Below are 57,671 nucleotides of genomic sequence, written 5' to 3'. Positions count from 1 at the left end.
GTGGAGATTATGAATGATTTGAATCTAGGGTGGAACGAAATTCCGAGTGCCGCGCAGACATCACCTTTTGCCAAACACAATGATGCCTTAACGCATCCTGTATTGAAACAGACTGGCGTAAGCAAGATTACAATTGACGGTTTTAATGGACTCACTATTTTCTCCGCTAACGGTTCCAAAATCAAACATGCTGCCATTAGCGTCAAACGCAGTTCCAACGTTATTATCCGCAACCTCGAATTCGATGAATTATGGGAATGGGATGAAGCGACCAAAGGTGACTACGACAAAAACGACTGGGATTACATCACTCTTGAGGAGAACAGCAACGTATGGATTGATCACTGTACCTTTAATAAAGCCTATGACGGGCTTGTCGATTCGAAAAAAGGAACAAGCGGTGTGACCATTTCCTGGTCTCTCTTCAAAGGCGATGACGGCAGCTCAAACAGCTGGGTTACTCAGCAGATTAACGAGTTGGAAGCAAACAAGGCTTCCTATCCGATGTACAACTACCTGCGCAGCAGCGCGGTTGGGCTCAGCAAAGCCGATATCATTGCCATTTCGTCTCCTCAGAAAAAAGGTCATCTGGTGGGCTCGACCAGCTTCGAATCAGCCAACGCCAATCTTTCCATGACCCTGCACCATAATCTGTACAAGGATATCCAGGATCGGATGCCACGTCTGCGCGGAGGTAATGCGCATGCCTACAATATTGTGATGGATGCGACAGGGGCGCGTGCGGCCAAATCCAGAATCACTTCTGCGATGGCAACGGCAATTTCGTCCAAAGGGTATCATTTTGATATCATTGGCAATGGAGCTATTTCCACTGAAGATGGTGCAGTGCTGGTCGAAAAATCGGTGATCAAAGACGTACTGTTCCCGGTCCGCAATAACCAGACGGATCCGGCCGATGCAACGTATACCGGTAAAATTAAGGTGACTGACACGATGTATTCTCTGGATGGAAGCTCATTCCGTGGAAACAGTGATACATCCGGCAGTCCGCTCAGCCCGGTTCCGGCCGCAGTGAAAGCTTTCTCCTGGAACGGATTCTCGGCACTTCCTTACAGCTACACTACCGATGATCCAGCGACGCTGAATGCACGCCTCACCGGTTCAAACGGAGCAGGTGCAGGCAAATTATCCTGGTCCAAAGATAATTGGCTGAAGACGAGTTACTAGGCTGTAACAGGAGTTAGGTTTTTGGAATTGGGTGGAGAGTGGCCGTGATCTATAGTGGTTCCTGACCACTTTCTCTTTTTTTCATAAGCAAAGAGTGCTCCTGCAGCCGTAATGGCCGGGAGCACTCTTTTTGTGGAACAGGGAGTCTAGTTCCTTTTTAGTTAGGTACGTCATCCGAAAGGGCAGGTGCAGCACTCACCGAATCACGATAAATGATATTGCCCTTCACGTGTACGCGGCCGAAGCTGCGACTCGGGTTATCGATCTTTTTGAGCATGGAATGAACCGCAGTACGCGCCATCTGTTCCACATCGACCTCAACCGTTGTTAATTTGGGATCGGAGAGTGTGGCATAGATATCATTATCGAACCCAACCACAGAGCATTGTGCAGGCACCTGAATACCCAGTGAAGTCAGTTTCTGAACGAGCAGATGGGCCACCTGATCACAGTTGCATACAAAAGCCGTAGGCAGCTGAGCTGGCAAATCAATTTCAATAAACGTACCTCGCTCATCGCGGTCATTAAGCACGAGATCCGGATTCATCGGTAACCGATGTTCCAGCAATGATTTGTAGTAACCGAGGAATCGGTCCTGAATGCTGCTTGTAGAATAGAGATTCCCCACATAAGCGATGCGGCGGTGTCCTTGTTGAACAAGAACATTTGTCAGCTCATAAGCAGCGTAAAAGTTATCGGTAACGACAGAGTCGATATCAGAATGCTCATCGTAGAAATCGAGAAACATTTTGGGAACGTCCATCGATTGGACCAGCTCGATATATTCCTTGCTGACTTGTCCCAGCACAATGAAACCATCCACTTTGTTGTCACTATAGAGCTTAGGCAGGATTAATTCCTCTTCGTCCTCCACATTCAGAATATGCAGAATACCGTAGTACCCCTGATCCTCCAGGTGTTTGGTGATGCGCTGAAATACACGTACATAGAACGATTGTGTAGGTCCGGTAAACCGCTCCGGGATAATAACACCAATATTATGAGTCAGGCCTTCCTTCATCGAACGGGCTGCGGCGTTATACCGATAGCCCATCTGAACGGCAAGCACTTTAATTTTTTCCTTCAATTCGCCACTGACGCCATCTTTATCATTTAATGCTTTCGAGACCGTCACACTGCTAACTCCGAGCTTGTCGGCGATATCCCGCATGGTGATATTGTTCTTCAGCTTTGGTCGCCTCCTTCAAGCCGGTTTACGTACAATGTGCTGTCATTATGGTTAGCGCTTCCTTCAAACATAACAACAATCCATATTAGTATACATCGTTACCCACATGGAATAAAGAGATTCTGGTTAGCGCTACGCTAATTTTTCAGCATGCTGCATTTTCCGCCTGAAGGCTGATCTTCGGTTTTAAACCAATTGCTTTTGGAGAAGTTTCTCATTCCACTCAATCAGGTCACCGCGCTGGCTAGCACAATCCAGGGAACGGTACGGATCAGCCGGAGTATTAAAGGTGTAATCGACCAGTTTATCCAGCGTCGTTGTGGCCACATGACAGCGGGTATCGCTGGATGCATAATAAATGAAAACATCACCTTGTTCGTTGACCACCGCGCCGTTGCAGAAAATAACATTGGACACATCGCCCACGCGCTCGTCGTCATAAGGAGCAATGAAATGCCCGCCTGGCTTGGCGATGATGCGTGCCGGATCATTCAGATCCGTGGCGAACGTGTACAGCACGTAACGAAGGCCCGCTGCCGTGTTGCGAACCCCGTGGGCAATGTGAATCCAGCCGCGATCCGTTTTGAGCGGAGCAGGGCCCTGGCCGTTTTTCACTTCGTATACCGTGTGGTATTTCCGTTCATCGATAATCGTCTCTTCCTCAATCACTGGATTCAGAATATCATCGCACAGACCAAAGGCAATCCCGCCGCCGCTGCCTGTGGAGATAAATCCGTCTTGAGGCCGTGTATAGAACGCATATTTACCCTCTACGAATTCTGGATGTAATACAACATTTCGCTGTTGAGGGGAGCTGGTCGTGATGTTGGGCAGACGCTCCCAGCTGAGCAGATCGCGTGTCCGCACAAGCCCAGCCTGGGCTACTGCACTGGATGTATCAAATGCTGGAGCTTCAGGGTCTTTGCGCTCCGAGCAGTAGATACCATAGATCCAGCCATCTTCATGCTGAACCAATCGCATATCATACTGGTTGGTTTCGTCGGCATCGATATCTTCCCACACTAAGGGTTTGCCTGTGAAGCGAAATCCGTCGATACCGTTATCACTCTCAGCTAGGGCGAAGATGGATTTACGGTCCAATCCTTCGGTTCGGATGACCATCACGTATTTGCCATTGAAATAGATGGCCCCCGGATTAAGTGTAGCGTTAATGCCCAGACGCTCCATGAAGTGGGGATTTGTCGTTTCGTCCAGATCAAATCTCCAGTGCAGCGGTACATGATGGCGTGTGATTACCGGATAACGGTACCGATCATATACGCCGTTGTAGAAGGAAGAATCAATCTCATTTTGACGCGTAAGCAGCTGCTCCTGTTGCTCCAATAATTCATTGTATTTGGGGTGTATCATCGTTATCCCATCCTCTCAATTAGTTCAATGCAGAATCGGCTATTGTGATACGGGCATTTCCACGGTCCGGCGATTTCGCTTTGATCCGGTGTGCCGTTTCCGTCTACCGACCAGTACCATTCCCCGCCAGCACGGTGATCGATAATATGTTCCTTCGTATATGTCCACAAGCGTTCCACTCTCTCCAAAAACAAAGGGTCACCTGTACGCTCATAGGCATTATAGAATCCGACCATCGCCTCGGCCTGAACCCACCATATCCGTTTCTCATCCACATGATCGCCCTCTTGTTCATTCATCAGGGAGCCATCGTCCTGTACAGCCACATTGGAAATGTTATAGGCAATATCCGTAACCATCGCGGAATACTCCGGGTGTTTGTCCAAGCCCATCACTTTCAACGTTTCATCGATCAGCCAGCTGGCTTCAATGTCATGCCCGAATGAACGCAGATCGATGATGGATTGCCATTCCTTGTTGAAAAACACCCCGAGAAACTTCGTGTCTTTGTCATACACCCGTTCATATAAGATGCCGAGTAGGCGTTCCAGTGCCGTCTTCACCTGTTGATCTGGCCACACTCGGTAGAGCGTGGTATAGGCCTCCAACACGTGAATATGCGTATTCATCGTATAATCCGCAATCACACCATTCTCGCTCAGCATTTCATTGGGCTGTTCCTTCCAAAGGCGGTCAAATTGTTCCTTATATGCAGGTAGTTCGGCATTCAGCCCTCGATCCTCAATGAGAGCAAAAAGCGTTTTCGCAAGTTCCAAAGCAGATGCATCCCCGGTGGCACGATAGTACTCACTCAATGAGTAGACGCCGAAGGATTGCGTATACACATGTTTGCTTGTGTCCATTGGTTCTCCATTGGCGTGGACCATCCAGTACATGCCGCCATATTCCGTATCCATCACATGATCCACAAGGAAACGGTAAGCATGTTCAGCGTGATCACGCCAGATTTCATTTCCGGTTACCCGGTAGGCAGCTGCAAAGGACCATAATTGTCGTGCCGCGGCGATTCCGCCTTTGGGAGCGAGTGGATCGACCTGAAGGTCATTGCCAACCCAACCATAGAATCCGCCGTTGTTATGATCTTTGAGGGCAGACCAGAATGGCAGAATATGACCTTCCCAGTGTTCTTTTATTTCAGTTTTGATGTCATTGATGTGAGTCATAAGTGAGCGCTCCTTCAAAGTACAGGGATAAAGTTTAATTAGGTTAACGTTAACCTTATTTTATAATACTAGTATCGGGAAAAAGCATTGTCAACGCGTCTGGGGATAAAAACTTGTTGTTAAGTAATAAATAATTTAATTGACAGGTAAGCGTTACCATAATAAAATTCATTTTGTAACCTTAACGATAACTTAAATTAACTTAAGAAAGGGGTCAAATCAATTGAATAAAAACAAAGGTTGGATGGTGCTGCTCACCATGCTGCTCATCACTTCTCTGCTCGCAGCATGTTCTTCTGGAGGTGGATCCTCGCAGGCAGGAGAGGAAATCAGTACAGATCCTGCAGATATCAAGGGCGAGATCACCGTTCTCACGCAGCGTACAGATATTGTTGATACGGTATTTAAAGACTATGCTGCAGAGTTCAATAAGGAATACCCGGATGTCAAAGTAAACTTCCAGGCGCTGGCTGACTATGAGGGACAAGTGAAGATTCGTATGAGCACCAAAGATTATGGTGACGTGCTGATGATCCCCACCAGCGTACCGATTGCGGACATTCCGGACTTTTTCGAACCGTTGGGCACGTACGATGAGTTGAAAGATAAGTACACAGCCATTGAAGAACGTATGGTTGACGGCCAAGTCTATGGTATTCCAACCGTTATCACGTTCTCCGGCATCATCTATAACAAGCAGGTGTTCAAGGACGCTGGCATTGCGGAAGTTCCCAAAACACCTGAGCAATTCCAGGCCGCACTCCAACTGGTGAAAGACAATACAGACGCGATTCCACTGTACACCAACTATGCCTCCGGTTGGGCTTTGACACAATGGGAAGCAGATCTGCCGACGGTTGCAGGCAGTGTGGACTACGTAAACATTGATCAACCGAACACGGATGAAAACTTTGTGGCTGGCAAGCCGCACTATGAATTGTACAAAGTGCTTTATGATGCAGCCAAGAGTGGCCTGATTGAGAAAGATCCGACCACAACCGACTGGGAAAGCTCCAAGGCTGATCTGGCGAACGGGAAAATTGCAACGATGGCGCTTGGATCATGGGCGATTACCCAAATTCAAGGCTTGACGGATACACCAGATAATATCGGATTCTTGCCATTTCCTACGAATGCAAGTGATGTGGTCGTTCCGCTCGCAGCAGACTACAACATCGGCATGAACGTGAACAGCGAGAACAAACCTGCTGCGAAAGCGTGGATTGACTGGTTCCTCGCAATATCAAACTATGCGGTGGAGCAAGGCGGAGGCATGAGCGCAGACAAAAATGCGGAATTGCCACCGATTTTGGATCAATACAATGACGTTACATTCTCCACACTGACTCCTGCCAAAGAAGGACAGGAAGGTCTGGTTGACAAAATCGACAACGAAGGCGAGATTGGCCTCTGGCAGCCTGACTTCAAGAAACGCATTATCGAAGCTGCCATCGGTAATCGCAGCGAATCGTACGACGACATCATGAAGAATCTGAATGACAAATGGGTTAAAGCACGGACAGAAGTCGCGAAATAAACAGATTGCGGGGATACGTCGATCTGTAAAGGTGCTACCTATGTCCGACCACCGCTGACATGCAGCGAGGCACCACGCCTTGGCTGAGGGGAGAGGATTTCCCCTTTTTATACGGCATTTTGCATCTGGATGCAGGATATCGGATGTGAAATGCCACCTTCGGTGGTTGATTACTCAGGCATTTGTGATTTGGACGGGAGTCTTTCGATATAAAAGCGGCAGAACCGCTTGGAGGTGTGGAGAGCATGAAATACTTGAAGATTTCGAATTGGGGCTACTCAGCGCAACGCATATTTATCATCTGTGCCTTCTCGATCATTCCGCTGGCACTGCTGTTCACGTTTGCTTATTTACCTGTCATTAACATGTTCAAATACAGCTTCACCGATTGGAACGGATACAGCAAAAGGTTTGACTATGTCGGATTTGAGAACTACACACGGATATTCAGTGACCCTGAGTATTTTAAAGTGTTTATTGTCAGTTTGTATTATTTTGTGGCTACCTTCGTACAAATGGGTCTGGCCCTCTACTTTGCAACGATTCTGAGCTTCAAAATCCGCGGCAAAAACTTTTTCAAAGGCATATTGTTTTTCCCCTATCTGCTAAATGGCGTAGCCATCGGATTTATCTTCCTCTTTTTCTTCAAACCGGATGGTACCCTCGATACACTCATGCAGGCCGTAGGGCTTGGACAATACACTCAGCTCTGGCTTGGGAATCCGAACATTATTAACGTGTCACTCGCAGGCGCATCGGTATGGAGATACATGGGCTTTAACTTCATTATCTTCCTGGGTGCGATCTCTTCCATCCAAAAAGATGTCTATGAAGCGTCAGATATTGACGGGGCCAATCGCTGGCAGCAGTTCCGCCATATCATCCTGCCGAGCATTACGCGTATCCTGCAGCTCAACCTGATTTTGGCGATTAGCGGCGCAATCAGTGCGTTCGATATTCCATACATTATGACGGATGGTTCCAACGGCAGTGAGACGTTTGTGATTCAAACCGTTCACTTGGCATTTAAGTACGGCAAGCTGGGCTTGGCGTCAGCAATGGCTGTTGTGCTGCTGTTTATTGTCATTCTTGTTACGCTGGTTCAGCGTGTCACCATGAAAGGGGAGGAATGAACGTGCAATCATTCAAATACACCCTAGCGAGCATATTTAAATATGCTTCACTCATTCTCGCAGCGTTCATTGCGCTTGTACCCATTGTTGTGGTGCTGTTTGCATCGCTCAAAACCAATGCAGAGTACGCGACCAGCAGTCCGCTTGCCCCACCAGCCAATTGGCTGAACTTTGCGAACTATACCAAGGCTTTTGTGGACGGCAACATGCTGGTCGGTTTCAAAAATACAATTATCATCCTGATCATCTCCATCGTGGGTGCCACTTTGACGGGTTCCATGATCGCGTATGTGCTGGATCGTTTCAAATTCAAAGGTAAAAAGATCATGGTCGCCGCATTTCTGCTCGCTACCCTCATTCCAAGTGTGACGACGCAAGTCGCTACATTCCAGATCATCAATGCGCTCGACCTGTTCAATACCCGTTGGGCAGCCATTGTGATGTACCTCGGTACAGATATCATCGCGGTATATATCTTCCTGCAATTCCTGGGTTCCATCTCGAACGCACTGGATGAATCGGCCATGCTTGACGGTGCCTCCTACTTCACGATCTATTGGAGAATCATTCTGCCACTCCTGAAACCGGCGATTGTAACGGTCATTATCGTGAAGGGTGTCAACATCTACAACGATTTTTACACACCATTCCTGTATATGCCCAAGACAGACTTGCAGGTCATATCCACGGCTCTTTTCAAATTCAAGGGGCCGTTCGGATCACAGTGGGAGGTTATCAGCGCAGGGATTATGATTGCCATCATTCCAACGATGATCATCTTCCTGCTGCTACAGAAGTACATCTACAACGGCTTCGCACAAGGCTCTGTTAAATAAAAAAAACAAAAGGCTATATGAAATGCATATGAGAATACACAGGAGCGAAGAGGACAGAAAAAAGCTGGAGAAACGGAGTGGTCGCATTTATAACCGTATTTTTCCCCTTTCATAAGGGGATCAAAAAAAATCTGGGGATAACGGCGATCGGAAGGTTGTTCTGTCATCGGAGTGGACTCGTGTAATTTTAAGTATTCATTTCATATAGCCTAACCGAAGGGAGAAATGAAACGATGACAGTTGTTGGTACGAAAAACGTACACATTGTTGGGGATGCATTGCCGAATATGCCTTGGGAGGATAAACCGGAGGGCACGGAAGGTCCGGTATGGAGACACTCCGCGAATCCGATTGTGCCTCGTAACCCGGTCAAGGGAATTGCCCGTATTTTCAACAGTGCAGTGATTCCTTATGAAGGGAAATTCATCGGAGTATTCCGCGCAGAAACCATTAATGGACGTCCACACCTGCACATGGGGTCGAGTGAGGATGGATTATCATGGACGATTGAAGAGGAACGTATCGCCTTTGTGGACGAAAAGGGCGATCCCTTCATGCCGAACTATGCATACGACCCACGTCTGGTGAAAGTGGAAGATACGTATTACATCATCTGGTGTACCGATTTTTACGGTGCAGCGCTGGGGTTGGCCAAGACGGAAGATTTCAAAACGTTTGTACGTCTTGAAAATCCGATGCTGCCGTTCAACCGCAATGGGGTGTTGTTTCCACGCAAAATCAATGATAACTATGTAATGTTGTCCAGACCAAGCGACAGCGGACATACGCCGTTCGGGGACATTTTTCTGAGCGAAAGTCCGGATCTCGTGTACTGGGGCAAGCACCGTCATGTCATGAGCAAAGGTGGTCAGGGCTGGTGGCAATCGGTCAAGATTGGCGGCGGTCCGGCACCGATTGAAACGTCCGAAGGCTGGCTGATGTTCTACCACGGCGTAACGGGTACGTGCAATGATTTTGTTTATAGCATGGGTGCGGTCATTCTGGATCTGGATGAGCCATCGAAAGTGAAATATCGTTCCTCGAACTTCGTACTGACACCGGAAAAATGGTATGAGGAGCAAGGGTTTGTAGACAATGTCGTATTCCCATGTGCCACATTGCATGATGCGGAGACAGGACGAATCGCCATTTATTACGGTGCAGCCGACACATACGTTGGAGTCGCTTATACCACTGTCGAAGAAATCGTGAACTATGTCATCGAGACTGATGAAGTCATTGCCGGAGACCGTGAGGAAGGAATATTATAATTGAAGTGAAACAATTTTAGATAAATCTGGAATTTACACAATAACGGAGAGTGCAGAACTGATCTGAAGAAACGAAGTGTTCACATTTATCCTCGGATTTCCCCTTTCATCAGAGATTCAAAAAATCTGGGGATAACGGCGATCGGAAGATGGTACTGCAATCGTAGTTGGACGTGTATACATTCGGTCATTCATTTTACATTAATTGAAAAAGGGGCATTACGGAACAATGCATATGGAATACATCAAGGGATTTACATTTGGCTGGATGAGTGGCAGGGGAGACTTCCGCAAGCCGGAAGCGAAAGAATCCTTGCGTCTGATGGCTGAACGCACTGGCAGTTCGCATGTTATTTTTGCACTGGCGGCACATCAGGATCATCCGCAGGCTGTAGAAGTCAAATATGAGGGTGAACATATGGTGGAAGACGATGAATTGGTGGATATGATCCGTTATGCCCGTACGCTCGGACTGCGGGTCATTCTGAAACCAACCGTCAATTGCACCGATGGCACATGGCGTGCACACATTAACTTCTTTGATATCGATGTGCCGTGTGAGCCGAAATGGAAAGACTGGTTCCGCAGTTATACCGTGTATCAGAAGCATTATGCAGCCATTGCAGAGCGAGAGAAATGCGAGATGTTCATCGTGGGCTGTGAGATGGTGCAGTCTGAGCGTCGGAGCGAGGAATGGCGCGAGGTCATCGCGGGAGTGCGTGAAGTGTATTCCGGGCTAGTATCCTACAACACCGACAAGTATCAGGAAGGGCAAGTGAAATGGTGGGATGCCGTAGACGTCATTTCCTCCAGCGGTTACTATCCGATTGGGGATTGGGAGGCGCAGCTGGATCGGATTGAACAGGTCATTGCACCCTACGGCAAACCTTTTTTCTTCGCAGAAGCGGGCTGTCCTAGCCGTAGTGGATCGGCACAGGTGCCGAATGACTGGGGGTTAGAAGGTGCGGTCAGCGCGGAGGAGCAGGAGCAGTTCTATGAAGCCATGTTCCGTCATGCAAGCAAGAGGGAGTGGGTACGCGGATTTGGTCTGTGGGACTGGAGCGCGCATCTGCATCAAGAGAAGGATGCCCTGAACGATGATGGATACGGAGTTTACGGTAAACCAGCCGAGAAGGTCATTCGTCGGTTCTATGAAGGCATTGCCGTGAAAGCCTAGTCTGTATTAGTTGAGTTATCCCATCTACTTGAACAGCGTTTATTAACCAAAAAAGATACTGCTGTGCTTATGCACGCAGTATCTTTTTTGGTTAAGTTTAATTTCTTTCTATTAAATGCAGATAGTATCGACTATAAATTGTTAGGTGAATATATTATTTAATTTAGTGATAACATTATATGAAGATCCCTTCAAGAACGAGTTAATTTTTTTACCCCAATTTCCGTCCAAGCTGCTCAATTTTCTCCAGCCATTTCTTTCTCTGTTCCTCGGACTGTTTGCCCACCAGATCTACAGGTGTTATGCGTACAGGTTTGATGCCTGTCAGAGCAAAGGTGGAGATCTTCATCATTTTGTGTGCAGGTTCACCCTGGAACCATTTGTAGTACCAGTTCGGACCATCCATGGTGGTGATCATGCGTGCGGTGCGACCTTTGAGCAGTTGATCCGGGAAAAGTTTCCCTTTGTGATACTTGAAGGCATAGCCTGGCATGAAGATGCGGTCGATGAATCCTTTGAACAAAGCTGGTGGTCCTCCCCACCAAATCGGAAACACCCATACGAGATGCTCTGCCCATTTAATCGCCTCTTGGGCTTCCAGTAAGTCCGGTTCGAGCGGCAGTTTATTACGATAGCCTCCCTCTAAATTCATGTTGAACTCCAGTTCGTTCAGGGTAATCATGCGAACCTCGGCACCTGCCTGCACAGCGCCTTTACGATAAGCTTCGGCGATTGCGCCATTGTAACTTGGGGAGACGGGGTTGCCTTGGATAATTAATATTTTCTTCATAATAATGACACGTCCTGACTATTTTAGTTAATGAACACTAACCTCATGTGCAAAAAGAAAAGGTCACGAATGACCTGGTGAACATTCAGGAATATCCTGAAGCTGGATGAAGCCGATCTTGTATATAGGTGAAAACTTATACCAATTACCAATGATTATTGCCTGTCTGATCGGAACGAATTAGAGATGCAATCCATCGGGTGTTATCCGAGCTCAGCTGTTACCTGGCCCAACATCAACGCAAGTCGGTGAACGGTTTCTCCGGTGTATGGAACAAGCAGCTCCGGCAGTTCACCTTGCATACTGGATACGGCCAGGCGCGTAATGGCACCAATGACCAGAACGGCCGTGAGCCGTGAATCCTGAGCGGGCAGTTCACCTCGCATAATCCCCTGATCGATTAGATCAATCAACGCATCCAGCGGTTGGCGGTAATCCTCACTGCTTCCAGCTTCAATGAAAATCTCATGATTTTGTGAAATCAGCAGCAGTCCGTAGGGATCTTCATCATGCAGGTGGAGAACTTCGGTAATCAGTTGTCGGAAGCGTTCAAGCACCGGGCCCTCCTGGCGAACATACCCGTCAATCAGGGCGGTATAGTCTGCGCAATATTGGGTGAAGGCCTCAAGGGCAACGGCATCTTTGTTTTTAAAATGTTTGTAGATCGCCGCATCCGTTACTCCGGCGGCGTCACCGATCTCTTTGACGGAAATGCCGTCAACGCCTTTGGTTGCAAACAAGCGCATCGCCGCTTGTAGGATGTCTTTCTTTTTGCTGTCTACATGAGGTTTGTTCTTCATGATTGTATAGTAAGTGATTACTAACTAAATTGCAACTGCCATTTCAGAATCTCTTATTTAACGCTAGGAAAAGTGCTTTCGCTCAAAGCTTGCAGGCTTATGAACGGCAACGTATGATGGATAGAAATAATAACGGATAGACGGGCAAAGGAGCTTGGATAGAAGTAGGGCTGCAAAGGCAAACATCAGCGGCGCCAGCTCCAGGTCTGGGGAACGAAATGGATGGTGAATGGCGTGAATGAAGACGTGCAGGCGCATCGCTGGGTGACTCCCGAAGGGACGTTAAATGAACAATATGTAACAAGCAGAGAAAGGCTCTACAAAGGCATGAATGGTAAATATGTGGAGCGTTTCACTGTTCGTACCGGGGAAAGTTATATTTTTAAACCGCTAACCAATCCTGCACAACATGGACGTGAACAATGGATGTCCCAGTATGTGCTGTCTGTATTGCCGCCTATTTATCCAGCGCTAATTGCTGCATCAGACCGTGAAATTAACGCGGAACAGAGCTGGATCATCTATGAGGATCTGGGCGAACTGGTGCATGATTCGCGGAAAGAGACGATGCTGGCTGCTGCTGTACATATGGCGGAGTGGCACTCCTTATCTGTTGCTGATTGGGGTGAGCTGCCCCGGGTGGGTCAGAAACCGCCAATTCGGGACATACTGGATGATCTGCTTGGGCAAAAGGAATCCACCGCTGATTTGTTGTCCAAGCTGGAGGTCTCGCTGTCACCATCGGATTGGCACAACATCTCCTCGCTAATCCATACAGCAGAGGAGGAGTTACCTCGTGTCTTGTGTCACGGAGATCTTCATCCCGGCAACATGGCGGATGTGAATGGCAGGCTGGTGATTATCGATTGGGAGCATGCGCATCTGAATACGGCTCTCTGGGACGTATATCATCTGGTAGATCTATCGCATCCGCTGTTCCCGAGAACCGTTACGCCTGAGCTGCGGGAGCAGATTATCGATGTTTATCTGGACGGGCTGGAACGCCATAGCGTTCAGGTTGAACGGGTTTCTTTTAAAAGGTGGTACCGTGCATATGCCATTGTATTCTCGCTCTGGATGCTGCGTCTGATTGATGGGGATCTGAGAAGTGCAGACTGTGTATGGCCGGAGGAACAGCTGCGGAACCAGTGGCACGAGACGGCAATGACACTGAAACAGTGCATGAAGCAGTGTTGAAGGGAATAGAAATGAGGGGTGCAGAACATGCGTAAAGTAGGACTCGTAATGCGTAAAATTCAATTCACGGAGGCGCAGGGCCCGCGCGTATTTGCGGATCGGTTGAAGCAGATCGGGCTGGAGCTGGGCGTGGAGATTGTGTTCATCTCGCCGGAGCGCCATGTCAGCGGGTATGACTGGTTGCCAGGTTATGAGCATGAGAAAGGTGACTTGGTGAACTATGATATCGTACTGGACCAGATATATAGCCAAAATATAGAGCATGTCATCTACACCGTATCCGGGTTTACGTTTTTGAAGATGTTTTTACCGAAGAGTGTGTTGTTCCCGCACAGCTTTCCCGACCCGGCGCTGACGGGTTATGAGATGATGAAGCCATTTTATACGATGGTGGATAAAGCGATTGTGCAGACGGAGTTCCTAAAAACAGAACTGGGCCGCAATTTCGGTGTACATGACGTGAACGTTATCCCGATTGGCTTTAACGAAGAGCTCGCAAACCGCCACTACGACCCGAGCCAGGTCGTGCATAATCGTGTGCTCTGGATCGGTCGGGATGAAGCGAATCGTCGCCCGGATCTGGTGCTGGAATACGCCCGGCAGAACCCGGACAAGGAAGTATACATGGTATTCGGCGGTCGCCGCTATAAGGAAAGCATGAAGAAATACAACATTCCGGACAACGTAAAATTGCAATTCGCGCTGACACAGGATGAAGTATTTACCCTAATGAACTCGTCCAAGGTGTATTGGAGCTGTTCGGCATTTGATACGTTTGCGATGCCGCTGACCGAAGCGATGGCGATGGGCAAAATGGTTGTGAAGCCGGAGCATGCCTGCTATGGACACATCCGTTCCACGCATGCCTTTGCAGGCAATGAGGATAACTGGTTTGAACTGGTGAACATGGCTGCTGCCGCGCCGCGTAGTGTTTCGGAAGACAACCGTGAGTATGCTTTTGGTGCTTTTTCGCGCACAATCATGAAAGAAGGATACCGGGAGTTCTTTGCCAACTGGTTGAAATAATGAGAGGTCTGTAACGAAGGCTCTAACCATTCAGCAAGAAGGAGGAGAATCTTATGGAAGTACTCATCCTATGGACGCTTGGCATGTGGGCAGTGCAGCTGCTGATTGAATGGCTCATCTATCGGTTGCAGGGACGTCGAATGACCGGGGTTCAATATATACTGCCATGTGTGGCCTTGCTCGGCGGAGCCGTTGTGATCATGATTAGCATTGAGATTGGCGGGTGGAACGGTATCGGTTATGCCTTGCTTGGTGCATCGCTGGGTGCAGCGGGAATGTTGACACTAATTACGGTGGCGATTACGGATGTAGTGTTTCGGCGTCGGAGACGGAATTAATCGGGGGGTTAGCTGCTGTACAGTAAGAGTGAATTGGACGATCGGACGGTTGCAGGAATGCATTCGTCTGTGATATATTGACATTAATTATGACAAGGGAGGTGAAGACAGGTGAATCACGAGATGCTTAACAACCGTATTAGCCAGCTGCCGATTGCTATGGCTGGCATTGTTCATACTTTTCTGACCAACGGGAGAAGTCTGTCCAATTTTGAATATACGGAAGTTAACATTTGCGAGAAGATGCCTGCCTTGACCCCATTCGGACGATAAGCGATACTGCTTGAATTCTGAAGGGCCGCGGAGCTAACCTCCTGTGGCTCTTTTTGTGTTGCGGTCAGGATCTTCCAATCCATAGGAGGAACCTTATTATGATGATTATTAGTGCGCAACAACTGACTCAATACCACGGAGCACATCTGGTGCTGGACGGCATTACGTTTGAAATTATGGAAGGCGACAAGGTCGCCCTGATCGGCCGCAACGGAAGCGGAAAAACGACATTGATGCGTCTGTTGGCACGACTGAGCCAGCCGGATGAAGGACAATTGATGATCAAGAAGGATACACGTATTGGTTACGTCGCTCAGGTGCCGGAAGGAATGGACGATTACACAGTGCTGGATGTGCTGAGTCTTGGATTCAGGGAGCTTATGGCGTGCCGGAGTCAAATGAAGGATATGGAGCAGCAGATGTCCGATCCGGAATGTGCATCCGATCCGAACCAATTGGAGCGACTGTTGAAGCGGTACGCGGCATTGCAGGACCAGTTCGAGCGCGAGGGTGGATATGAAATGGATGCCCGGATCGATCAGGTGGCGGACGGTCTGGATATTGCGAAGGAGCATTACGGATGGCGGTTTGGTTCGTTGTCTGGTGGTGAACAGACCCGGGTTGTGCTGGCTTCACAGCTAATTGTAAGGCCTGATCTGTTATTGCTGGATGAGCCGACCAACCATCTTGATCTGGAGCGGGTGGAATGGCTGGAAGGATTTTTGCGTGACTACACAGGTACGATAATTCTGATCTCACATGATCGCTACTTTTTGGACCGTGTAGCATCCCGGACGTTAGAACTGGAGGATGGAGAAGCGCAGACGTCAGCTGGTGGCTATACGGAATATATGAAAGTGAAGGAACAACGACTGCTGCAGCAATTCGAGGAGTTCAAGGAGCAGCAGAAGGTGATCAAAAAAATGAAAGAAACGATCCGCCAACTGGAAGAATGGGGCCGAGTCGGGGGTAATGAAAAGTTCTTCCGGCGTGCAGCTTCGATGCGTAAAGCAATCGAACGGATGGAACAGGTGAAGCGCCCGGTACTGGAGCGGCGTAACGCGGACTTCGATGTGCGCCCTACAGACCGTACGGGAAAACGAGTGGCCGTTATGGAACAGGTCGAAAAGGCTTATGGAGAACGTCCAATTCTGCGCGGTGTATCAGGATTGCTCGAATATGGCGACAAAATTGCCCTTATTGGACGCAATGGTTCAGGCAAAACGACGTTGTTCAAGCTGTTGCTGGGCGAGGAACAACCCAGTGCAGGTAACCTGGAGTGGGGTGCACGTGTAGATGTTGGTTATCTGGCTCAACAGGAGGAGCCTTCCAATCCGAAGCTGAATGTGCTGGAGTACTTCCGTCAGGAAGCGGGCGTGGAAGAAGGAGAAGCACGCGGCATTTTGGCCCGATATCTATTCTATGGAGCAGATGTATTTCGCTCGGTAGGACAGTTATCTGGTGGGGAATGGACGCGGCTAAGGCTGGCTCTGCTGGTTCAGCGGAAGCCGAATGTGCTTTTGCTGGATGAACCGACCAACCATCTGGATATCGCTTCAAGGGAAGCGCTCGAAGAGTCGCTCGTTGATTTCGAAGGAACGGTGCTTGCCATCTCGCATGACCGTTACTTCGTCAATCGACTCGCTTCCCGCGTGTGGGAACTGGAGAATGGGCGGATGACCACTTATCTGGGAGACTATGAAGCCTATCGCGAGAAGAAGCTTGATCTGCAAGCCCGCGCAGCTGCGGCAAATCAGCATGTAGCAGTTGTAGCCACTCCATCACGTGGAAGTTCAAAACCGAAACTGGAGACGGAGTCGGGTAGAACGCCTGATACAACGTACACTTCTAAAAAGCTGTCCGCTGAACAATTGGAGCAGCGACTGGCTCACCTTGAAGGGCAAATCCAGGAGATGGATCGCCAGCTTGAATCTGTGCAGAACAATCCAAACGAGCTGGAGCAAATGTGGAACGAACGCGAGCGATTGTCTGGTGAATACAATGATATGTTGGCCCAGTGGGCAGAGCTGTGAGACAGGTCAGATTACGGAGCTTATCTTGAAATAGATAAAGAAAGAAGGCCGGAGAAAGATCTCTGGCCTTTTTGATTTTCAAAGTTAGCTTTATAATGCGATGAGATCTGAGGTAATTGGCTGTTAAAGTTGTGTAGCGCCACCATGTTCTTTACTAGCATTTTGCATAATTCGATTCTTACCGCTCGCGGGTACAACATTTAGACGAATAGATTCATTTCGATCCATATCTTGCTAATTAAAAACTACCCTCGGGATTTATTTAAAATGCTTTTTTACATGTCATCGGGAATAGTGTAACTTTTTTCCTTCTCATGCGTTTAATACGTTTGTGTGTATGGAAACGGCTCCTCTTAGAGCTCACAGAAAGGCAGGTTATCGTTATTTATTATTCAATGACTTATCGGAACTGGTCGGATGACCGGCAGGTGGAGACGGGGGTACTGGAGCAGGTATCGGTTACTCGCGATGAGCTGTTCATGCGCAAGCTGGTCGATGCGACCCTGATGAAAAATAAGCTTTGGGCGCATCTATCCAATGAATGTGAGGATCGTCGGGAGCATGCGGTCTACGTGACCGAATATGACAACCAAAAACCTGCCGAATACGGTACAGCGATTGCGGACGCTGCACTGGCAATGTGTAAAATGTCCTCCATGTACAGTGCGGAATATATGCTGTGGAATGGGAGTGCATTTCAGGAATTGGACTTGGCAGAATCCTCCTCGTACACGATGGAGCTTGCCGAGCAACTGCTGGACCATTACATGGTCCGGGGCGGTACGACATATGAATTTGTGTATTCCGTGCTGGATGTGGATCGCAAGAAAGTGTTGTTTTTAATGAAGGAGGTGGATCTGTAATGGCCGAAGATTCCAAACCCAAACCTGGATCACGTGCCAAGCTTGTTGCCTTCTCGCTAATGCTTGCGGTTCCAGCTGTATTATCTGGTTGTAGCAGCAGTAGCGACGAATGTGACCCGGAATACGATACTGGATGTGAATATGACTCCAGTAGTGGGCACTATTACTACGGTGGCGGATCGTCCTATCGGAGCAACAAGGATAGCAGCTCCTACAGTAAATCCAGTTCAAAATCGAGCGGCTTTGGCAGCTTCTTCCGCAGTTCGGGAGGTTAGAACCTGATGAGGCATATATACCAACTGCCATTCAGTCATGAAGAAGTTTTCAGGGGCAAAGCAGGGCAGCAGGTTCCTTACCATCGCATGTATGGCAAGCAATATTGTGTGCCTGCGTTGACAGTCTTTTCCCCAGCGGAGATGCAGGAATTGCGTACGGCAGTTGAGGCTGTAGACGGAATCTACTGCAAGGTGATGCGTTTTATTCAACAATACATGCCCGACTCTTTTCTGGAGCAGCAGTTGGGCATTCATCCCGGCCTGATTCCGGCGGCGCGTATGGAGATGGTGACAGGCGGCATCACTCGGCAGGACTGGATTATTGGGGAAGCTGGGCCTAAATGTATTGAAAATAATACGGATACCCCAACCGGCATACCTGAAGCAGCTGCATTGGAAGGTATTTTGGTGGGGATGGCTGAAAAAATATCGCTCCATGCTCCATCCAAAGGAATGGATGAATGTATCCGGGAATGCTTTCACCGCTGGCTGGATGCTTACGCCAAGCAGGGTTTGCTGGGCCCGGTGACCTTTACTTCATTTGGGGAGCATGTGGAGGATCGGACCAATACGGAGTATCTGATGAAGCTGTGCCAGGAGGCGGGGTATGAAACGTTCTACGCTCCATTGGAGGAGTTGGAGATTATTCCAGGGGAGGCGCTCTACCATCAAGGACGCGAGATCAATCTGTTGTACCGGCTCTATCCCCTGGAATATCTAATCGATGATCGAGATGAAACGACCGGCGTGGACATCGGCGCAGCACTGCTTGAATTGGTTCAGGATGGCCGCCTGGGCCTGATGAATCCTGTACAGCATGTGCTGATGCAGAGCAAGGGCTTCATGGCGGCGATCTGGTCACTCTATGAACGCAATGAACAAACCCCGGAATATTGTGGATTTCGGCTGTTTAACGATGCAGAGTTAGCTTCCATTTCACGGTATCTGCTACCGACTTATTTCGAAGCTGGGCCTTTCGAATGGAGCGCAATGCCTTATGTAGCCAAAAGCTATTGGGGCCGCGAGGGTCAAGGCACATCGCTGCTGGGTGAGGAATCGGATCATCATGGGGGCCAAACGGCTGCTTCTCATCAGCTGCACGCTCCTATGAACTCCAACACAACAGACGAACTGCAAGAAGAAGATGAGATCGCAGCTTATTATAATAATCAGCCTAAAATATATCAGCAGCTGGTACCGATGGAGCAGGCCGTAATTCAGACAGAGGATGGCGAATACAGCGGTTATTTGCTTACAGGAGTGTTTGTCATCGGTGGACGGTTTGCCGGTGTATTGCCACGGATCGGGGAGAAGGTAACCGGAGATATGGCCTATTATTGTGCGGCTGTGGTCAATGAACGGTTGGATGACGAGGAGGAGAAGGAATGGACAATTTGGGATTAAACCTGCTGAATGTAGCGGTAGGTGTAGGCATTCTGCTGGTTGTGTTGGTATGTGGGTATTTCGCTTTTAGCCAATTGACCCGGTATAACGATAGCGAGGAAATCGCGAAAGGTAACGAGGCGGCAGGCATGTATATGGGCAGCAAATTGCTGGGCCTGTGTATCATTGTGGGCATGGTGTCCTTCTCCACGCATTCATGGCTGGATATGCTGCTCTGGTCGGCGCTTGGAATCATTATTTTGTGTCTGGTCTATATTATATTTGACTTCCTGATTCCCAAGATGCGGGTATGTGACGAAATCGCACGAGGCAACATGGCAGTAGCACAGCTGCTGCGTTCCATTATCATCGGCGTTTCCATCGTCATTGGTACGTTTTTGATGTAAAATAAACCCTAGTGTTTATTTGGAATGAATATCAATTCAACGAAGAAGGAGCGCGGCATCATGAGAAAAGTCATCATCGATACAGATACAGCAGGAGACGATACGATTGCGATCCTGACTGCACTGCACCATTTCCAGGTGGAGGGCATTACGATTACAGGTGGGAACGTACAGTTTGACCAGGAGGTTGAAAATGCCCTGTACACGGTTCAGGTTGCTGGACATGGCGGCAAGGTGCCTGTGTACAAAGGATGCGAGCGCCCATTGATGGCCTATGGCAAGGCCCAACACCGCACGGTGGAAGACGTACATGGCGATGACGGCATGGGCGGAGCCCATTTCCCGAAGGCAGACCAGCGTCCAGAGGCAGGGCATGCAGTTGATTTTATCATTGAAAAGGTACACGCACATCCGGGCGAAATCTCGCTTCTGGCCATTGCACCCCTGACCAACATTGCGATGGCAATCCAGAAGGACCCAACCATTATTCCGGAGATTGCTCATCTGTACATCATGGGTGGAACGAATAATGCATTGGGTAATATCACACCAGCCGCGGAGTATAACTTCTATGTAGATCCGGAAGCAGCCAAAATTGTATTGCACGCAGGCATTCCGACCACCATGGTTGGCTGGGAGATGTGTACGCAGTATTCTGTTATGGATGATGATGATCATGCTGAAATTACAGCACTGGGTACATCTGGTGCTGATTTCTTCACAGCCATCAACAAAGTGGTTATGCAGTTCAACAAATCGGTACATAAACTGAATGGCACCACTCACCCGGATACGTTGCTGATGGCTGTTGCCGCAGATGAGTCGCTCATGACCAAATCCGGTCAGTATTATGTGGATGTAGAAGCAGCAGGAGAGTTAACACGCGGATATAGCGTTGTGGATATCAACGGACGTTTCGGTAAAGAACCGAATGTACGCGTCTGTGAGGCCATTGACCGTCCGAAATTCAAATCCATGCTGCTGGATGTGCTCTCCGCTATTCAATAAAATGGTGGATTTCAACTCCAATAAAAGTATTTATCATCCGTGCCTAATCCAGGCACGGATTTTTTTGCCCATTCCATTCCTATGAGTGTATGCCAAGCGCGTGCTCTACCCAGTTGGTGACAACGCTTCGGGTGTGTTAAAGTGAAGGAAATGTTACAGCGGAGACCCTTTAGTTTAACTTTTGAGCGTCCGGCAGGAGGAGTGGCACATGTTATTTTATTTTGTAGCACTGCTGGTTACCTTGGTTGATCAGGGAACCAAGATGGCGGTGAGGATGTATATGGAAGTTGGCGACACGATGAGGCTTGGCGACTCGGGAATGCAATTGCAGCATTATGAGAACAGTGGAATGGCAGGCAGCCTGTTTCAAGGGAATGCGCGTCTGTTCGGTGTGGTTGCCATTCTGTTCGTGGCGGGCATAATGTATTATCGGAGAAAAGGTGAGATTCGCGGTTTCTGGATGCAGGCAGGTGCCGGTTTCATGGTTGGTGGTGCTTTGGGTAATGCAATCGATCGGTTTATCTACGCACGCGTAACGGATTTTCTCGTATTTCCGTCGGGACGTGGTATTCTCAATTTGGCGGATGTAGCAATAAATGTTGGTGTGGTTATGCTCGTTATCGGCATGTTAATCCGTGCATTTCAGAGTTACCGAGCCAAGCGTTTACGTAATGCTTTGCCGAAAATAGAGCGTTGATAGAGAGTTAACAACAGCTTTGATGTAAGCACGTAACTGAATACATGATGGACATTGGATATATTCCGATGTCCTTTTTTTGTTATATCGATGAGCGGACTCGCTCTCAGTGGGACTGATTCAATTTTACCGAAACCGTTTTAGGAATAATAGGACACATTATAGTCAACGCTCTAAGTATAAAACGGTGGAAGGATTAACCACGTGGTTACTTCACTAATTTAATGGGTAAATCTTTACGTATATAAGCTGAGGGAGGTACAACATGAGAACATCGCTTACCAAGGCACTCGGGTTAATACTGCTTTGTGGAATAACGGCTGTACTTCTGTCTTCCTGCACCAGTGGGAATAATGCCAACGGCAAAGTGCAGGTTGAATTTTTTCAGAACAAACCCGAAGCCAAAGGAACCTTTGACGAATTAATCAAAACATTCAATGCCGAACACTCCGATATTCAGGTCACTCAGGTGAATCCACCTGACGCGGAGACGGTGCTGAAGACACGTGTGGTGAAGAACGATGTGCCAGACATCATGGCAATGGGGGCAACCGATACCTATTCCATTCTTGCACAGAGTGATATTTTCGCCGATCTGACAGACAGTCCACTGTTAAAAACGATCGATCCCAACTACATAAAGATGCTGAAGGATGTCACGGGCATGGATGAAGTGACAGGCGTTCCTTACGCAACAAATGCAAACGGCATCATGTACAACAAAACGTTGTTTAAGGAAATGGGTCTGGACGTACCCAAAACTTGGGACGAGCTGATTGCTACAGCCAAAAAAATTAAGGATGCGGGTAAAATTCCGTTTTACTTCACATACAAGGATGACTGGCAGACGAATCTGCCGTTCAATGCACTCGGACCTAACTTGGTTGGTATTGATTTCTACTTGGAGCGTCGCGAGAACAAGGTGACCTTCAAGGAGAAATACCGTGAGGTTGCGGAGAAGCAGTTGGAGCTGATGAATTATGGTCACGGTGACAACTTCGGTAAAGCGTATTCGGATGGTAACCGTGCTTTTGCTAATGGCGAAGCATATATGTACATCCAGGGTACCTGGGCGATCTCCGAGATTCGCAAAGCCAACCCGAATGTGGACATTGGTTTCTTCCCATTCCCGACAGGGAATGATCCGAGCCAGATTAAGCTGGTGAACGGAATCGACTCCCTGTTTACCATTGCAGCGGATACACCGAACAAGGAGCAGGCAGAGCAGTTCATCGCGTTTCTGCTGGAGCCTGAAAATATAGGCAAATACATTGAGGAACAGACGCTGTTCTCTGCGGTGGAAGGTGTAAAACAAGATGATCCTGCTGTACAGGAACTGACACCTTACATTGAGCAGGGCAAGGTTATCGATTTCGCCGATCACTATATTCCGGCTGCAGTGCAGCTGAATTCCATCGTACAGTCCTTTTTGCAGAACAAGAACATTGACAACTATCTGGATACACTCGACAAAGAATGGGACAAGGTAGCGAATCGGCGATAACGCCTTGTCCGAAGGAGGATGGAGTATGAACAAGCGCATCGCGCCTTATTACTGGATGACGGTTCCGGCGGTAATACTGTTCTTTGTATTTATGACGCTGCCGGCCCTCCAGGGGATCTATTATTCATTCACGAACTACAACGGATTCGGTAAAGGTTATGATTTTGTTGGATTCAAAAACTATTTTAATCTGTTTCAAGATGACAACGTAGGCAACGCTTACTGGTTTACCTTCAAGTTTGCGATCGTTGTAACGATCCTCACGAATATTCTAAGCCTGCTCATTGCACTCGGGCTGAATGCCAAGATCAAGTTCCGTAACTTTTTCCGTGGCATCTACTTCTTGCCGAATATCCTGAGTGTATTGATCGTAGGTTACATATTTAACTACCTGTTCTCCAACGTATTCCCGATATGGGGACAAAACCTGGGCATCAACGCCCTATCCACCAACATTCTGGGCAGCGAAAGCCTCGCTTGGATCGGGATCGTGATTGTAGCGGTATGGCAATCGGTCGCGTTGAATACGATTCTGTATTTGGCGGGCTTGCAAACCATCCCTACGACATTGTATGAAGCATCCAATCTGGACGGCGCCGGCAAATGGCGTGAATTCTGGAGCATTACGTTTCCGCTTATTGCCCCGTTCTTCACGATTAATATGGTGCTGGCGATGAAAAACTCACTGATGGTCTTTGACCAGATCGTGGCCTTAACGAATGGTGGACCGGGACGGGCAACACAGTCCATCTCCCATCTGATCTACACGGGTGGATTTGAAGGCGGCGAATATGCATATCAATCTGCGAACTCGGTTATCTATTTCATCGTTATTGCGGTGATTTCGATTCTGCAAATCCGGTTCCTGCAAAGAAGGGAGACGGATCTGTAATGAGAAGCCGTTTACGTACCAACTGGCCCGTTATGTTGTTAATTGTTCTGGGTACCTTGTTCATTCTGTTCCCTTTATATATGACAGTTACAATCGCATTGAAGAATCCGGAGCAAATGGCTCAATCGGTATTTGCTATTCCGACAACGCTCCACTGGGAGAACTTTGCAAGTGCAATAGACATGACAAACTTCTTCCAATCGTTCCGTAACAGTGCCATTGTTACTGCGTCAACAGTCATTCTGACCTTGCTCAGTAACTCTATGGTTGCTTACGCGATTGCCCGGAATATGGAGAAACGGAAGTTTTTCAAAGGGCTGTACTATTACTTCGTCAGTGCGATGTTCATTCCGTTTCCAATCATCATGCTGCCGATTGTTAAGCTGACTGCATCACTGGAAATGACCAATCTTCTGGGTCTTATCCTGCTGCATACGGTGTATGGGCTCGCCTTTAACGTATTTGTGTATGTAGGTTACATTCGGTCCATTCCGGTAGCGCTGGAGGAAGCAGCCTTCGTAGATGGAGCAACAACCTGGGGCACGTTCTGGAAAATCATTTTCCCATTGATGGCGCCGATCAGTGCCACGGTTGGTATTCTAACTTGTCTGTCTACCTATAATGACTTTTTGCTGCCACTCATTATTATTAGTGATCCGGCACAATACACGCTTCCACTGGTACAATATGTGTTCCAGGGTCAATTCAATACTGACTTCAACCTGGCGTTTGCATCGTACCTGCTGGCGTTGCTGCCGATGATCATCATTTACCTGTTTGCACAAAAATGGATTATCAATGGTGTAACGCAAGGTTCAGTGAAATAATGAAGAAAAGGGCGGACTCATGGAGTCCGTCCTTTTTTTGTTTTCATGAGCTTCTGGTTTGTGGAGCTGCCCTGTATTTAAAAGATTGATAAAGATAGGATTCTGTGCTATTTTTTAGTCGTTAGTTTAATCGCTAAACAAAGATCGGTAAAGGAGATCAATGAGCCAAAATGTAAACGCTTCAATAATTGGCGATGATGGATTCCGGCATACTTGTACTCAATCGTCACCCAAGATGAGAAACGGGTGGCGATTTCTTTTACATGCGGGGAGGAGAATGGGGTTTGCGAGTGAATTGGGGCAGATGGAACTCGTTGCGCAATCAGATTTTTGTTGGTTTTGTACTGGTGATGTTGGTGGTGTTATTTATTGCGGGAATCGCTGCCTATGACCGGGTATCCGGTTTGCTGAAGACCAATGCGGAGAAGCATATTCATCAAACTGCTGTTCAGGCTAACGGCAGACTGGACGCCTTAATCGCACAAGTTAACTCCTTGACAGCTCAAGTGGCAGATGATTCTTATGTGCAGCGTTTGCTGAGCAATGAGAAAGGTGGGGAACAGGCTACGTTTAATCAGCGCCAAGCGCTCTTGCAGGTTGTGAGCAGCTATCCTTCCTTTATGAGCGGTGTGCAGAGTCTGGAAATTTATACGACAACTTATAGCAGAATATTTCCCATGGATGACCGATCTTTGGATGGAAGACTCGGACGTAACTGGATAGCGGAAGCAGACGCGGAGAAGGGAAGGCTGGTCTGGGTCGGTCCTGACCCGGAAGATCCGGGGGTCATTATGGCTATTCGGCGAGTCAGCCTGATGGACCGGGCTTTTGAACCTGGAGGTTATGTCGTGGTGCGGATGCAGCGCAGCTTTTTTCAACTGAATGACTTGGATGCTGAGGACGATGTGGAGGATTCTATTCTTCTGGTAGATGCGGCAGGAAGCGTGGTTACTTCCAATCTGGAGGCTAGTCTGGATGTGAAGGCACTCCTAAGCAGTGACAGCTCTGTAGTCGAGACCCGGGAGGAACCTTATATCGTCGTTAGACAGCATTCCGAAATGACGGGATGGACGCTCGCGGTTCTTACACCTGTGAGCGAGACAACGGAGGGTGTGTCCATTCTTCGGACGGCACTGCTTATTTCCGGTTTGTTTGGCGTCGTGCTGTTCCTCATTATGTCCTTTCTCTTGTCCACCATGATTACACGTCCCATCACCCGACTGATGAGGGCCATGCGCAGTGCACGTCCGGGAGCCATGAAACCCAATATTATGTTCAGCTCAACGATGGAGATACACAGGCTCAATGAAGTATACAATCAGATGGTTTATCGGTTGAATGAGTTGACCCAGGAGATATATGAGAAGGAAATCATGCAGTCAAGAACAGAACTGAAAGCTCTGCAGTCGCAGATCAATCCTCATTTTCTGTTTAACACGCTGGAGGCGTTCTATTGGTCACTTGATGACAAAGGAGACGAGGAAATGGCGCGTATGGTTGTGGCGATGTCCCGCCTATTTCGCTACATCATCTCCAGTCCCAATCAGGATGAATGGGTTACTATGGCCGATGAACTGGAGCACGCGGAGCGTTATCTTCGAATTATGGAGATGAGGCTGGGAGAACGGCTGCAATGGGAGATCAGACTGAGTGATGCGATGCGCACTGTGAAGATTCCCAAATTGCTCATACAGCCCTTGGTGGAGAATGCTATTCTTCACGGGATAGAGAGCAAAATTGAACCGGGAAAGGTAAGCATCCATGTAGATGCTTCCACGCAGGATGGGCTGGTTCACATCGAAGTTCGGGATGATGGACCTGGCATGGATGATTCCCGGCTTCAATCCGTTGTTCGTGCATTGAATGGTGGACCTGCTGTTTCCGACAAGGGAACAGGCGTGGGGCTGATTAACGTGCATCGCAGGTTGAAGCTTTATTTTGGCAGTCAGCTTGGCGAATTGTGCAGACTTTCCATTACGAGTAAGGTCGGTGAAGGGACTACCATTCGCTTTGAGATTCCGAAGGATACGGAGGGTGCATATGATTCATGGCAGAACGATTCTAATCGTTGATGATGAACCGCGTACACGAGAAGGAATTCGCAAGACGCTGGAAGGCTGGTCGGCTGGTCGTAACGAAATTCGAACTGCGGCAAGTGGAGTCGAAGCTGCAGCATGGCTCCGTGAACAGACGGCGGACCTTTTGATTACAGATGTTCGCATGCCGGAATTCTCTGGCCTGTCCCTCGTTGAAGCCTTGCAGCAGTTTCCGAGCAAACCAGTTGTATTGATTATGTCAGGGCATGCCGACTTCCAATATGCCCAGCAGGCCATCAAACTTGGCGTGGTAGATTATTTGCTTAAACCGATTGAGAAGGAACAGCTGATTCAGACGGTAGAGAAGGCTTTGCAGCTTGGAGACCAACAACGGCGTATTCAAATGATGCAGAAGCTGGTTGACCCCAAGCTGCTGGATGCCAAAGAACGGGGAGACGAGAGACTTAATCCTCAGATCAGTGAAGCTGTTTCTTACGTGGATGCCCATCTGAGCGAACATGTTACCCTGCGGGAAATCGCTGATATGCTGCACTTGAACTCCAGTTATTTTAGCGTTTTGTTCAAGGAGCAGATAGGAATTAATTTTAGCGAATATCTGACCCGTACACGTATTCAGCGGGCGAAGGAGATGCTAGTTCAGACGGCCTTGCCAATCTCGGAGATCGCCGAACAGGTAGGCTACCAGACGGATAAATATTTTATTAAGGTATTCAAAAGTCTCGAAGGGCTTAGCCCAAGCAAATATCGTCATTCCATTGGGATTCGTAAAGAGACTAAATAACCATAAAATAGTGGAGTTTTTCCAAATCATCCTGGTCTTATGGGGGAGATGTACCCATGCTACAATTTTATTAAAGCGGTTACATCAACCGAATAACCATTACAGGGGGTTAGGAATATGAGAAAAAAGCCAATAGCAATGCTACTGACACTGACACTTATCCTCGCCGTGTTTTTATCCGGATGCAGCAATTCAGGTTCTGATGGAGAGGGTGAAGCGAGTGGAAGTGGCTCTGACGGAAAAGTGACCCTCAAGTTTATGCATCTCTGGCCAGCAGGCAGTTCTGCACAGCAGAATAAGCTGGTGAATGAGATCATCAAACAGTATCAGACCGATCATCCCAACGTGACCATCAAACAGGAAGTGCTGGAGAATGAGCAATATAAGAACAAATTGAAAATTCTGTCCGCTTCCAATGAACTCCCGGATGTAGGCGTAACGTGGGCAGCGGGTTTTCTTGAGCCTTATGTAAAGGGCAATTTGTTTGCTCCACTGGATGACCTCCTGAGTGGTTCACTAGAAGGGAAATTCATTGCCGGAACAACCGAAGCGTATGCTGTGGAAGGCAAAACCTATGCGCTCCCGATTGAACTGAACATATCTCCGATCTATTACAACAAAGACATTTTCGCCAAATATAATCTGCAGCCCCCGGCCACATATGATGAATTTCTGAATGTTGTGAAAACGCTGACAGACAATGGTGTGGTTCCCATCGCTCTCGGCAACAAGGATCGCTGGACCGGGTCTCTCTGGTATATGTATCTGGCCAATCGATTGGGCGGAGATGCATTGGAGAAGGCCATCAATGGCACAGGCAAGTTTGACGATCCAGCCCTGATCCAGGCGGCAGCCGAAGTACAGAAGCTGGTGGATATGAACGCCTTTAACAAAGGTTATAACGGCTTGTCCAATGATGAAGGTAAATCGGAATTCATGAATGAGAAAGCTGCCATGTACCTCATGGGCACCTGGGAACTGCCGAACTATACCACCAATCCGGATGTACCGCAGGAGTTCAAGGATAAAATCGGATTTTTCAAATTCCCGACAATGGATGATGGCAAAAGCGATATTAACAGTTGGGTCGGCGGCCCGGGTGTGGGCTTGTTCGTCGCACAGAACTCCAAGGTGAAGGATGAAGCTCAAAAATTCGTTCAATATTTTGTGGAAAAATGGGGCGAAAGCTCTGTAACCGAAGCGGGTGTTATTCCGGCAACGAAAGTGGACACAGCCGAGGTACAACTGCCGCAGCTTTATACTGACCTGCTGAATGAATTGAATCAGGCCAGCAGCCTGACATTATTCGCCGACGTGCAGATGAAACCGACCGCAGCTCAAGTCCATCTGGATATGATCCAGGCACTGTTCGGAAAAGCGGTCACTCCTGAGGAATTTGTGAAGAATCATCAGGAAGCGATTGATAAAGGCAACTAACGTACAACGCTCATAGGGAGGATATTGTGATGGATAAAGTCATGTCCAACCGTTTAGTCGCTGCGTTGTACGTGCTTCCCGCACTGCTGCTGTTATTGGTACTGATCTATATCCCGATCGTGCTGACCGGATATTACGGATTGATGCAGTGGGACGGGATCGGCGCAATGACCTTTATCGGTATTGAAAATTATGCAAGATTGCTTCATGACGCAACGTTCTGGCAGAGTGCATATCATACCTTTCTACTGGCCTTGTTCTCTGCACTGAGTCTGATCGGTTATCTTATGATTGCCCTGGTGCTGTCAGGCAAAATTAAGGGTGCCAACCTGTTCAGAAAAATATATCTGATTCCGATGCTGCTGTCCTCCGTAGCGATTGCCCAGTTATGGTTGAAGATTTACCATCCCAGCAATGGTGTGCTTAATACCTTTCTGGAATCTGTCGGTATTGCCAATCCGCCAGCCTGGCTGGCGGAGCCATCCCTGGTATTGTATGCGCTGTTCGTACCGATCTTGTGGCAGTATGCGGGATTCTATATTCTGATTTACTATGCTGCACTCAAGAATATCCCGGAATCGTTGGTTGAAGCAGCGCGGATTGATGGTGCAAGCCCTTGGCAGATTGCATTCCGAATCAAGCTGCCCCTGATCACGGAAGTGATCAAAGTGACTATCGTGCTGGCTGTCGTTGGTTCGTTGAAGTACTTTGATCTCATTTATGTGATGACGGACGGTGGACCGAATGGCTCCAGTGAAGTGATGGCTTCTTATATGTATCATCAGGCTTTCCGTGGATTCGACTTTGGTTACGGGAGTGCCGTTGGTTTCTTCCTGCTCGTGATCTGTCTGGTCGTAACCTGGCTGCTTCGAAAAGCTACGGCATCCAAGGACACCATTCAGTATTCTTGAGTGAAGTGAAGTGAAATGAAAGGAGGTCCATCCCTGTGAAGACCGATACCACGGTTCGGTTGCCAGCCTATCCCGGAACAGGCGCGGGACCGACTGTGCTGAGAAAGCTCGGTTATGTCCTGCTCTACAGCCTGTTGATTCTGGTGGCGCTGCTGCAGATTCTGCCCTTGATATGGCTGCTGCTGTTCTCGCTAAAAAACAATCAGGAAGTATTCGATATGGCACCGTTCGCCCTTCCCGCGACTCCGCGCTGGGAGAATTATGTGAAGGTGTGGACGGAAGGCAACATTAGCTTGTATTTCTTCAATAGTGTCTGGATCACAGTGGTGTCCGTTGTGTTCACCGTGCTGTTCGCGAGTCTGGTCACCTTCGCGATAACCCGCATGCGCTGGAAAGGACGTTCTCTGGTGCTCGGACTGTTCATGGTGGGTATGATGATCCCTGTGCATTCTACGCTGATTCCGTTGTTCAGCCTGTTTCTGAAGCTCCATCTTACAGATCATCCATTGTCGGTCATTCTTTCATACATTGCGTTTAATATGCCGATCACCATTATGATCCTGCTTGGTTTCTATTATGCCCTTCCACGGGAAGTGGAGGAAGCAGCGGTGATGGACGGCTGCTCTGTCCATCGGATTTTCTTCCGTATCGTCCTGCCGATGACAGCTTCGGTGATCGCTACGACAGCGATTATCAACATGATTTATGATTGGAATGAATTCATCTTCGTGAATACGTTCATCAGTACAGATGCGTACAAGACGCTGACCGTTGGGGTACAGAATTTTATTGGACAGTACACAACGGATTGGGGAGCGATTGGCGCGACACTGATGATCAGCATCCTGCCGATCCTGATCGCTTTCCTCGTCTTGAGCAATCGAATTGTGGAGGGCATCGCTGCCGGATCGGTAAAAGGATAGACCCATGTATTCCATATGATTAAATGGCTAGCTTAACCTTGGACCCTTACATATCCCGATCCAAAAGGGATGTGTGAGGGTTTTTGTTCATCGTCTCGGACTTCGTATATCTCCTGAGAACATGTATTTAGAACGACTATATGAATGTATTTCTTCTCTATAATGCAAATTAAATGAAAGAACTGAAAATACCTATTATTGGAATTTCAAAAAACTTTCAAGTTTTTTCGCAAAACTACTGCATTTTCAAACTACCTGTGCTAACATACCCTAAGAATTAAAGCCCACACGGGAAAGGTGAGAAAATGACAGCAATATCCTCAACCAAAGAGTCCTTGCGTTCGGATGCCAAAGATCTGAATCTGATTCGGCTAACATGGCCTATTTTCCTGGAACTCTTCTTGTTTATGTTGATGGGGAGCGTGGATACGTTCATGCTCAGTTCGGTGTCCGATAATGCAGTATCCGGAGTCGGAGCAGCCAACCAGATTATTTCCATTGCGATTCTTGTATTGGAAGTCATTGGACATGGTGCTGCTATTGTTGTGGCACAATATATTGGTTCGAAGAAGTTGAGTGAGGCGGCACAGGTCACAGGTAATGCGATTACGCTTAATCTGATTGTTGGACTAATCCTGAGTGGAAGCTTCCTTCTGTTCGGAGGACATCTGCTTACACTGCTTCATATCCAAGGTGAAATATACGATTTTGCCCGTTCTTATATAAGTATTGTCGGAGGCGGGATCTTCCTTCAGGCGCTGATTAACGCGCTGGCCGCGACGATTCGTACGCATGGTTACACCAAAGAGACGATGTATGTTTCTGTTCTGATGAACGTGATTCACGTCGTTGGTAACTACGCTCTTATTTTTGGCCATTTCGGCATGCCGAAGCTTGGTGTAGAAGGGGCAGCGATCTCAACGGTCGGAAGCCGTCTGATCTGTTTGATTATTTTCTTCTGGTTGCTCTATCGGGTAATGGATGTAAGGGTGGAGTTTAGCTATTACATCAACCTTTCGAAGAAATTTATCAGCAAAATCCTGCGAATTGGTATCCCCTCTGCGCTAGAGTCCGTTGTATATCAGTCCTGCCAGCTCGTCTTCACACTGTACGTGACCTATCTGGGTGCTGAAGCGATGGCGACCCGGCAATATGCGGGTAACATTTCAAGCTACATCTATCTATTCAGCATGGCTATCGGAATGGGGACATCCATTATTGTTGGCCGACTGGTCGGTGCACGGCGCAAGAACGATGCATACAAACGTGTATTCGACAGTGTAAAATGGGCTCTGCTGGCCACAGTTGTGATCGATGTAATTATTATTCTTTTCCGTGTTCCGCTGATGAGTGTGTTCACGGATAATCCGGAAATTATAAAACTGGGTGCACAGGTCATCCTGCTCAGTCTTCTGCTGGAGACCGGGCGAACCTGCAACATTGTGATTATTGGTTCCCTTCGTGCCGCAGGTGATGCGAAGTTCCCGGTATATATGGGACTGATCTCCATGGTCTGCATGAGTCTGCCGCTGGGCTACCTGCTGGTGTTCAAGCTTCACATGGGGCTCGCCGGTGTATGGCTTGCGATTGCCGCAGACGAGTGGACACGCGCTGTCATTATGTATTTCCGCTGGAAGAGCCGGGCTTGGGAGAAACATGATCTGTTGGATCATGAGGAGGAAGTTGGAGCTCAGCCTGTGCCAGCAGTATGATGATGGTTTGGAAAATAAATTCGATTTGAGCGGGGTATAGAAATAAAAAGGCACCGCACTTGGAGCCGTTAGTCTTATTAAAGAAGAGCCAATCATGGGATGGAGCATTTCTCTTGATGATGGGCTCTTTTTGTTTTTATTAGGGCTGATCCAATCACGGGTTGGCTCTTTTTGTTGTGTTTGGGGTATAAAAAAAGTGGAGCGAAGTCCAAGCTGGGAGGATACAGACGTTTCTAGCGTTTCTCGCAAATCGAAAAGTCCTCCATAGCTAATCAGGCCATACCTTGTTAACATAGATCCAAAGAATAAGATAACTCATGACACATATAGAGGATGATTCCGATGAATAAAAAAGTGCTGGTCGTGGATGACGAGTCAAGCATTGTTAGTGCTATTGCTTACGCGCTGCGGCGCGAAGGATATGAAGTAGAGACAGCAAATGACGGCGAAGAAGCGCTGGTCAAGGTAGCTTCATTCCATCCGCAGGTCATGATTCTGGACGTGATGATGCCCAAACTGGATGGATACGGCGTATGCCGCAGGCTGGAGGATCGGGAGGATATCGGCATTATTTTGCTCACCGTCAAAAATGATATCGTGGATAAGATCGTTGGCCTGGAAATGGGCGCGGATGATTACATGACCAAACCGTTTGAGATCCGCGAGCTGCTTGCACGGGTAAAGGCACTGATGCGCCGCGTGGAGAAAAGCAGTCCACCATCTGATGATTCCAAGAATCAGGCTATCGTCAATGGAACGCTACGTATCCATATCGCTCACCGCACCGTGACGGTGAATGAGGAGAAGCTGGATTTGACGCCAAAAGAGTTCGATTTGCTTACCATTCTGATGTCCAACCCTGAGCGTGTATACACGCGGGATGATCTGCTGGACCGGGTTTGGGGCATGGAATATGCCGGGGGTACACGCACGGTGGATATTCATATTCAGCGGCTGCGCAAAAAAATCGGCGATACCGACCAGCAAAAATTGCAGACGGTATACGGCATTGGCTATAAGGCATCAGCCCCTGAACCGGGCGGATTGGTATGAGAGTCAGCATCAAGCTGAAGTTCAGCGTCTTTCTGGCCGCATTGCTTATCCTGACCGTCGTTGTGCTCAGCTCCCTGGTATTGCGAGGTATTGAGCGCAACCAGCAGACGCAGATCGAGACCATTCTGTCCCAGCAGACCCGACTGGTGAATCTGAATGTGCGGCAGTCTTACTATACCGAGTCTGTTCGTCTGGAGCAGGAGGTTTTTTTACAGCAAAATGGCCGCAGGCTGGCTCAAGAGCTTGCAAGCTCCACAGGTCTGCCAATCGCGCTCTATGATATGAAGGGACAGCAGGTTGGTTCATCGATCATGTCTGAGGAAAGTGCAGATATCACAGCTACGCTGAACTATGCGCTGCAAAATAAAATCGCTTATCACGAACAGGGGGATACCCTGCTCTACATAGCACCACTGGACGGACCGGATGGACAGATGGGTGCTGTGCGCATGCAGTATCCGGTTCAGAGCTATCATGAATTTTATGCCCGTATCCTTCAGTTGTTTATGTGGGCAGGGATTGCGGTTGTTGGACTAAGCTTCATTCTGGGATATCTCTTCTACAATCGTTTTGCCGTTGCCATAACCCGCTTGAAGAGGTCTGCCGATTCCATCCGTGAAGGGCATTATATTACTGAATCACCTGTGAGACGCAAGGATGAATTAGGTGAGCTGGGACAGGGCATTTATTATATGAGCACATCGATTCAGCAAAATATTGAAGCCATGCATGCGGAACAGCAGAAGCTTCAGCTTGCCATCGAGAAGCTTCAGGCCCTGGAGCAGCAGCAGAAACAATATATCGGCAACATCAGCCATGAGTTCAAGACGCCACTTACGTCGATTAAGGCGTATGTAGAGCTGTTGGACATGTATAAGGATGATCCACAATTGCTGAATGATGCCACGAGCAATATTGGCAAGGAAACCGAGCGGCTGTACGAGATGGTTGAGAAGGTATTACATTTGTCTGCTCTGGAGAAATATGATTTTGAGAATCAGGCAGAAGACGTGGAAGTTCGTGCTCTACTGGAGGATGCCTGTGGCCGGATGCGGGGCAAAGCCGAGAAGTTTGCATTGAACATGGAGCTGGTGTTACTGCCTGCGGTGATCCGCAGCGATCGGGAAAGCCTGATGCATATTTTCATCAATCTGTTGGATAATGCGATCAAATATAATGTGCCGGGAGGTGTCATCCGGGTAAGCAATGTACTGCGAATGCAGGAGCGACAAGCGGTGATTCGCATCTTCAACTCGGGTACGCCCATTCCGGACGAGGCGCGCGAGAAAATCTTTGAACCCTTTTACACCGTCAATAAAGACAGGGCTAGAAAAACCGGAGGAACCGGGTTGGGACTATCACTCGTCAAGCAATTTGTAGAGAAGCAGGGCGGCACAATCTCATTGTTGCCGGGCGATCCGAAACACGGAGAAGGGACAACGTTCCAGCTTATTTTCCCGTTGGCGCATTCAAGTTTACAAGTTGGAAACAAGTCTGAATAACTTTGGAAGTATGCGATGTGTATGCTTGGTCTATAGAAAGCACTCAGGAGGGACCATGATGAATTGGAAACAGGCGGCTATGGGCACGCTCGGGGCAATCGTCCTATTATCGGCAACAGCATGCGGGGGAACAACGAAACCAGGGGATCATACACAGAACGGGAAATCAGGCACGGATATTACGGTGAAGGACAATACAAATACGTCGGTATACCAGAGCTTTAAGCTGGAGAAAATCGATAAACTGTCGAATATGCGCGGGGTAGCGTGGCTAAGCAATGACTGGATTTTGTCGGATAAAGAAAACGAATCCATGAAGCCTATCACGGTTGAGGGTGAGAAACGTTACCCGCATAACTTATACATGTATGATCTTACGAAGGGCACAGATACACCCGTGAAGGAAAGTGAAGTGAGTCTGGGTTCACCACTCGTGTCCCCGGATAGTCAGTATATTTTCTACAGGGAACCAGAGGAATCGACAGGCAAAGGCTTTATTCTGAACCTGCACAACGGGGAAGTGGTACCTGCGGGCAAGGACGATGGATTTGTCTTTGAAGGAGCATGGCTGGATAAGGAGCATGTTGTTTTTCCAAACATGAATGGGGATATCATATCAGCTAGTGTGGATGGAACGACCAAAGCGCTGGTCAAGACGGGAAACTTCAATGTAAGCAGCGTCAGCGTTTCTGGGAATGTGATTTACTACATCACAGGCACGGACGGACAGTTGAATAGCTACGATACGAAGACCGGTGAAGTGAAGCAGGTACTGAAAAGTGTAGAGAGGGTAATTCCAGCCAACGATGGCTCAAGACTGGCGATTGTGAAAAAAACAGCCGATACCAAACGGGCGCTGGTGCTGACCGATCTGGAAGGGAATGAAAAAGCCACGCTTGCCAGAGGCACGCAGATCTTCGGCACGAGCTGGTCTGGTGACGATTCCAAAATCGCCTACACGATCAATTCGGAAAGTGATGATGAAAAAGGGCTATTTGTCTCCAATACGGAATCGGCGGAGCAGTTCCAGATCTCAGCTGAAATGGATAACGCATCTGATCCATTGAGCTGGAGTCCGGAAGGCAACCGGATTTTGCTGTCGCAGGCAGTGCAGGAAAATGAATCATACCACTTTGTTACCTCGGTCATTACGATTTCGCAGTAAATCATCATCGAATAAGAAGCAAATCAGCAGGGCGGGCCTGACTCATATCGAGTTGGGCTTTTTCTGTACCTTTAACGCTGGTTTTCTGGGTTATACTGAAGAGACGAGAAGTAAAGGGGGAACATGATCATGGATGAAAAGGACTGCCGTCTGCTGCTGAGCGTTTCCGAAGAAAGCAGTCTGACCAAGGCTGCGGAGCGCATGTTTATGACCCAGCCGGCTTTGACATACCGTTTGCAGCAATTGGAGAAGGAATTTGGCGTGCCACTTATCGATAAAACGTTAAAAGGCGCCAGATTTACTCCCGAAGGAGAGCATCTCGCGATCTATGCCCGTAAAATGCTCAATGAGCTTAACCAGGTCAAGGAGCAGCTGTCTAACATTCGTAATGAGGTTAAGGGAACGTTGCGCCTTGGGATTGCCAATCATTATTCGTTGTACAAGCTTCCTCCCTTGTTAAAGCAGTTCAAGGAGCTGTACCCTGAGGTTCAGTTTGCTGTGACCTGTGCACTAAGTGTGGAGGTTATGGAACTGTTGATGAGGGACGAAATCCAGGTGGGTGTCATACGGGGGGAGCATCCCTGGTATGAGGGGAAACATCTGCTGCACGATGAACCGGTCTGCATTGTATCCCGTGAACCCATTAATCTGGATGAACTTCCCGAGCTTCCGCAAATTGCATTTCAGGAGCCCCTGACAAAAACGGGTGGATCTCCTGTGAACCCATTCCGAGAAGGAGTAGCGGCCTGGTGGTATGAGCGCTATGAATGTTCACCAACTGTAGCGATGCGTGTGGACAGCTATGAGACATGCAAGGAAATGGTGCGATACGGGCTTGGTTATGCCATTATTCCGGGTATTTTCGTATCTGCTTCGGATGGTCTTCATCAGCAGGAACTAATCCGACAGAATGGACAGGGAGTGCGGCGTAACACGTGGTTGGTGTATAAGGAAAGTGTGCTGCAACAGGCAACGGTTGGTCGCTTTGTTGATTTAATGAAAACGGCTGGAACACAGCATGTTGTGGATGGAAGCTAGATACAGACGTGGTGGTGCAGGTGCTAGGCTTATGCATAATTATCCGATATTTCCTTATCAAAACAGGAATTTTATTGCCATTTGGCAATGTTATTTTTATGGGGGGAACTGATTCGAAGGATGTATATAAGATTAAAATGTATACCGATGCTGTCTTGGTTAATATGTAAATAAACCAGTATTATACTGACATCTAATGATATCCATATGTTATTATCTAGCGAGTCCATAAAATTTTTTATGGGCTATTCCTTAATTTTTTCGAATTTACTTATAGCTTGGTCACACATACAATATATCCAATCTGATTGTATATTTATTCGATTGAATTGAATATAGAAATGCTGTATTTGAAGAAAGGCGGCAAAACAATATGTATTCTGACCCAGCTCTTATGAAGCAAAAAATCAAAGAAACTGTAGATCGGCTAGACCCCGACTTGCGGGAATTATCCCTGCGTATTCACGCTAACCCTGAACTTAGCTTTCAGGAAATCCAAGCACAACAGTGGTTAACCGAACCGCTGGAAGCAGCCGGATTTCAGGTGGAAAAAGGCATTTCAGGCCTCGACACCTCGTTCCGCGCTGTATGGGAAGGTCAGTCAGGTGGACCCACGATTGCACTGCTCGCTGAATATGATGCGCTGCCCCGCATCGGACATGCCTGCGGACACAATCTGATCGGAACCTCTGCTGTAGGTGCAGCATTGGCGCTCAAGGAAGCTTGCCCTGAACTTCCGGGACGAATTGTCGTACTTGGTACACCGGCTGAAGAAGAGGGCGGTGGCAAAATCATCATGGTGAACGATGGCGTATTCAATGAGATGGATGCCGTCATGATGTGTCACCCGCAGCAAAAAACGATGGTACTGAGAGGTGCGCTGGCTTGTGTGGACGCAACCTTTACGTTCCACGGCAAGCAGGCACATGCTGCCTCGTCTCCTGAGAAGGGCATTAGTGCGCTAGATGCCTTGGTCAACGCGTACGCGGGAATAAACTCGCTGCGTCCTTATTTGAAGGATGACGTTCGGGTGAACGGGATTATAACCAAGGGTGGAGATGCGCCCAACGTGGTGCCTGAGCTCGCTGAAGCCGTATATATCATTCGGGCAAAGACAGTTGAAGAACTGAAAGTCGTCATGGACAAAGTTTACCGCGTCGTGCGCCATGCTGCGGAAGGCGTTGGGGCTACGGTAGATATTACAGAAGGCCTGATCTATGCCGAGCGGAATAACAACAAGACTCTGGCGGGTCTGTTCCAGCAGAACCTGGAGGATATGGGCATTGAAGTACATGATCCACCGCAAACAGGCGGTGTGGGTTCCTCGGATATCGGTAACGTAAGCCAAATTACAGCCGCAATCCATCCGTATATTCGGTTAGGAGATGCGACAACACACACTCCTGAATTTGCCCGGCTTGCCGGAGCAGAGGAAGGCATGATTGAACTGAACCGTGCGGCGAAGGCACTTGCACTGACAGCGTTCGATTTGTACGCAGACAAGGCAGCATTGAAGCAGGTACGTGATGAATTTGAAGCATGGAAACAACAGAAGGACGAGGGATGATGAATTGGAAAACATAACAAAACAACCACAACAACGGCGTAAATGGTTCAAAATGCCTCACACCTTCGTCATCTTGTTCATTTTGGTGCTGGTAGCTACTGTCTTGACCTATATTATTCCCGCAGGGGAATTTGATCGGGTCAAGGATGAAGCAACAGGCAAATCCTTGCTCGTTCCAGGTTCATACCATCATGTAGAGGCCAATCCAACGGGATTGTGGGATATTCCCAAGTCCATTGTTCGCGGACTGGTTGATTCCGCGGACGTTGTATTCTTTATTTTCATCATCGGCGGTGCATTTCAGATCATTACGAGCACGGGAACGATTGAAGCTCTTACAGGAAGGGTAGCCCGTTCTTTCGCTAATAAAGGATTATGGGTCATCCCGGTATTCATCACCTTGTTCTCCGTTGGTGGGTTTACGATGGGCATGTCCACGGAGGTTATGGTCTTTGTACCGATCGGGATCGCCATTGCGCGTGCGCTAGGGTATGACGCTCTAACAGGTACGGCGATGATCTCGCTGGGGGCCTCGTGTGGTTTTACCGCGGGACTGCTCAATCCGTTCAATGTGGGACTAGCTCAAGCTATTGCAGAAGTTCCGATTTTCTCAGGTATGTGGCTTCGTGCGATTATCCTGGTGTGTCTCATCTCCGTAACAAGTATCTATATTATGCGGTATGCGTCCAGAGTGAAGTCTGATCCAACTCGTGGTTTGGTGCATGAGCTGGAACAGGAGCAGGCAGCAGATACACCTGCAGTGGATCTGAATAAACTGCCAACGATTAGCATCACACATATTCTGACCATCATTACGATTGTAGCTGGCTTTGCCCTGTTAATCTGGGGTGTATCCAAAGAAGGCTGGTGGATGGAGGAACTGGCGGCTCTCTTCCTGAGCATGGGCGTGATCTCTGGTCTCGTGTCCGGGTTCGGTCCTAGCCGAATTGCAAGTGAATTCGTCAAAGGCGCAAGTGGTATTGCCTATGGTGCCTTTATCATCGGTCTGGCAAGAGGAATCATGGTTGTCCTTGATCAGGGTAACGTAATTGACTCCGTAGTATACGGAATGTCTACAGCGGTTGGCGAATTGCCGTCCTCCGTGCAGGTATTGGGTATGTATTTCTTCCAAAATATCATGAACGTGTTCATTACGTCGGGTACAGGTATGGCCGTGACTACGATGCCGATTATGGTTCCATTATCGGATCTGCTCGGGGTTACCCGTCAGACAGCCGTACTGGCGTTCCAGTTCGGAGACGGCTTTACCAACATGATTCTGCCAACGTCTTCTGCTTTGATGGGCAGTCTGGCAGTTTCCGGCATTCCGTATCAGAAATGGGTTAGATTCTTCTGGCCGCTGATGGTCATGTGGATCGCTATGGGTATTGTATTTATGCTTATTGCCAATGCTATTCAGTATTCTTAATCGTTCAATTAAGATAAATAACGAAAAATGTATTCCATAACTTACATTCCTTTCTATACATTTATATTGACTAAGCTATTCCGCTTCCGATAAACTAGAATGCAGGAATAAAAGTCGAATGTTCAAAGCAGCAGTTCGAGACATTGTTTCGGACGGCTGTTTATTTTCTTTTTAATGAGCAAGGTTGCAACGTTGTAGTCTTGTCGGATGATCCGGCCAATAACAACATGGAATAGGAACAGGTGATACACATGTGTAACAGCGCGTACCGCGTGCTTTTATATTATAAGTTCGTGAAGATTGAAGACCCTGAAACGTTTACGCAAGAGCATCTGCAATACTGTAAGGACTTGGGCGTAAAAGGACGTATTCTGATTGCCTCAGAAGGCATTAACGGAACCGTATCCGGTACACCAGAGCAAACCGAGCAGTACATGAAGGATATGCATGCCAACCCGCTGTTCAGCGATATGGTATTCAAGATTGATGATGTCGAAGAGCATGCGTTCAAAAAAATATTTGTTCGTCACAAAGCCGAGCTGGTTACGTTCCGCGTGGACGAAGACTTGGACCCGAACGTCATTAGTGGTAAACGCTTGTCCCCAAAAGAATTTTACGAGCATCTTCAACAGGAGGATGTTATTGTAATTGACGGCCGCAATGACTACGAGTACGAGATCGGTCATTTCCGAGGCGCGATTCGTCCAGACGTTGAATCGTTCCGCGAGTTCCCGGAATGGATTCGGGAGAACCTGGGTGACATGAAGGACAAAAAGATCATTACCTACTGTACTGGCGGAATCCGTTGTGAGAAGCTGACTGGGTTCATGATTAACGAAGGTTTCCAGGACGTGGCACAACTTGATGGCGGAATTGTTACCTATGGTAAGGACGATGAGGTACAAGGTCGTCTGTTTGATGGCAAATGTTATGTATTTGACGAGCGTATTTCCGTGCCGATTAACCGGACGGATGAAGATATTGTGATTGCTAGCTGTTATCACTGTGGAACGACACATGACCGTTATATTAATTGTCCAACCTGCAACCTGCAGCATGTATGCTGTGAGGATTGCGAAGAGACGCATAACCGCTTTTGCTCGGATGCTTGCCGGGAGGCAGCACCGGTAACCGCATAAGCAGGGAGAGCAGGTGCTGATCGTGAAGCGCGAAGAGGAACGAACGACGCGTGAACGGATTTTGTTCATGCTCAAGCAGCAAGGCACAATGACCGCAAGGGAAATGACAGCTGAGCTTGGTCTGACCGGCATGGCGATTCGCCGTCACCTCACGGCACTGGAGCAGGATGGTTGGATTGAGGTTCGGGAAGCCAGAGCGACAGCAGGACGTCCATCCGCTGTGTACCATCTGACGGTACGTGGGGATAGCTTTTTCCCAAAATCATATTCATCACTGACCCTGGAACTGCTGGAGGAACTGTCGGATTCAGCGGGCAGCGGTGTCGTGGATGCATTGTTCGAGAGCCGTCGGGACAAGCTGCTTCGCAGCGGACAGCCACAGATGGAAGGTCAGGATCTGGCCGGACGTGTCGAGGAACTCGCGCGCATTCAGAATGCAAACGGATATATGGCTGATGCCTCCCAGGAATCGGATGGCACCTATGTGCTCACCGAGCTGAACTGCCCCATTGTGCAGGTAGCGAGTGTCTATAAACAGGCTTGCCGCTGTGAATTGGAACTGTTCCGTTCATTGCTGCAGGCTGATGTGGAGCGCACTGAATGTTATGCAGACGGCGGCAAAAAATGCACGTACCAGATCCGCGAAGCGGCTGGGAATTAGCTTGTATGGAGATTGTTTCGATCACTCGGAACAGTCTCTTTTTTTGTTTTATGTAATGTTTTCTCTCACGTATCTGCAATGAATGCAAATTGGAAGCGGTTCAACCATTGACGGAAAACAGGTCGCACCTTAATATTAGGGAAACAATAAAATACCAACACGAGTCATGGACTTCAGTCGCATGAGGAAAGTCTATATTTGTCTGCTTTTGTCGATCAAAGCAACAATGCGTTGAAGCGTTCGTTTTGTCCCGCCCTATCGTGTCACTTGGATAACGATGAGGGCATCAACATTTTAGAAGATGGAGAGGGGTTCTCACACATGAAAAAGAAATTCTTAATGTCTCTGATGATGGTTGCATCTATGGTTGTAGCGGCTGGTTGCGGAAATAACAGCGGCGGTAGCACGACGACCGAGGGATCGGGCAGCACAACAGGTGAAGGTACGATAGAAAAATCGTATCGCATAGCGATCTCACAAATCGTCGAGCATCCATCGTTGGATGCCACACGTGAAGGATTTATTGCAGCGCTGAAGGATGCTGGTCTTGAAGAAAACAAGAATCTGACGATTGACTACAATAACGCGCAGGGCGATTCAACGAACAACCTGTCCATTGCCCAGAAAATTGCCGGGGATTCCAAAAATGATTTGGTCCTAGGGATTGCAACACCATCCGCACTGGCACTGGCTCAACAAGTAAAGGACAAGCCACTGCTGTTCGCAGCGGTGACAGACCCGCTGGGTGCCAAACTGGTGAGTGACATGGACAAGCCAGGTGGTAACGTAACAGGTGCATCGGATACGAACCCGGAGGCGATTGTGCAATTGGCTGATTTTATCGCCAAATATTTGCCGGATGTAAAGACGGTTGGTCTGGTTATTAACGAGGGCGAACCGAATGCGGTTGTGATGGCGAACAATGCGGAAAAAGCGCTCGCAACACATAATATCAAGCTGGTCAAAGCACCAGTTACGAACACATCCGAAGTAAAACAGGCGACCGATTCTTTGGTTGGCAAAGTAGATGCCTTCTATATCACGCTGGATAACTCGGTAGTTAGCGCAGTGGATACAATCATCCAGACAGCGAATAAAAATAAAATTCCGTTCTTCTCCAGTGACCGGGATACCGTGGAAAAAGGGGCTTTCGCAACCGTTGGCTTCAAATACTACGATCACGGATACCAAGTGGGTGAAATGGCTGCGGACATTCTGAAAAATGGGTCGAAACCAGGCGACTTGAAAGTCACTGTGCCGGACAAGCTGGATCTGATTCTGAACCTGAAAGCGGCTGAAGCTCAAGGTATCACTGTTACCGATGAGATGAAGGCAGAAGTGAAGGACCAGGATAACAACATTATTCAATAATCTGACCGGAGATCCTCCGGCAGTACGGATGACGGATGCGAGGCGGACGTGCAGGCGGGTTCGCCTCATTCTTTTCGATAGACAGGGAGGAAGCAATGTGAATTTGACTTGGGGTTCAATTGAAGGGGCAATCGAGCTTGGATTGTTGTATGCACTGATGGCATTGGGTGTATATATTACATTCCGCATACTGGACTTCCCCGATCTCACCGTAGACGGAAGTTTTACAACTGGAGGCGCAATCGCGGCGGTCATGATATCCAACGACTTCTCTCCTTGGCTCGCTTGCTTGGCAGCAATGGCTGGAGGAATGGTGGCTGGCGCCTGTACAGGTCTGCTGCATACCAAAGGCAAAATTAACGGGCTGTTATCCGGTATTCTGATGATGATTGCCTTGTACTCAATTAATATGCGTATTCTCGGCGCACCAAACAAATCTATTATGGGCATGGACAACCCTTTTTCGGGTGAGCATGTCATGATCATCATAATCGTGGTTGTGCTGGTATTCAAAATCATGCTGGATCTGTTTATGAAAACAGATATCGGACTGGCACTGCGCGCCACAGGTGACAACAAACGCATGATTCGCAGCTTCGGTGCGAATACGGATGTGACCACCATTGTTGGTGTCAGTCTGTCCAACGGACTTGTTGCGCTGTCTGGAGCATTTATTGCACAGCAATCTGGTTTTGCAGACATTACGATGGGAATTGGAATGATCGTTATTGGACTGGCCTCCGTTATTATCGGGGAAGCGATTCTGGGTGCAAGAACTGTATTCTGGGCCACTCTTGCGGCAGTTGTCGGTTCAATTATTTACCGGATTGTGGTCGCGATCGCACTCCAGGTCGAATGGTTCGACACATCCGATCTGAAGCTAATCACCGCGGTGATCGTTATTATCTCACTTGTTTTCCCAACCATGCAGCGCTCCATGAAGCAGAAAAGTCTGGCTCGCAAACGAACCGAAGAGCTTATGGGCTCGTCGAGTCAACAGGCGAAGGGAGGCATGTGATTATGCTTGAGATTACACAAGTGACCAAACTGTTTAATCCGGGAACGACGGACGAGAAGACCGCACTGGTTGGTGTAAATCTGACCATGAATCCGGGAGATTTTGTGACGGTGATTGGCAGTAACGGCGCAGGGAAATCAACGTTGATGAACATTATTTCAGGCGTCATGAAGCCCGATATGGGCGATGTGCTGATTAATGACCGTTCCATCAAAAGCCTGCCTGAGCATAAGCGCAGCAGTTGGATTGGCCGAGTGTTTCAGGACCCGATGGCGGGTACAGCACCGCATATGTCCATTGAGGAGAACATGGCGATGGCGTACAAACGCGGCAAGGGCCGGGGACTGGGCTTTGGAGTTACCCGTGCCAGACGGGAGATTTTCAACGCCCAGTTGGAGAAGCTTGGTATCGGGCTCGACAAACGTCCCAATGCCAAAGTGGGCCTTCTATCCGGCGGTGAGCGTCAGGCGCTCAGCCTGCTGATGGCCACATTCACCCAGCCGCAAATTTTGTTGTTGGACGAGCATACGGCTGCGCTTGATCCTTCTCGTGCGGAGCTGATCACAGAGCTGACAGAGACGCTTGTACGTGAGATGAGACTCACAACGTTGATGGTTACACATAATATGGAGCAGGCCATACGTTTGGGCAATCGTCTAATAATGATGGACAAAGGCCGAATTATTTTGGACGTTAGTGAAGAACGTAAACGCACGCTAACCGTACCTGAGTTATTGGGTGAGTTTGAACGTATCAGTGGTAAAAAAATGGCCGATGATCGCGTGGTGCTGGGTTAAATCCAGGAGCACCTTGCGATCACTGAAGAGAGCCAGTACATCACATTACAAAACCTTTTGCGTTCTCGCAAAGGGTTTTTGTGGTATGTTGAACAGATTAAGGGCCACAATTAGTAAGCATACATAGGAGGGCCGAGCATGTCGTTACAATTCGATGAAGGAACATACAGCGTAACCCGGCGTACCGATTCCATTCGCCTGCTGGCGAAGGAATTTGCGCTGCTGCATTTTTTGTATGAGAACAAGGAAAAAGCCTTTACTCGCAGCCAACTGCTGGACCGGGTATGGCCCTTGGAATATCCGGTTGAACGCACCGTGGACGACCATGTGTATCGACTGCGCAAGAAACTGAAACGTTGGGAAGAAATTGCACTGGAGACCGTGCGTGGTTATGGTTACCGGCTTAACATCCGATCGAATATGGCGATATTGCCCTCTAACCCTTCCGCCCAAGATCAGGAGATGCGAGAAGTGATTCATGGATTGTTCCGCAAATATCATCTGTATGGGCAGGGCAAGTCGATGCTCACGCTGCTGGATCAGCAAGAAGCGCTGGGCATTGAGATTGATCCATTTTATCAGTTGTATATCCACTTTATTCAGGGAGATCTGGAATGGCTGATTACAACAACGGAAATTCCCTTCGAGGAACGTTTGTATTGGCTGCTCATTTTTACACATACCCTGATTGAACCATCGGAGAGTTTGCTATTGTACGAAAAGGCTCTGAATTCATCCGCTTTGTCTGCCGAACAGCTTCGTGAACTTCGCATTCTGAACATTGTTGAAGTCTACGCAGAGGTGGGCCAGTATGAGCAGGCCAAAGCTCGACTTATTGAAACGTATCATGTGATGGAGCAAGATGAACTGGTCCATTTCAGACTTCCGGTAAAGCTCTCAGCGTTGTATGTGGAACTGTGGGGTGGCAGCGGCGAAGCGGTAGAAGATCAAATGGCTTCTTTGCGTTCCGGGTTAAAAGATGCGCCATACTTGCGGGAAATCGGACGTTTTCAAGTAATGGAGGGCCTATGGCTGCTTAGACAAGGGAGAATCCGAGAGGCAGAGCCGAGAATGGACGATGGTCTTGACGTATTGAAAATGACATTGAATGCACCGCTATATCTCAATTCGGCATACCAGATATTGTTGTTCATGGCACATCACCGGATAGAGGGGCGTCTTCGCACTAAATACCTTCAAATTCATGCGGATATCTCCAAAAGTTACGGCGTACCTGTTTATGGAAAGCAAATTGTGGATGAAATTCGCACATTTTTATCCCCGTTTGCTCCATCCTCTGATCTTCCTCTGATATAACTCCCTTATGATTACAGCCAGGAACATACAAGCCAGCAACAAGGCTGTAATCAGGGGAGGAAGTATAACGTATGACCGTCGTTTCAAATGAACCCAATCCATCATCCATTTCGTCCAATAGCGGCTCCAAAAGCCTATGGACCAACTTCCGCTTCATGCGGATGTTTATTGCGTATTCGCTAGCGACCTTTGGAGATTGGTTTGACGCGCTCGCCATCCAGATCATGGTCGCTTATCGTTGGGGTGCTGATCCGCTGATCATTGCCCTTATTCCGGTATGTATGGCTGTTCCGGGTATCGTACTTGGCTCAGTGGCAGGTGCACTCGCTGATCGTTTGCACAAGGTGAAAATCATGATGATATGTGATGTGATCACCGTTGTATTAACGGTTGCAATTCTGTTCGCACCAAGTGCGGCTTGGCTGCTACCGCTTCTTGCTTTACGAGCGCTAATGGGAGTATTCCATGTTCCTGCGCAGCAGGCACTCACCCGCCAAGTAGTAGCAGAGGAGCATTTGTTCCAGGCATCGTCATTGAACGGTTTTGTGAACCAATGCTCCAAAGTAGCGGGACCGCTGCTGGGTGCAGTCATTGTGGCCGTATTTTCACCGCAAGTTTGTATTTTAATCAATGCTTGTACACGTCTGTTGTCCGGAGCCGTATTATGGCCTTTACGGCGTCTAACAGAGAATCCAGAATCGTCTTCATCGGACGGGAGTCCTTTGGAAACGGGGGAGACCACGGAATCTTTATTCAGCCAATGGCAGAAAGGTTGGCGTTTTATTCAGAGCAGCCGCATCCTTCTGAGTACGATGCTGTTTGGTTGCTTTGGATTAATGGCGATCCTCATGATCGATTACCAGTTTACGACGCTGTTTCGGGAGATCAAGCCTGGCAACGAAGCCCTGATTGGCTGGCTGGGATCATCCGCTGGGGCAGGTGCGGTTGTGATCATTCTCCTGTTGAATCGGCTTCCGCGAATTGGGTATGGCTGGGGGCTGGGTGGAGGATATTTGCTGATTGGTGCGGGAATTGCTGCGCTTGGTTGGGTTAGTTCTCAAACGTCCGAGTTCTGGATCATCATCTGGGGCTTATGCATCGGAGTGGGCAATGGTCTGTTCATGGTGACGTTGAATTACTTGCTGCAAAAAGAAACTCCGCCTGCCTATGTAGGCCGTGTATTCGGTATTCAAAACTCACTTTCCAGTGTCGTGCTGGTCGTTGCTCCACTTGCTGGCGGCGCCTTGATTCGGAGTGTAGGACCCAGTCCCACATTTCAATATATCGGCATGGCGACACTGGCCATTGGTTTGGCAGGCATGCTGCTGCAACGAATCTTATGGGTGGGGAAACAAGCGCATCCGGTAGAGTCGTCTGGAGAACTTGGACAGAAGTCAGTCAGACAGCCATAATTGCCATTGTTACGGTAAAAAGAAGATCGAACGATGAACAGCCGCTACGGTTACTTATCCGTAAGCGGCTATTTCTATTTAATAGGGCAGTACATCATGCTTCCCACCAAGAGAAATAGGAAGTGGAGGCCATCAGCCCACCAACAGACAGGGATCCGCTCACCGACAGGTTAATGGACTGACCGGGAGGAACCACGTAACGTCCTAACTCGTTGGATAGAAAGGGCCCTACCTGCAAGGGCATAGCCAATAAGGTTGTGGTACCCGTGGGAGCGGCAGCGGAGAATCGTACCGTTGCAATGCTCGTATTACTGCTTGATAAATTATTGTTTACCGGTGTGAGTGTGCTCGGTGATGTCAATGTTCCATTTGCAGACAGAGTCATGGTACCACTGAAGGAAGAAAGCAAGTTGAGCGCGACCGTGATTCCACCGGAAAGCCGTGATATATACACATTTTTACCGCTCCCGACTGGGTTGGTCAGTTGGACAGTAGCAATAACACTGCCCCCCAGCAATCCTAGTGTTGTGGAGTTGGTTGAGCCTGCATTGTACAGATTGCCAGTACTACCTGCATTATTCTCAGGTGGAGCCACAATGCCGGGAGAAGTAAACGTATTCGTAATGGACGTATAAACGGGACGGTTTAGCGGGTTGAACACGTGATCATTCGGCATTGTGCACACTCCTTTTCTAAATGATATGTCAGAATTCCCACCAGGAAAGATTAATGGAGGCGGTTTGGGAACCCGTTCCCGCACTGATGGATAGTGTCTGCCCTGGAGGGACGATGATAGAACCGTTCAGGTTTAACATATACATGCCCGCTGTAAGAGGAATGCTTAACAAGCTTGTTAATGTTCCCGTTAATGTGCCGGTATTTTGCCTTGTTGTCATCACACTCGTATTGGTATTGCCCAACAATGTATTGACTGGCGCAGGTGTGGTACCACCTGTAATGGTTCCGCCGGAATAGACAATGAGTGTAGCAGCTGCGGTTGTACCTCCGCTGATCCTAGAGACGTACAAGGTACGCCCACTGCCCGCTGCATTAACGACCTGCAGCAACAGATTTAGTCCAGCACCTACACTGACATTATTGGTAGTCAGTGCAAATGAACTGCCTGCGGCTGCCGCACCGCCCTCTGGAGTGGACTCAATGCCGGGGGCAGAGAATGTATTAGTTAGTTGAGTATATAAGGGGCCGTTAGATTGATTAAATACATTGGAATTGGTCATATAATCCACCTCCAATCTGTCTGAATAATCAATGAACTGTTTCTATGAAAGTTTGAAAGAGAGCCGTGAAGAGGTTGTACTTGCAGTGTATGTGGGAAACAAGGGAAGGGTTTGGGATATGCATAGTAAATCCTCAAATAACGGCGCATGCCGTGCCCGTATTTTACATGCAGGCATACGATGCGGAAGCACATTTTTTAAGGGGAAATCGATATGAGTCGAACAGCGAAGCGTAGCAAGAAGAAAACGAACCAAACAACTAAATATGTCAGTCGCCGCCAATCCCGTCGTTCCTGCCGCGCTAAATTGCTGAAACCTCCTTGTTCCCGGATTACTCGTCCCCGGTTCAAGCAGGGTAGTTCCTCACGTACGACACTCCCTGGTGCTACTCACTGTTTTACAGAGCATACGTATGTCGGAGCCGAGACAAACGGTAGTATGAATTCTCTTCCGGCTCAAGACACCTCATCGCTCAGCATGTACACATATGGCATTGTAAATCGGGGCGAACATCCGGCTCTTGTGCAGATCCAGATCAGCCCTAATGCCAGAGACTATGCTGTGGACAGCCAGGAAGTGATTGCCGGAGGTCAAACCAAAGCGCTGGTGCCGCTGCGATTTCTGCGTTATACCCGGCTGGTTATCCAATCGGTTGAACCGGATCAGCCAACCCGGCTCGATGTATATTTTCAGGCGCAGCGTATGCCGTAAGAACGTGGAATACAACCGATATAACCAGGGAGGAGGACGAGGCATATGCCTAACTTTACAACGTTTAATACGAATCCGGATAATCTCAGGACTTTGATTTTTGGTCATGATAGTACAGGTGCTGCCCAGCCGGTTCACACCGATACAAGCGGGAACGTACTCGGAATTATTTTAGATGGTACGATTAGTAATATATCAGGTCTCACTACCGTTACCATTAATGCCGGAACCATCACAAATATTCTGAACGGAACGATTACCAGCGTCCTCGGAGCAACGATCACGGCGGGTACCATTAACAGCGTGCTTGGCGCAACCATCACAGCCGGAACATTAACAAACCTGCTGAATGGTACGATCACCAGTGTTCTGGGAGCTACCATTACTGCCGGAACGATCACAAGTGTGCTCGGGGCAACCGTTACTGCGGGGACATTAACAAACCTGCTCAATGGTACCATCACCAGCGTGCTTGGAGCTACAATCACCGCAGGAACGTTGACCAACTTGTTGAATGGTACAATCACGAGTGTCCTCGGAGCGACGATTACAGCTGGAACGATCACCAGCGTGCTTGGAGCCACAGTGACAGCGGGAACACTAACCAACTTGCTAAACGGTACAATCACGAGTGTCCTCGGAGCGACAATTACAGCCGGAACGATCACCAGCGTGCTTGGAGCCACGGTGACAGCGGGGACGCTGACAAACTTGCTGAACGGTACAATCACGAGTGTACTTGGGGCGACAATTACAGCCGGAACAATCACCAGCGTGCTTGGAGCCACAGTGACGGCGGGAACGCTGACGAACTTGCTAAACGGTACAATCACGAGTGTCCTCGGAGCGACGATCACCGCAGGAACGATCACCAGTGTGCTTGGAGCAACAATCACTGCGGGTACAATCACCAGTGTCCTTGGAGCTACGATTACCGCAGGAACACTGACGAACTTGTTAAATGGTACCATCACCAGCGTATTGGGAGCCACCATTACAGCGGGTACACTCAGCAGCGTGACATCCATTTCGCAAAAGAGCTTTCAGGAATCACAGCTTCTTAGTACGCCGACGGCAAACACGTTTACACCGCTTCCGGCGGTCACGACGAGTGTATTCGGCACTTATTCTTTCTTTGTATATAACAGGGGTCCGGGGCTTAACCGGGTTGATGCCCGCGTTGAAATCAGTGCCAACGGTACCAACTGGTACGATGATGTGGACACGGTGACCGGGATTTTGCCAGGCTCGGTGGATGTTCTGGTGCCACAGCGTTTTCTCAAATATACACGTCTTTCCTACCGCTCCAGTCTGCTGGGAGCACCCAGCACGATTGATGTGTTCTTCAATGGACAAGGCACATAATCTGGCTAGTTGTCATATAGGTACATGGAGTCCCTTTGATGGGCTTCATGTACTTTTTTTGCATTGGAGGTGGCTGCATATGCAGAACAGGTTACTCGGAATTCATATGATTGTGCAAAATGAAGAACATCATCTGGCCCGCTGTCTCGACAGCTTCAAGCCGATGGGCAGCGAATGCTTCATCACAGATACCGGCTCAACAGACCGTACACCGGAGATCGCCAGACATTATGGAGCAACGGTGCTTCACACCCGTTGGGAAGATGATTTTGCACATGCCAGAAATATAAGTTTGCCTCTCGCGAGCACAGAATGGATTCTGTGTCTGGACGCGGATGAGTATGTCATACAGGGATTGGAAGAGCTTTTGGATTATCTACCGAAGGTCCATAAGAGCGTTTCGAGACTGCGGATTAAGATAGAGAACCGAATTGGCGAGGGAGCGGGAGAGCGTGTGATCTTCCAACCTGTGCGTCTTTTTCGCGCCCACCAAGGATATCGGTATGCGGGGCGTATACATGAGCAATTGGTTCGTGGAGGAGCAAAGGATGATGGAAAACATGAAGAAGGCGCTCTGGAAATAAACGACTCCTTTACCCGTGAGGAAGACGGGATCGCTGATCATGAACCCTTGGCTCCACTGCGTTTGGTTCATGATGGTTATTTGCCGTCCACGATTGCTCTAGGACATAAACCTTTGCGTAATCTAAAGCTTTTGCAGCAGGAATTAGCTGATCGTCCGGGGCAACCTTTTCACCTCTATAATGTGGGGGTGACATACTGCCAGCTAGGGAATATCGAACAGGCAGCAGAAGCCTTTACTGAATCCTTTCTTCATACACCGCTGCACGCTCCGTATCGCTCCACCCTGGTTCGGGACTATGCCAAGGTTCTACTGGCAATGGGGCGTTATGACGAGGCTCATGGATTATTGGCGGTAGAAAGACAGCGTTATGCGGGGTATGCCGACCTGCATCTGATATATGGAGAGATTTTGGAGCAACAGGGTCTAGAGGAGAGGGCCTACAAGTCCTATGCAAGAGCAACAGATTGCCGGGAGGGCTTCAATGGAGCTGATCTCAAGGACAATAACAAGGCAGAGATTCGAGGCATACATCAGCAAGCAATCGAGCAAACAGATAAACCGGGAAGCGATTCATTACGTGAGGGCAAGTCCTCTGATGATGTTCACAGAGAGCCAGCCCGATTGGAAAGACATTACGTAACGGATATAGGTAGCGATAGCTACAAGGCCTATACAGCCATGGGAAGGCTTGCACAGAAAAGAGGCTTTCTGCAGGAGTCTGCTCATCTGTACAGCCTGGCTCTGGGGAGTGAGATCACGTATGCTCCTGCATGGACAGGGTTAGCCGATGTATTGCAGCAATCCGGAGAGACGGATGAAAGCATAACAGAGACACTATTCGTACGCTGGAAAGAGCATTCAAAGAAAGAGGATCCAGATCTGAGCGGAGTCACATACGATGATGGTCAGGCATATGTGGTGTATGCACTTGCTTCCAGCGGAGCGTATGGGCAAGCATTAGACTTGCTACATGGAGATGCCCGAAATACGCGTATAAAACATGAAGAGTACCTGTATTGGATGTTATGTGACAACAGGGTATCAGATGCGTTGCAGTTCGTGCAGAAACAATGGAGTGACGAGCAACGTGCGGGCGTAAACCTCCAACCTGAGCAACGACTAGACTTGGCATTGACCTTTTGGGCAAATGAGTTGTCTGTATCCGAATCATTTATGGCAGCAGCAGAACCTCAGGAGAGGGAAGGCTGGAGATTGCTGAATGGCCTGCTGGATACGGGAAAACGGGTGCATGCCGAGGATGACAGAGATGGGGAAATAGTTCACCAGACGCTTCAGGCTGCAACGGAGCTGAGTAAGAACATATTGATTCGGGCAGTACAGATGGGACAACTGGCGTTTGCCAGGAACCTGTACGAGAAGATGGCTGCAATTAACTCTGAACACGACGGAAATGGTGTTCATAGCCGTTGGCTGGCCGCTGTTCTTTACTGCCAGGGATACACCATGGCAGCCGCAGAGCTGCTGATTCAATGTATGTCACAAGGCGACTTGGATGCGGAAAGTCTCTTCTACCTTGGAGAAGCCGTCTATGCCAAAGGGCATTATGATCAGGCATTGATTCTTTTCCAGAAGGCATTGGAGAAGGACTCAGAACAGCGGCAGGCGAGGGCTGGAGCAGCTGTCTGTTATATGCGGCAGGCGCTAGGGGTTATCAGACACGAACAAACTCGTTCTCCCGCTGACAAAGTACTTATGGCACAACAGACTGTGCTGGAAACGCAGCTACGAATCGCCGAAGGCATTCCTTGGCGTACGGTGTTCCATGCGAAGGAGAGGAGGAACCAGCTTGCCGACCAAACACATTTCATTATGCATGATCGTGAAGGATGAAGAAGAGCTATTGCCTCATTGTCTCGAAAGTGTCCGTGGGGCGGTGGACGAGATCATTGTTGTGGATACCGGTTCGTCGGACCGAAGTGCAGCCATTGCCAGGGAATATGGGGCAGTGGTTGTGCCGTTTAAGTGGAGCGACGATTTTGCCGCGGCACGAAATGCTGGGCTGGAGCAGGCTTCGGGCGAATGGATTCTTTTTCTCGATGCGGACGAGGCGCTGGATAAGACTGCACGGGAGCAGATCAGAAGCTGGACGGCAGCCAGCGGATGTGACGGATTGTTTTTAAATATCCATAACTATACAGGTTCGGGTCAGCAAGGGGTGACGGTAAATCCGGTATTGCGCCTCTTTAGGAACGAGCCGGAGCATCGGTTCGAGGGTCGGATTCATGAGCAGATCGCGGTGGCAATTTGTCGGAAAAATCCACAGGCTGCTTTTCACGTGACAGACATGATCATCCACCATTACGGGTATCAGACGGCCATTGTGGAGCGCAAAGATAAGGTGAACCGGAATTTGCGTTTGCTTCAACAGGCGGTGGAGGAAGAGCCAGATCAGCCGTTCCATCACTATAACCTGGGTGTTGAGTATTTACGGATGGGGGAAACGGAACAGGCGCTGAAGACGTTTGGGGTAGCAAAAGCGGGAATTGACCCCACCCTGACAAGTTATGCACATCTGTTGTTCAAATATGAGATTCGCTGTTTCCAGCATTTGAGTCGCTGGCAGGAAGCATTGGATCACATCCATGCTGCTCTTGAACTCTTCCCAGAATACACGGACCTGCTGCATCATCGCGGAGTATGTGAGGAGGCGTTGGGCGAAACCGTAAAGGCAGAGCTATCGCTGCGTGAAGCAGTTCGTATGGGACCGCCGCCCCCCATATTTCATACAGAAGAAGGCATCGGAACCTATCAGACCTGGTATACCCTGGGGAGGCTGCTGGAGGGGCGGGCGGACCTTGAAGGCGCAGTGGATGCTTATGTGGAAGCAGTTCGTGCCAAATCGAGCCTGCTGCCGCCGTTGTACCGGATTTTTCGGATCATGTGGGTTTCGGGTCAAGAGCAACACTTGGTGGAGCTGATTAGGGAGCGATTTGCAATGACTTCAGAAGAGGCAATTCAGAAAGTATTGGGCATTCTGGAGCAGTGTCGTTGCTATGATACAGCTGTGCAGTTGTTGCCAGACATATCTTCAGACCTTTCAGCGGAGATGAGGGGGAGGTTATCCATGGCTGAGGCTTTGCTTCAGATTCAACAGGGGAAATGGAACAAGGCACGCCTTAAGCTGGACACGGTACGGCGAAAAAAAGGAGAGCTTTCTGTATCAGCTACCCATTGGATAGAGCGACTAGACTGGATTGAAGGTAGACCGATCGAGGGGAAAGATCAACTGACTTCTTGGCTGTACCGTCATTCGCAACCGGATACGGAGTCGGAGCGATATCAACAGGCAGAACGAATCAGTAATTCACAAGCCGTTGCCCAAAATGAAGACTCAAACGTGGCTGCTGGAACAGCATATAATGGCTGGCAGGCACTTGGACTGATGATGGAAGGATGTGTGCAATCCGGGAAATGGGATGTGCTGCATACGCTGGTTCAGCTTGGTCAGGGGCAGTTGGCAGAAGGAGTGTATCCATTGGTGGAAGGAGCCCGGCAGGAAGCGGGAGAACCCTTTTTCGGAGCCTCCGATTCACGTGTCGGAACGAGCTGGCTGGTGAAAGGGCTTGTCAGTGCTGCCGATCATCATTTGGAGGCATATGCTCAAGGGACAGAAGGACAGCGAGATCGCTGTTGGCCTGTGGTTCAACAGATTAGGTTGGATTTACCGGGGCCGGATGGTTTTGAGTTTTGAAGATTGAATGAAAGAGAGCAGAACCCCGAATAGGAAGGAGGGAGGATGAACATGCAGACAGGAATCAGCCTGTGCATGATCGTGAAGGAAGAGGCCCGGTCGCTTCAGCGATGCTTGGATGCTATTCAGGATGTTGTGGATGAGATCATCGTTGTGGATACGGGATCAACGGATGAGACGATCCACATTGCCCGTCGTTATGGTGCGGTTGTTATCAGTGCAGCATGGACCGGAGATTTTAGTGCTGCCCGCAACCTGTCCCTTGCTGCTGCCACTCATCCTTGGATTCTGGTACTGGATGCGGATGAAGTCTGGATGCAGACCGAGCACAATCTGGCCGAGATGAAGCGGCTGCTGACCTCAAGTCAGGACGACGTATGGGGATACTGGATACAGGTGACGAGTTTGCTCGGAATGTCTGGAGAAGAGCGTGTGACGGATGTGGTGTGTCGTTTATTTCGGAATGATCCCCGGATTGCTTTTCAAGGCATGATTCATGAAGAAGTGGCATCTTCGATTCTGTCCTTCGCTCCGTGGGGTGTGGTCGATTCCGGGCTTGAGATTATTCATTATGGCTATCTGGAGCACGTTATTGTTGGCAAAAATAAACCCGAGCGCAATATGCGGCTAATTCGCTCCGCTCTTCAAGAGTCACCGGATCAACCGGAACTGTTATATGCGATGGCTGCCGAGTGGTTTCAGCAAGCGAGATACGATGAAGCGCTCAAGTTGTTACAGCCTTTGCTGGCAAAGCTTACGCCGGAATGCGGATATCATTCGGATCTGGTACTCAAAACGGCTTATGCCTGGCGGGAACGTAGCCGCCCAGAGAGAGCACTCGCTATCGTTGAGGAATGGAGGCCAGTGTATGCTGACTTCCCTGACTTGCTGGAGCTTGGTGCTGTGTTGGAGCTCGATCAGGGACGGGATGCTGCGGCGCTCGACTGGCTGAAGCAGGCCAAAGCGGCAGCATCCACAGCCAGTCGATATACGTCTGTTTCTGGTGCCGGAACGTATCGCAGCCTGACTCTGGAGGGCATGGCCCATGAACGGCTGGGCTGCTGGCAGGAGGCAGCTAAGGCCTATACCGCTGCGCTCGCTGTACAGCCCGGCAGCTTGTCAGCATGGCAGCGGCTGTTACTGCTGGCCGCAGCTAGCGGGCGGCCGAACGCCATCGCAAGCGCAGCCCAGCGGATAAGCCTGCCGCCTGCGGCCTGGCAGGCGCTGATCCCGGCCGCGCTGGATGCGCATCGGCCGGAATGGCTGTCGCGCCACGCGGCATCGCTGTCTGCCGCGCTGCGGGCGCAGCCCCTCGCCGCTGGGCTGGCGCTGGCCCAGCTCGGCGAGGACGCCGCTGCCATGGCGGCTTTGCAGCCCTGGGCAACGCATGCGCAGCACGGGCAGGAGGCGGTGCTAGCGCTGTGGGCGCTTGGCCACAAGCAGCCCGGTGAGCACCGCACCCGGGCTGCGGCTGGCTCAGCGCGAGGCGCCGCTGCGTCGTCGCCAACGCGGCGTAAGGCCCGCCAGCAGGCGGCCGCGCCAGACGCAGCCCGCGCAGCCGAAGCGCTGC

The 57,671-nt window shown here is 48.9% G+C and carries 51 protein-coding genes (1 of these 51 running past the window's edge); 44 read left to right on the top strand and 7 right to left on the bottom strand.

Annotated features, from left to right (window positions below):
* A protein-coding gene (locus HP548_RS12970; RefSeq protein WP_175381901.1) for a pectate lyase family protein crosses the window boundary here: on the top strand, positions 1-1,188 show its 3' portion. Its footprint begins 240 nt before the window's first position; only the last 1,188 of its 1,428 coding nucleotides appear in the window; its start codon lies off the left edge, out of view; its stop codon occupies positions 1,186-1,188.
* 157 nt (positions 1,189-1,345) lie between these two features.
* Here HP548_RS12970 and HP548_RS12965 read toward each other — a convergent pair whose 3' ends face one another.
* The 3 genes from HP548_RS12965 to HP548_RS12955 form a co-directional block, all read right to left on the bottom strand.
* Positions 1,346-2,359 (bottom strand): substrate-binding domain-containing protein, encoded by a 1,014-nt coding sequence (locus HP548_RS12965; protein ID WP_076287374.1) that lies wholly within the window; start codon positions 2,357-2,359, stop codon positions 1,346-1,348.
* Positions 2,360-2,563: 204 nt separating this feature from the next.
* Complete coding sequence (locus HP548_RS12960; RefSeq protein WP_175381900.1) at positions 2,564-3,748, bottom strand: glycoside hydrolase family 130 protein; 1,185 nt, start codon at positions 3,746-3,748, stop codon at positions 2,564-2,566.
* A gap of 2 nt (positions 3,749-3,750) precedes the next feature.
* Complete coding sequence (locus tag HP548_RS12955; RefSeq protein ID WP_409347655.1) at positions 3,751-4,923, bottom strand: AGE family epimerase/isomerase; 1,173 nt, start codon at positions 4,921-4,923, stop codon at positions 3,751-3,753.
* A 232-nt stretch (positions 4,924-5,155) separates the two neighbouring features.
* On the opposite strand from HP548_RS12955, the gene HP548_RS12950 reads away from it, so the two are divergent.
* The 5 genes from HP548_RS12950 (at position 5,156) to HP548_RS12930 (ending at position 10,886) form a co-directional block, all read left to right on the top strand.
* Positions 5,156-6,469 (top strand): extracellular solute-binding protein, encoded by a 1,314-nt coding sequence (locus HP548_RS12950; RefSeq protein ID WP_175381898.1) that lies wholly within the window; start codon positions 5,156-5,158, stop codon positions 6,467-6,469.
* 245 nt (positions 6,470-6,714) lie between these two features.
* Complete coding sequence (locus HP548_RS12945) at positions 6,715-7,602, top strand: carbohydrate ABC transporter permease (protein WP_062323195.1); 888 nt, start codon at positions 6,715-6,717, stop codon at positions 7,600-7,602.
* A complete protein-coding gene (locus HP548_RS12940) occupies positions 7,599-8,438 on the top strand; it encodes a carbohydrate ABC transporter permease (protein WP_076287377.1) in 840 nt (279 codons plus the stop codon). Before HP548_RS12945 ends, HP548_RS12940 begins: the two co-directional genes overlap by 4 nt.
* 233 nt (positions 8,439-8,671) lie before the next feature.
* The gene (locus tag HP548_RS12935) at positions 8,672-9,709 is read left to right on the top strand and encodes a glycoside hydrolase family 130 protein (protein WP_175381897.1); all 1,038 of its coding nucleotides are present in this window, start codon (positions 8,672-8,674) and stop codon (positions 9,707-9,709) included.
* A gap of 235 nt (positions 9,710-9,944) precedes the next feature.
* Positions 9,945-10,886: a glycoside hydrolase family 113 gene (locus HP548_RS12930; RefSeq protein ID WP_175381896.1), complete on the top strand. Its 942-nt coding sequence runs from the start codon at positions 9,945-9,947 to the stop codon at positions 10,884-10,886.
* A gap of 211 nt (positions 10,887-11,097) precedes the next feature.
* Here the strand turns inward: HP548_RS12930 and HP548_RS12925 are convergent, their stop codons facing one another.
* Both HP548_RS12925 and HP548_RS12920 read right to left on the bottom strand, forming a co-directional pair.
* Entirely contained in the window at positions 11,098-11,679 is a 582-nt protein-coding gene (locus HP548_RS12925; RefSeq protein WP_175382019.1) for an NAD(P)H-dependent oxidoreductase, read from the bottom strand.
* 200 nt (positions 11,680-11,879) lie between these two features.
* A complete protein-coding gene (locus HP548_RS12920; RefSeq protein ID WP_175381895.1) occupies positions 11,880-12,476 on the bottom strand; it encodes a TetR/AcrR family transcriptional regulator in 597 nt (198 codons plus the stop codon).
* Positions 12,477-12,710: 234 nt separating this feature from the next.
* Here HP548_RS12920 and HP548_RS33350 point away from each other — a divergent pair, with 234 nt between their 5' ends.
* The 33 genes from HP548_RS33350 (at position 12,711) to HP548_RS12755 (ending at position 48,489) form a co-directional block, all read left to right on the top strand.
* Positions 12,711-13,673: a phosphotransferase family protein gene (locus HP548_RS33350; protein WP_217504698.1), complete on the top strand. Its 963-nt coding sequence runs from the start codon at positions 12,711-12,713 to the stop codon at positions 13,671-13,673.
* 27 nt (positions 13,674-13,700) lie between these two features.
* Positions 13,701-14,699: a glycosyltransferase gene (locus tag HP548_RS12910; RefSeq protein ID WP_175381893.1), complete on the top strand. Its 999-nt coding sequence runs from the start codon at positions 13,701-13,703 to the stop codon at positions 14,697-14,699.
* A 53-nt stretch (positions 14,700-14,752) separates the two neighbouring features.
* Positions 14,753-15,037 carry a hypothetical protein gene (locus HP548_RS12905; RefSeq protein ID WP_063567583.1) on the top strand — a complete coding sequence of 95 codons (285 nt, stop codon included), beginning with the start codon at positions 14,753-14,755 and terminating at the stop codon, positions 15,035-15,037.
* 111 nt (positions 15,038-15,148) lie between these two features.
* Positions 15,149-15,310: a hypothetical protein gene (locus tag HP548_RS12900; protein WP_167483722.1), complete on the top strand. Its 162-nt coding sequence runs from the start codon at positions 15,149-15,151 to the stop codon at positions 15,308-15,310.
* Positions 15,311-15,408: 98 nt separating this feature from the next.
* On the top strand, positions 15,409-17,343 hold the full coding sequence (gene abc-f / locus HP548_RS12895) for a ribosomal protection-like ABC-F family protein (protein ID WP_175381892.1): 1,935 nt from the start codon (positions 15,409-15,411) through the stop codon (positions 17,341-17,343).
* A gap of 395 nt (positions 17,344-17,738) precedes the next feature.
* Positions 17,739-18,206 carry a hypothetical protein gene (locus HP548_RS12890; RefSeq protein WP_099857975.1) on the top strand — a complete coding sequence of 156 codons (468 nt, stop codon included), beginning with the start codon at positions 17,739-17,741 and terminating at the stop codon, positions 18,204-18,206.
* Complete coding sequence (locus HP548_RS12885) at positions 18,206-18,481, top strand: hypothetical protein (protein ID WP_175381891.1); 276 nt, start codon at positions 18,206-18,208, stop codon at positions 18,479-18,481. Before HP548_RS12890 ends, HP548_RS12885 begins: the two co-directional genes overlap by 1 nt.
* 6 nt (positions 18,482-18,487) lie before the next feature.
* Complete coding sequence (locus tag HP548_RS12880) at positions 18,488-19,885, top strand: glutathionylspermidine synthase family protein (RefSeq protein ID WP_175381890.1); 1,398 nt, start codon at positions 18,488-18,490, stop codon at positions 19,883-19,885.
* A complete protein-coding gene (locus HP548_RS12875; protein ID WP_063567587.1) occupies positions 19,867-20,271 on the top strand; it encodes a DUF350 domain-containing protein in 405 nt (134 codons plus the stop codon). The genes HP548_RS12880 and HP548_RS12875 overlap by 19 nt, the downstream gene beginning before the upstream one ends.
* 60 nt (positions 20,272-20,331) lie before the next feature.
* Complete coding sequence (locus HP548_RS12870) at positions 20,332-21,279, top strand: nucleoside hydrolase (RefSeq protein ID WP_175381889.1); 948 nt, start codon at positions 20,332-20,334, stop codon at positions 21,277-21,279.
* A 208-nt stretch (positions 21,280-21,487) separates the two neighbouring features.
* Complete coding sequence (gene lspA, locus HP548_RS12865) at positions 21,488-21,976, top strand: signal peptidase II (RefSeq protein WP_076287387.1); 489 nt, start codon at positions 21,488-21,490, stop codon at positions 21,974-21,976.
* A gap of 265 nt (positions 21,977-22,241) precedes the next feature.
* A complete protein-coding gene (locus HP548_RS12860; RefSeq protein WP_175381888.1) occupies positions 22,242-23,480 on the top strand; it encodes an ABC transporter substrate-binding protein in 1,239 nt (412 codons plus the stop codon).
* Positions 23,481-23,505: 25 nt separating this feature from the next.
* The gene (locus tag HP548_RS12855) at positions 23,506-24,372 is read left to right on the top strand and encodes a carbohydrate ABC transporter permease (RefSeq protein ID WP_063567591.1); all 867 of its coding nucleotides are present in this window, start codon (positions 23,506-23,508) and stop codon (positions 24,370-24,372) included.
* Positions 24,372-25,199, top strand: a complete 828-nt coding sequence (locus HP548_RS12850; protein ID WP_076287389.1) for a carbohydrate ABC transporter permease — start codon at positions 24,372-24,374, stop codon at positions 25,197-25,199. The genes HP548_RS12855 and HP548_RS12850 overlap by 1 nt, the downstream gene beginning before the upstream one ends.
* A 290-nt stretch (positions 25,200-25,489) precedes the next feature.
* Complete coding sequence (locus tag HP548_RS12845; protein ID WP_343054842.1) at positions 25,490-27,271, top strand: cache domain-containing sensor histidine kinase; 1,782 nt, start codon at positions 25,490-25,492, stop codon at positions 27,269-27,271.
* Positions 27,240-28,037 carry a response regulator transcription factor gene (locus tag HP548_RS12840; RefSeq protein WP_175381886.1) on the top strand — a complete coding sequence of 266 codons (798 nt, stop codon included), beginning with the start codon at positions 27,240-27,242 and terminating at the stop codon, positions 28,035-28,037. Before HP548_RS12845 ends, HP548_RS12840 begins: the two co-directional genes overlap by 32 nt.
* A 117-nt stretch (positions 28,038-28,154) precedes the next feature.
* Positions 28,155-29,474: an extracellular solute-binding protein gene (locus HP548_RS12835; RefSeq protein ID WP_175381885.1), complete on the top strand. Its 1,320-nt coding sequence runs from the start codon at positions 28,155-28,157 to the stop codon at positions 29,472-29,474.
* 29 nt (positions 29,475-29,503) lie between these two features.
* Positions 29,504-30,385, top strand: a complete 882-nt coding sequence (locus HP548_RS12830; protein WP_175381884.1) for a carbohydrate ABC transporter permease — start codon at positions 29,504-29,506, stop codon at positions 30,383-30,385.
* Between the two features lie 59 nt (positions 30,386-30,444).
* Entirely contained in the window at positions 30,445-31,308 is an 864-nt protein-coding gene (locus HP548_RS12825) for a carbohydrate ABC transporter permease (protein ID WP_217504709.1), read from the top strand.
* A 305-nt stretch (positions 31,309-31,613) separates the two neighbouring features.
* A complete protein-coding gene (locus HP548_RS12820; RefSeq protein WP_076287394.1) occupies positions 31,614-33,020 on the top strand; it encodes an MATE family efflux transporter in 1,407 nt (468 codons plus the stop codon).
* A 342-nt stretch (positions 33,021-33,362) separates the two neighbouring features.
* Positions 33,363-34,073 (top strand): response regulator transcription factor, encoded by a 711-nt coding sequence (locus tag HP548_RS12815; RefSeq protein ID WP_076287395.1) that lies wholly within the window; start codon positions 33,363-33,365, stop codon positions 34,071-34,073.
* The gene (locus HP548_RS12810; protein WP_175381882.1) at positions 34,070-35,575 is read left to right on the top strand and encodes a sensor histidine kinase; all 1,506 of its coding nucleotides are present in this window, start codon (positions 34,070-34,072) and stop codon (positions 35,573-35,575) included. The genes HP548_RS12815 and HP548_RS12810 overlap by 4 nt, the downstream gene beginning before the upstream one ends.
* A gap of 58 nt (positions 35,576-35,633) precedes the next feature.
* Positions 35,634-36,740, top strand: coding sequence for a DUF5050 domain-containing protein (locus HP548_RS12805; protein ID WP_175381881.1), 1,107 nt, complete (start codon positions 35,634-35,636; stop codon positions 36,738-36,740).
* A gap of 129 nt (positions 36,741-36,869) precedes the next feature.
* The gene (locus HP548_RS12800; RefSeq protein WP_076287398.1) at positions 36,870-37,778 is read left to right on the top strand and encodes a LysR family transcriptional regulator; all 909 of its coding nucleotides are present in this window, start codon (positions 36,870-36,872) and stop codon (positions 37,776-37,778) included.
* Positions 37,779-38,172: 394 nt separating this feature from the next.
* Positions 38,173-39,345 carry a M20 family metallopeptidase gene (locus tag HP548_RS12795; RefSeq protein ID WP_246318050.1) on the top strand — a complete coding sequence of 391 codons (1,173 nt, stop codon included), beginning with the start codon at positions 38,173-38,175 and terminating at the stop codon, positions 39,343-39,345.
* Between the two features lie 4 nt (positions 39,346-39,349).
* Positions 39,350-40,774 (top strand): YfcC family protein, encoded by a 1,425-nt coding sequence (locus HP548_RS12790; protein ID WP_246318049.1) that lies wholly within the window; start codon positions 39,350-39,352, stop codon positions 40,772-40,774.
* Positions 40,775-41,025: 251 nt separating this feature from the next.
* Positions 41,026-41,913: an oxygen-dependent tRNA uridine(34) hydroxylase TrhO gene (gene trhO, locus HP548_RS12785; protein ID WP_076287400.1), complete on the top strand. Its 888-nt coding sequence runs from the start codon at positions 41,026-41,028 to the stop codon at positions 41,911-41,913.
* A 13-nt stretch (positions 41,914-41,926) separates the two neighbouring features.
* The gene (locus HP548_RS12780) at positions 41,927-42,574 is read left to right on the top strand and encodes a helix-turn-helix transcriptional regulator (RefSeq protein ID WP_175381880.1); all 648 of its coding nucleotides are present in this window, start codon (positions 41,927-41,929) and stop codon (positions 42,572-42,574) included.
* Positions 42,575-42,895: 321 nt separating this feature from the next.
* A complete protein-coding gene (locus HP548_RS12775) occupies positions 42,896-43,945 on the top strand; it encodes an ABC transporter substrate-binding protein (RefSeq protein ID WP_175381879.1) in 1,050 nt (349 codons plus the stop codon).
* A gap of 157 nt (positions 43,946-44,102) precedes the next feature.
* Positions 44,103-44,963, top strand: coding sequence for an ABC transporter permease (locus HP548_RS12770; protein WP_246318056.1), 861 nt, complete (start codon positions 44,103-44,105; stop codon positions 44,961-44,963).
* A 2-nt stretch (positions 44,964-44,965) separates the two neighbouring features.
* Complete coding sequence (locus HP548_RS12765; RefSeq protein ID WP_063567603.1) at positions 44,966-45,760, top strand: ABC transporter ATP-binding protein; 795 nt, start codon at positions 44,966-44,968, stop codon at positions 45,758-45,760.
* A gap of 138 nt (positions 45,761-45,898) precedes the next feature.
* Positions 45,899-47,077, top strand: a complete 1,179-nt coding sequence (locus HP548_RS12760; RefSeq protein ID WP_175381877.1) for a winged helix-turn-helix domain-containing protein — start codon at positions 45,899-45,901, stop codon at positions 47,075-47,077.
* A gap of 71 nt (positions 47,078-47,148) precedes the next feature.
* Complete coding sequence (locus HP548_RS12755) at positions 47,149-48,489, top strand: MFS transporter (protein ID WP_175381876.1); 1,341 nt, start codon at positions 47,149-47,151, stop codon at positions 48,487-48,489.
* A gap of 94 nt (positions 48,490-48,583) precedes the next feature.
* Here the strand turns inward: HP548_RS12755 and HP548_RS12750 are convergent, their stop codons facing one another.
* Both HP548_RS12750 and HP548_RS12745 read right to left on the bottom strand, forming a co-directional pair.
* Positions 48,584-49,165 (bottom strand): hypothetical protein, encoded by a 582-nt coding sequence (locus HP548_RS12750; RefSeq protein ID WP_076287406.1) that lies wholly within the window; start codon positions 49,163-49,165, stop codon positions 48,584-48,586.
* 28 nt (positions 49,166-49,193) lie between these two features.
* Complete coding sequence (locus HP548_RS12745) at positions 49,194-49,727, bottom strand: hypothetical protein (protein WP_090952228.1); 534 nt, start codon at positions 49,725-49,727, stop codon at positions 49,194-49,196.
* Positions 49,728-49,940: 213 nt separating this feature from the next.
* Between HP548_RS12745 and HP548_RS12740 the strand changes: the two genes are divergently transcribed.
* The 5 genes from HP548_RS12740 to HP548_RS12720 form a co-directional block, all read left to right on the top strand.
* On the top strand, positions 49,941-50,438 hold the full coding sequence (locus tag HP548_RS12740) for a DUF6385 domain-containing protein (RefSeq protein ID WP_076287408.1): 498 nt from the start codon (positions 49,941-49,943) through the stop codon (positions 50,436-50,438).
* Between the two features lie 45 nt (positions 50,439-50,483).
* Entirely contained in the window at positions 50,484-51,803 is a 1,320-nt protein-coding gene (locus HP548_RS12735; RefSeq protein WP_175381875.1) for a DUF6385 domain-containing protein, read from the top strand.
* 79 nt (positions 51,804-51,882) lie between these two features.
* Positions 51,883-54,240, top strand: coding sequence for a TPR domain-containing glycosyltransferase (locus HP548_RS12730; protein WP_175381874.1), 2,358 nt, complete (start codon positions 51,883-51,885; stop codon positions 54,238-54,240).
* Positions 54,197-56,101: a glycosyltransferase gene (locus HP548_RS12725; RefSeq protein WP_175381873.1), complete on the top strand. Its 1,905-nt coding sequence runs from the start codon at positions 54,197-54,199 to the stop codon at positions 56,099-56,101. Before HP548_RS12730 ends, HP548_RS12725 begins: the two co-directional genes overlap by 44 nt.
* A 51-nt stretch (positions 56,102-56,152) precedes the next feature.
* Positions 56,153-57,671, top strand: a 1,519-nt coding sequence (locus HP548_RS12720) for a glycosyltransferase (protein WP_175381872.1), incomplete at its 3' end; no start/stop codon positions are given.

Source organism: Paenibacillus taichungensis (assembly GCF_013359905.1).
In the GTDB taxonomy this organism is placed as follows: Bacteria; Bacillota; Bacilli; order Paenibacillales; family Paenibacillaceae; genus Paenibacillus; species Paenibacillus taichungensis.
Note: the sequence above shows the minus strand (reverse complement) of the source record. Positions and strands in the feature narration are given on the sequence as shown.

Excerpts from the sequence above, each read along its gene's own strand:
- HP548_RS12965 (WP_076287374.1), bottom strand. The coding sequence starts at position 2,359 with ATGCGGGATATCGCCGACAAGCTCGGAGTTAGCAGTGTGACGGTCTCG.
- HP548_RS12960 (WP_175381900.1), bottom strand. The coding sequence starts at position 3,748 with ATGATACACCCCAAATACAATGAATTATTGGAGCAACAGGAGCAGCTG.
- HP548_RS12945 (WP_062323195.1), top strand. The coding sequence starts at position 6,715 with ATGAAATACTTGAAGATTTCGAATTGGGGCTACTCAGCGCAACGCATA.
- HP548_RS12940 (WP_076287377.1), top strand. The coding sequence starts at position 7,599 with ATGAACGTGCAATCATTCAAATACACCCTAGCGAGCATATTTAAATAT.
- HP548_RS12935 (WP_175381897.1), top strand. The coding sequence starts at position 8,672 with ATGACAGTTGTTGGTACGAAAAACGTACACATTGTTGGGGATGCATTG.
- HP548_RS12930 (WP_175381896.1), top strand. The coding sequence starts at position 9,945 with ATGGAATACATCAAGGGATTTACATTTGGCTGGATGAGTGGCAGGGGA.
- HP548_RS12920 (WP_175381895.1), bottom strand. The coding sequence starts at position 12,476 with ATGAAGAACAAACCTCATGTAGACAGCAAAAAGAAAGACATCCTACAA.
- HP548_RS12910 (WP_175381893.1), top strand. The coding sequence starts at position 13,701 with ATGCGTAAAGTAGGACTCGTAATGCGTAAAATTCAATTCACGGAGGCG.
- HP548_RS12905 (WP_063567583.1), top strand. The coding sequence starts at position 14,753 with ATGGAAGTACTCATCCTATGGACGCTTGGCATGTGGGCAGTGCAGCTG.
- abc-f (WP_175381892.1), top strand. The coding sequence starts at position 15,409 with ATGATGATTATTAGTGCGCAACAACTGACTCAATACCACGGAGCACAT.
- HP548_RS12890 (WP_099857975.1), top strand. The coding sequence starts at position 17,739 with ATGACTTATCGGAACTGGTCGGATGACCGGCAGGTGGAGACGGGGGTA.
- HP548_RS12885 (WP_175381891.1), top strand. The coding sequence starts at position 18,206 with ATGGCCGAAGATTCCAAACCCAAACCTGGATCACGTGCCAAGCTTGTT.
- HP548_RS12880 (WP_175381890.1), top strand. The coding sequence starts at position 18,488 with ATGAGGCATATATACCAACTGCCATTCAGTCATGAAGAAGTTTTCAGG.
- HP548_RS12875 (WP_063567587.1), top strand. The coding sequence starts at position 19,867 with ATGGACAATTTGGGATTAAACCTGCTGAATGTAGCGGTAGGTGTAGGC.
- HP548_RS12870 (WP_175381889.1), top strand. The coding sequence starts at position 20,332 with ATGAGAAAAGTCATCATCGATACAGATACAGCAGGAGACGATACGATT.
- lspA (WP_076287387.1), top strand. The coding sequence starts at position 21,488 with ATGTTATTTTATTTTGTAGCACTGCTGGTTACCTTGGTTGATCAGGGA.
- HP548_RS12860 (WP_175381888.1), top strand. The coding sequence starts at position 22,242 with ATGAGAACATCGCTTACCAAGGCACTCGGGTTAATACTGCTTTGTGGA.
- HP548_RS12855 (WP_063567591.1), top strand. The coding sequence starts at position 23,506 with ATGAACAAGCGCATCGCGCCTTATTACTGGATGACGGTTCCGGCGGTA.
- HP548_RS12850 (WP_076287389.1), top strand. The coding sequence starts at position 24,372 with ATGAGAAGCCGTTTACGTACCAACTGGCCCGTTATGTTGTTAATTGTT.
- HP548_RS12840 (WP_175381886.1), top strand. The coding sequence starts at position 27,240 with ATGATTCATGGCAGAACGATTCTAATCGTTGATGATGAACCGCGTACA.
- HP548_RS12835 (WP_175381885.1), top strand. The coding sequence starts at position 28,155 with ATGAGAAAAAAGCCAATAGCAATGCTACTGACACTGACACTTATCCTC.
- HP548_RS12830 (WP_175381884.1), top strand. The coding sequence starts at position 29,504 with ATGGATAAAGTCATGTCCAACCGTTTAGTCGCTGCGTTGTACGTGCTT.
- HP548_RS12820 (WP_076287394.1), top strand. The coding sequence starts at position 31,614 with ATGACAGCAATATCCTCAACCAAAGAGTCCTTGCGTTCGGATGCCAAA.
- HP548_RS12815 (WP_076287395.1), top strand. The coding sequence starts at position 33,363 with ATGAATAAAAAAGTGCTGGTCGTGGATGACGAGTCAAGCATTGTTAGT.
- HP548_RS12810 (WP_175381882.1), top strand. The coding sequence starts at position 34,070 with ATGAGAGTCAGCATCAAGCTGAAGTTCAGCGTCTTTCTGGCCGCATTG.
- HP548_RS12805 (WP_175381881.1), top strand. The coding sequence starts at position 35,634 with ATGAATTGGAAACAGGCGGCTATGGGCACGCTCGGGGCAATCGTCCTA.
- HP548_RS12800 (WP_076287398.1), top strand. The coding sequence starts at position 36,870 with ATGGATGAAAAGGACTGCCGTCTGCTGCTGAGCGTTTCCGAAGAAAGC.
- HP548_RS12795 (WP_246318050.1), top strand. The coding sequence starts at position 38,173 with ATGAAGCAAAAAATCAAAGAAACTGTAGATCGGCTAGACCCCGACTTG.
- trhO (WP_076287400.1), top strand. The coding sequence starts at position 41,026 with ATGTGTAACAGCGCGTACCGCGTGCTTTTATATTATAAGTTCGTGAAG.
- HP548_RS12775 (WP_175381879.1), top strand. The coding sequence starts at position 42,896 with ATGAAAAAGAAATTCTTAATGTCTCTGATGATGGTTGCATCTATGGTT.
- HP548_RS12770 (WP_246318056.1), top strand. The coding sequence starts at position 44,103 with ATGGCATTGGGTGTATATATTACATTCCGCATACTGGACTTCCCCGAT.
- HP548_RS12765 (WP_063567603.1), top strand. The coding sequence starts at position 44,966 with ATGCTTGAGATTACACAAGTGACCAAACTGTTTAATCCGGGAACGACG.
- HP548_RS12760 (WP_175381877.1), top strand. The coding sequence starts at position 45,899 with ATGTCGTTACAATTCGATGAAGGAACATACAGCGTAACCCGGCGTACC.
- HP548_RS12755 (WP_175381876.1), top strand. The coding sequence starts at position 47,149 with ATGACCGTCGTTTCAAATGAACCCAATCCATCATCCATTTCGTCCAAT.
- HP548_RS12750 (WP_076287406.1), bottom strand. The coding sequence starts at position 49,165 with ATGCCGAATGATCACGTGTTCAACCCGCTAAACCGTCCCGTTTATACG.
- HP548_RS12745 (WP_090952228.1), bottom strand. The coding sequence starts at position 49,727 with ATGACCAATTCCAATGTATTTAATCAATCTAACGGCCCCTTATATACT.
- HP548_RS12740 (WP_076287408.1), top strand. The coding sequence starts at position 49,941 with ATGAGTCGAACAGCGAAGCGTAGCAAGAAGAAAACGAACCAAACAACT.
- HP548_RS12735 (WP_175381875.1), top strand. The coding sequence starts at position 50,484 with ATGCCTAACTTTACAACGTTTAATACGAATCCGGATAATCTCAGGACT.
- HP548_RS12730 (WP_175381874.1), top strand. The coding sequence starts at position 51,883 with ATGCAGAACAGGTTACTCGGAATTCATATGATTGTGCAAAATGAAGAA.